The sequence below is a fragment of the Micromonospora sp. CA-248089 genome (assembly GCF_050948515.1).
Classification (GTDB): Bacteria; Actinomycetota; Actinomycetes; order Mycobacteriales; family Micromonosporaceae; genus Micromonospora.
Genome location: NZ_CP192016.1, coordinates 4,027,311 through 4,084,198, shown reverse-complemented (window position 1 = coordinate 4,084,198; position 56,888 = coordinate 4,027,311). Strand labels below are relative to the sequence as shown.

The 56,888-nt window shown below is 71.1% G+C and carries 52 protein-coding genes and 1 pseudogene (1 of these 53 only partly in view); 27 read left to right on the top strand and 26 right to left on the bottom strand.

What is annotated here, in order from left to right; all coding sequences use genetic code 11:
- Positions 1-746 precede the first annotated feature (746 nt).
- Both ACQP26_RS19220 and ACQP26_RS19215 read left to right on the top strand, forming a co-directional pair.
- On the top strand, positions 747-1,661 hold the full coding sequence (locus tag ACQP26_RS19220) for a helix-turn-helix domain-containing protein (RefSeq protein ID WP_281577407.1): 915 nt from the start codon (positions 747-749) through the stop codon (positions 1,659-1,661).
- A 429-nt stretch (positions 1,662-2,090) separates the two neighbouring features.
- Complete coding sequence (locus ACQP26_RS19215) at positions 2,091-3,485, top strand: NDP-hexose 2,3-dehydratase family protein (protein WP_433493577.1); 1,395 nt, start codon at positions 2,091-2,093, stop codon at positions 3,483-3,485.
- Positions 3,486-3,564: 79 nt separating this feature from the next.
- Here the strand turns inward: ACQP26_RS19215 and ACQP26_RS19210 are convergent, their stop codons facing one another.
- From ACQP26_RS19210 to ACQP26_RS19200, 3 genes are all read right to left on the bottom strand, one after another.
- Complete coding sequence (locus ACQP26_RS19210; protein WP_433493576.1) at positions 3,565-4,230, bottom strand: sulfotransferase family protein; 666 nt, start codon at positions 4,228-4,230, stop codon at positions 3,565-3,567.
- A 36-nt stretch (positions 4,231-4,266) separates the two neighbouring features.
- Complete coding sequence (locus ACQP26_RS19205; protein WP_281577410.1) at positions 4,267-4,713, bottom strand: carboxymuconolactone decarboxylase family protein; 447 nt, start codon at positions 4,711-4,713, stop codon at positions 4,267-4,269.
- Between the two features lie 69 nt (positions 4,714-4,782).
- Entirely contained in the window at positions 4,783-5,586 is an 804-nt protein-coding gene (locus ACQP26_RS19200; protein WP_281577411.1) for a gamma-glutamyl-gamma-aminobutyrate hydrolase family protein, read from the bottom strand.
- 441 nt (positions 5,587-6,027) lie between these two features.
- Here ACQP26_RS19200 and ACQP26_RS19195 point away from each other — a divergent pair, with 441 nt between their 5' ends.
- Positions 6,028-7,803, top strand: coding sequence for an FAD-dependent monooxygenase (locus tag ACQP26_RS19195; RefSeq protein WP_433493575.1), 1,776 nt, complete (start codon positions 6,028-6,030; stop codon positions 7,801-7,803).
- 137 nt (positions 7,804-7,940) lie between these two features.
- Here the strand turns inward: ACQP26_RS19195 and hemG are convergent.
- The 5 genes and pseudogenes from hemG to ACQP26_RS19170 all read right to left on the bottom strand — a co-directional run.
- A pseudogene (gene hemG / locus ACQP26_RS19190) lies at positions 7,941-9,431 on the bottom strand (protoporphyrinogen oxidase); the annotation flags it as partial.
- 87 nt (positions 9,432-9,518) lie between these two features.
- Complete coding sequence (locus ACQP26_RS19185) at positions 9,519-10,625, bottom strand: ParB/RepB/Spo0J family partition protein (protein ID WP_332367319.1); 1,107 nt, start codon at positions 10,623-10,625, stop codon at positions 9,519-9,521.
- Positions 10,626-10,707: 82 nt separating this feature from the next.
- Positions 10,708-12,189 (bottom strand): FAD-dependent monooxygenase, encoded by a 1,482-nt coding sequence (locus tag ACQP26_RS19180; RefSeq protein ID WP_433493574.1) that lies wholly within the window; start codon positions 12,187-12,189, stop codon positions 10,708-10,710.
- Positions 12,186-13,667 (bottom strand): FAD-dependent monooxygenase, encoded by a 1,482-nt coding sequence (locus ACQP26_RS19175; protein ID WP_433493573.1) that lies wholly within the window; start codon positions 13,665-13,667, stop codon positions 12,186-12,188. Before ACQP26_RS19175 ends, ACQP26_RS19180 begins: the two co-directional genes overlap by 4 nt.
- The gene (locus ACQP26_RS19170; protein WP_281577417.1) at positions 13,657-13,857 is read right to left on the bottom strand and encodes a hypothetical protein; all 201 of its coding nucleotides are present in this window, start codon (positions 13,855-13,857) and stop codon (positions 13,657-13,659) included. Before ACQP26_RS19170 ends, ACQP26_RS19175 begins: the two co-directional genes overlap by 11 nt.
- A 26-nt stretch (positions 13,858-13,883) precedes the next feature.
- On the opposite strand from ACQP26_RS19170, the gene ACQP26_RS19165 reads away from it, so the two are divergent.
- Both ACQP26_RS19165 and ACQP26_RS19160 read left to right on the top strand, forming a co-directional pair.
- Positions 13,884-14,612, top strand: coding sequence for an SDR family oxidoreductase (locus ACQP26_RS19165; RefSeq protein ID WP_281577418.1), 729 nt, complete (start codon positions 13,884-13,886; stop codon positions 14,610-14,612).
- Positions 14,613-14,662: 50 nt separating this feature from the next.
- Positions 14,663-15,532: an NmrA/HSCARG family protein gene (locus tag ACQP26_RS19160; protein WP_433493572.1), complete on the top strand. Its 870-nt coding sequence runs from the start codon at positions 14,663-14,665 to the stop codon at positions 15,530-15,532.
- Between the two features lie 62 nt (positions 15,533-15,594).
- On the opposite strand, the gene ACQP26_RS19155 is transcribed toward ACQP26_RS19160, so the two are convergent.
- From ACQP26_RS19155 to ACQP26_RS19145, 3 genes are all read right to left on the bottom strand, one after another.
- Positions 15,595-16,212, bottom strand: coding sequence for a mycothiol-dependent nitroreductase Rv2466c family protein (locus ACQP26_RS19155; RefSeq protein WP_269705335.1), 618 nt, complete (start codon positions 16,210-16,212; stop codon positions 15,595-15,597).
- A 62-nt stretch (positions 16,213-16,274) separates the two neighbouring features.
- Positions 16,275-16,604, bottom strand: coding sequence for a TcmI family type II polyketide cyclase (locus tag ACQP26_RS19150; RefSeq protein ID WP_269705336.1), 330 nt, complete (start codon positions 16,602-16,604; stop codon positions 16,275-16,277).
- A gap of 43 nt (positions 16,605-16,647) precedes the next feature.
- Complete coding sequence (locus ACQP26_RS19145; RefSeq protein WP_269705338.1) at positions 16,648-17,433, bottom strand: SDR family NAD(P)-dependent oxidoreductase; 786 nt, start codon at positions 17,431-17,433, stop codon at positions 16,648-16,650.
- A gap of 195 nt (positions 17,434-17,628) precedes the next feature.
- Between ACQP26_RS19145 and ACQP26_RS19140 the strand changes: the two genes are divergently transcribed.
- From ACQP26_RS19140 to ACQP26_RS19115, 6 genes are read left to right on the top strand one after another with little or no spacing between them, the layout of a single operon-like run.
- Entirely contained in the window at positions 17,629-18,666 is a 1,038-nt protein-coding gene (locus ACQP26_RS19140) for a methyltransferase (RefSeq protein ID WP_433493571.1), read from the top strand.
- A gap of 54 nt (positions 18,667-18,720) precedes the next feature.
- Positions 18,721-20,232: an FAD-dependent monooxygenase gene (locus ACQP26_RS19135; RefSeq protein WP_269705340.1), complete on the top strand. Its 1,512-nt coding sequence runs from the start codon at positions 18,721-18,723 to the stop codon at positions 20,230-20,232.
- 26 nt (positions 20,233-20,258) lie between these two features.
- Complete coding sequence (locus tag ACQP26_RS19130) at positions 20,259-21,218, top strand: aromatase/cyclase (protein ID WP_433493570.1); 960 nt, start codon at positions 20,259-20,261, stop codon at positions 21,216-21,218.
- Positions 21,215-22,651, top strand: coding sequence for an FAD-dependent monooxygenase (locus ACQP26_RS19125; protein ID WP_433493569.1), 1,437 nt, complete (start codon positions 21,215-21,217; stop codon positions 22,649-22,651). Before ACQP26_RS19130 ends, ACQP26_RS19125 begins: the two co-directional genes overlap by 4 nt.
- The gene (locus tag ACQP26_RS19120; protein WP_433493568.1) at positions 22,638-24,116 is read left to right on the top strand and encodes an FAD-dependent monooxygenase; all 1,479 of its coding nucleotides are present in this window, start codon (positions 22,638-22,640) and stop codon (positions 24,114-24,116) included. The genes ACQP26_RS19125 and ACQP26_RS19120 overlap by 14 nt, the downstream gene beginning before the upstream one ends.
- 56 nt (positions 24,117-24,172) lie before the next feature.
- A complete protein-coding gene (locus ACQP26_RS19115; protein WP_433493567.1) occupies positions 24,173-24,916 on the top strand; it encodes an antibiotic biosynthesis monooxygenase family protein in 744 nt (247 codons plus the stop codon).
- Positions 24,917-24,984: 68 nt separating this feature from the next.
- Here ACQP26_RS19115 and ACQP26_RS19110 read toward each other — a convergent pair whose 3' ends face one another.
- The 5 genes from ACQP26_RS19110 to ACQP26_RS19090 form a co-directional block, all read right to left on the bottom strand.
- Positions 24,985-26,874 carry a hypothetical protein gene (locus ACQP26_RS19110; protein WP_433493566.1) on the bottom strand — a complete coding sequence of 630 codons (1,890 nt, stop codon included), beginning with the start codon at positions 26,872-26,874 and terminating at the stop codon, positions 24,985-24,987.
- Positions 26,849-27,205, bottom strand: coding sequence for a 4Fe-4S dicluster-binding protein (locus ACQP26_RS19105; RefSeq protein WP_269705346.1), 357 nt, complete (start codon positions 27,203-27,205; stop codon positions 26,849-26,851). The genes ACQP26_RS19110 and ACQP26_RS19105 overlap by 26 nt, the downstream gene beginning before the upstream one ends.
- Before the next feature lie 74 nt (positions 27,206-27,279).
- A complete protein-coding gene (locus ACQP26_RS19100; RefSeq protein ID WP_433493565.1) occupies positions 27,280-28,074 on the bottom strand; it encodes a DUF3050 domain-containing protein in 795 nt (264 codons plus the stop codon).
- A 36-nt stretch (positions 28,075-28,110) separates the two neighbouring features.
- Entirely contained in the window at positions 28,111-29,610 is a 1,500-nt protein-coding gene (locus ACQP26_RS19095; RefSeq protein WP_348650994.1) for a glutamine synthetase family protein, read from the bottom strand.
- The gene (locus ACQP26_RS19090; RefSeq protein ID WP_433493564.1) at positions 29,607-31,043 is read right to left on the bottom strand and encodes an amidase; all 1,437 of its coding nucleotides are present in this window, start codon (positions 31,041-31,043) and stop codon (positions 29,607-29,609) included. Before ACQP26_RS19090 ends, ACQP26_RS19095 begins: the two co-directional genes overlap by 4 nt.
- A 219-nt stretch (positions 31,044-31,262) precedes the next feature.
- Here ACQP26_RS19090 and purB point away from each other — a divergent pair, with 219 nt between their 5' ends.
- Positions 31,263-32,522, top strand: a complete 1,260-nt coding sequence (gene purB, locus ACQP26_RS19085) for an adenylosuccinate lyase (protein WP_433493563.1) — start codon at positions 31,263-31,265, stop codon at positions 32,520-32,522.
- Positions 32,506-32,907 carry a GNAT family N-acetyltransferase gene (locus ACQP26_RS19080; RefSeq protein ID WP_433493562.1) on the top strand — a complete coding sequence of 134 codons (402 nt, stop codon included), beginning with the start codon at positions 32,506-32,508 and terminating at the stop codon, positions 32,905-32,907. Before purB ends, ACQP26_RS19080 begins: the two co-directional genes overlap by 17 nt.
- A 110-nt stretch (positions 32,908-33,017) precedes the next feature.
- Here ACQP26_RS19080 and ACQP26_RS19075 read toward each other — a convergent pair whose 3' ends face one another.
- The 3 genes from ACQP26_RS19075 to ACQP26_RS19065 form a co-directional block, all read right to left on the bottom strand.
- Positions 33,018-34,784, bottom strand: a complete 1,767-nt coding sequence (locus tag ACQP26_RS19075; RefSeq protein WP_433493561.1) for an ABC transporter ATP-binding protein — start codon at positions 34,782-34,784, stop codon at positions 33,018-33,020.
- A gap of 158 nt (positions 34,785-34,942) precedes the next feature.
- Positions 34,943-35,125: a hypothetical protein gene (locus ACQP26_RS19070; protein WP_281577421.1), complete on the bottom strand. Its 183-nt coding sequence runs from the start codon at positions 35,123-35,125 to the stop codon at positions 34,943-34,945.
- Positions 35,126-35,186: 61 nt separating this feature from the next.
- On the bottom strand, positions 35,187-35,516 hold the full coding sequence (locus ACQP26_RS19065; RefSeq protein ID WP_269705354.1) for a non-heme iron oxygenase ferredoxin subunit: 330 nt from the start codon (positions 35,514-35,516) through the stop codon (positions 35,187-35,189).
- Positions 35,517-35,759: 243 nt separating this feature from the next.
- Between ACQP26_RS19065 and ACQP26_RS19060 the strand changes: the two genes are divergently transcribed.
- Together ACQP26_RS19060 and ACQP26_RS19055 are read left to right on the top strand one after the other, a co-directional pair.
- Positions 35,760-36,170 carry a VOC family protein gene (locus ACQP26_RS19060; protein WP_269705355.1) on the top strand — a complete coding sequence of 137 codons (411 nt, stop codon included), beginning with the start codon at positions 35,760-35,762 and terminating at the stop codon, positions 36,168-36,170.
- Between the two features lie 83 nt (positions 36,171-36,253).
- The gene (locus ACQP26_RS19055) at positions 36,254-37,054 is read left to right on the top strand and encodes a VOC family protein (protein WP_281577422.1); all 801 of its coding nucleotides are present in this window, start codon (positions 36,254-36,256) and stop codon (positions 37,052-37,054) included.
- A 59-nt stretch (positions 37,055-37,113) separates the two neighbouring features.
- On the opposite strand, the gene ACQP26_RS19050 is transcribed toward ACQP26_RS19055, so the two are convergent.
- The 3 genes from ACQP26_RS19050 to ACQP26_RS19040 all read right to left on the bottom strand — a co-directional run bounded on the left by ACQP26_RS19050 (position 37,114) and on the right by ACQP26_RS19040 (position 41,310).
- Positions 37,114-38,664: an alpha/beta hydrolase gene (locus ACQP26_RS19050; RefSeq protein WP_433493560.1), complete on the bottom strand. Its 1,551-nt coding sequence runs from the start codon at positions 38,662-38,664 to the stop codon at positions 37,114-37,116.
- 520 nt (positions 38,665-39,184) lie between these two features.
- Positions 39,185-40,306, bottom strand: a complete 1,122-nt coding sequence (locus tag ACQP26_RS19045) for a glycosyltransferase (protein WP_269705358.1) — start codon at positions 40,304-40,306, stop codon at positions 39,185-39,187.
- Positions 40,303-41,310, bottom strand: a complete 1,008-nt coding sequence (locus ACQP26_RS19040; RefSeq protein WP_433496161.1) for a methyltransferase — start codon at positions 41,308-41,310, stop codon at positions 40,303-40,305. The genes ACQP26_RS19045 and ACQP26_RS19040 overlap by 4 nt, the downstream gene beginning before the upstream one ends.
- A gap of 377 nt (positions 41,311-41,687) precedes the next feature.
- Between ACQP26_RS19040 and ACQP26_RS19035 the strand changes: the two genes are divergently transcribed.
- The 6 genes from ACQP26_RS19035 to ACQP26_RS19010 all read left to right on the top strand — a co-directional run bounded on the left by ACQP26_RS19035 (position 41,688) and on the right by ACQP26_RS19010 (position 47,294).
- Positions 41,688-42,620: a putative sugar O-methyltransferase gene (locus ACQP26_RS19035; protein ID WP_433493559.1), complete on the top strand. Its 933-nt coding sequence runs from the start codon at positions 41,688-41,690 to the stop codon at positions 42,618-42,620.
- A gap of 47 nt (positions 42,621-42,667) precedes the next feature.
- Entirely contained in the window at positions 42,668-43,669 is a 1,002-nt protein-coding gene (locus ACQP26_RS19030; protein ID WP_433493558.1) for an NAD-dependent epimerase/dehydratase, read from the top strand.
- Positions 43,656-44,381 (top strand): class I SAM-dependent DNA methyltransferase, encoded by a 726-nt coding sequence (locus ACQP26_RS19025; protein ID WP_433493557.1) that lies wholly within the window; start codon positions 43,656-43,658, stop codon positions 44,379-44,381. Before ACQP26_RS19030 ends, ACQP26_RS19025 begins: the two co-directional genes overlap by 14 nt.
- Positions 44,378-45,487, top strand: a complete 1,110-nt coding sequence (locus ACQP26_RS19020; protein ID WP_433493556.1) for a DegT/DnrJ/EryC1/StrS family aminotransferase — start codon at positions 44,378-44,380, stop codon at positions 45,485-45,487. Before ACQP26_RS19025 ends, ACQP26_RS19020 begins: the two co-directional genes overlap by 4 nt.
- A gap of 23 nt (positions 45,488-45,510) precedes the next feature.
- Positions 45,511-46,122: a dTDP-4-dehydrorhamnose 3,5-epimerase family protein gene (locus ACQP26_RS19015; RefSeq protein WP_269705364.1), complete on the top strand. Its 612-nt coding sequence runs from the start codon at positions 45,511-45,513 to the stop codon at positions 46,120-46,122.
- A 158-nt stretch (positions 46,123-46,280) separates the two neighbouring features.
- Complete coding sequence (locus tag ACQP26_RS19010; RefSeq protein ID WP_269705365.1) at positions 46,281-47,294, top strand: Gfo/Idh/MocA family protein; 1,014 nt, start codon at positions 46,281-46,283, stop codon at positions 47,292-47,294.
- 54 nt (positions 47,295-47,348) lie between these two features.
- Here ACQP26_RS19010 and ACQP26_RS19005 read toward each other — a convergent pair whose 3' ends face one another.
- The 3 genes from ACQP26_RS19005 to ACQP26_RS18995 all read right to left on the bottom strand — a co-directional run bounded on the left by ACQP26_RS19005 (position 47,349) and on the right by ACQP26_RS18995 (position 50,623).
- On the bottom strand, positions 47,349-48,083 hold the full coding sequence (locus ACQP26_RS19005; protein WP_269705366.1) for a hypothetical protein: 735 nt from the start codon (positions 48,081-48,083) through the stop codon (positions 47,349-47,351).
- A gap of 74 nt (positions 48,084-48,157) precedes the next feature.
- A complete protein-coding gene (locus ACQP26_RS19000) occupies positions 48,158-49,201 on the bottom strand; it encodes a glycosyltransferase (protein WP_269707072.1) in 1,044 nt (347 codons plus the stop codon).
- 201 nt (positions 49,202-49,402) lie between these two features.
- Positions 49,403-50,623, bottom strand: a complete 1,221-nt coding sequence (locus ACQP26_RS18995; RefSeq protein ID WP_433493555.1) for a DegT/DnrJ/EryC1/StrS family aminotransferase — start codon at positions 50,621-50,623, stop codon at positions 49,403-49,405.
- 195 nt (positions 50,624-50,818) lie between these two features.
- On the opposite strand from ACQP26_RS18995, the gene rfbB reads away from it, so the two are divergent.
- From rfbB to ACQP26_RS18965, 6 genes are all read left to right on the top strand, one after another.
- Positions 50,819-51,892, top strand: coding sequence for a dTDP-glucose 4,6-dehydratase (gene rfbB, locus ACQP26_RS18990; RefSeq protein WP_433493554.1), 1,074 nt, complete (start codon positions 50,819-50,821; stop codon positions 51,890-51,892).
- Positions 51,889-53,160 (top strand): beta-ketoacyl-[acyl-carrier-protein] synthase family protein, encoded by a 1,272-nt coding sequence (locus tag ACQP26_RS18985; protein WP_433493553.1) that lies wholly within the window; start codon positions 51,889-51,891, stop codon positions 53,158-53,160. The genes rfbB and ACQP26_RS18985 overlap by 4 nt, the downstream gene beginning before the upstream one ends.
- Entirely contained in the window at positions 53,157-54,440 is a 1,284-nt protein-coding gene (locus ACQP26_RS18980) for a ketosynthase chain-length factor (RefSeq protein ID WP_433493552.1), read from the top strand. Before ACQP26_RS18985 ends, ACQP26_RS18980 begins: the two co-directional genes overlap by 4 nt.
- Before the next feature lie 11 nt (positions 54,441-54,451).
- Positions 54,452-54,697: an acyl carrier protein gene (locus ACQP26_RS18975; RefSeq protein ID WP_269707073.1), complete on the top strand. Its 246-nt coding sequence runs from the start codon at positions 54,452-54,454 to the stop codon at positions 54,695-54,697.
- 71 nt (positions 54,698-54,768) lie between these two features.
- The gene (locus ACQP26_RS18970; protein ID WP_348651009.1) at positions 54,769-55,716 is read left to right on the top strand and encodes an acyltransferase domain-containing protein; all 948 of its coding nucleotides are present in this window, start codon (positions 54,769-54,771) and stop codon (positions 55,714-55,716) included.
- A gap of 116 nt (positions 55,717-55,832) precedes the next feature.
- Positions 55,833-56,810 carry an LnmK family bifunctional acyltransferase/decarboxylase gene (locus ACQP26_RS18965; RefSeq protein WP_433493551.1) on the top strand — a complete coding sequence of 326 codons (978 nt, stop codon included), beginning with the start codon at positions 55,833-55,835 and terminating at the stop codon, positions 56,808-56,810.
- A gap of 28 nt (positions 56,811-56,838) precedes the next feature.
- Here the strand turns inward: ACQP26_RS18965 and ACQP26_RS18960 are convergent, their stop codons facing one another.
- Positions 56,839-56,888 carry the 3' end of an acyl carrier protein gene (locus ACQP26_RS18960; protein ID WP_269705373.1) on the bottom strand. Its footprint extends 202 nt past the window's final position, so the window shows 50 of its 252 coding nt (coding positions 203-252); its start codon lies beyond the right edge, outside the window; its stop codon occupies positions 56,839-56,841.

Genomic DNA, 56,888 nt, shown 5'->3' with positions numbered 1-56,888 from the left:
AAGCAACGGAAAGCGTCCGCTGGGGCCAGCTCGCGGCGAGCCTCATCGGTGCCCGGTCCGCGTCGATGCAGGCCGTGATCCACACCGGTGGCGTTCGTCACAAATGCTCGTCAGGTGCCCTGGGCAACCGAATTCGCGCCAGGCGGCGGGTCGGCCGACGAACCCGGCGGCGACCGCGTCGGAGGGCCGGCGGATCACGGTCTGCAACGTCCGCCCCGCTTCCGGCCGTACCACCGAGCCGCCGCAGCGACTTCGCAGCAGCGTCGTTTCCGGGCCGGTTCGACTTCCGGGAAGACCAGCGCCGGTTTCCGGCGAATAGGGGGACGCGCCGCGCCAGGAATCGGGCGGTAACCGGTGACCCTGTTGCGCGAACCGGGCCGGTTCGCCCCTCATCTCCGCGGAGCCACGAATTGTCGCGGGACGTGGTCGGTCGATGAGGCTGCTCCGGCCTGATGCGCCACTCCGGGGATCCGGTGAATGGGCCGGCGAAAGGCGTGCCACCGATCATCGGTGCCGACTGCCGGTTCGAGGTCCGACAGATCCGTGATTCGCCGCCTCGCACCGTCGCGTGAGGGCGGCGCGGGGTGTTGCGAAGATTCGCGGGCTGGCTGTCCGTACCGGCGCTGCCGAGCGGAAATGGCGGGCCTCCTGGCTCGCGGCCCGGCCTCACGTCAGCGGTACCGGAGTGCCGAATTGGTTTCCGGCGCTTCGGCCCGGGATTTGCTGCTCGGAGCCGGGCACCAGCGGTGCTCGAGCTGATCCCGACGGCCCGAGGGGATGCTGACGGCTGCCACGGATGTAGTGAGGTGCCCATGGAAAATGCAGTCGAACGTGCCGTCGAGTATCTCTGGAAGCACTACGACCGACCGCTGTCGCTGACCGAGGTGGCGGAGAGCGTCCGCCTGAGCCGTTTCTACTTCGCCCGCCTGTTCCGGGACACCACCGGAATCACCCCCGGGCGCTTTCTGGCCGCCATTCGCATACACCACGCCAAACGGCTCCTCATTGACACGTCGATGCGGATAACCGATGTCTCCGTGTCGGTGGGTTACAACAGCCTGGGGTCGTTCAGCAATTGCTTCACCTCCAGCGTCGGCCTGTCACCCGGCCGTTTCCGGCGTCTGTCGCAGATCGACGGCATCGAGCTGCCGGGCGCGTTGCCGGCCCCGCACGGTCCCTCGGGCGCGGTCGCGGGGACGATCAGCCTGCCGGAGGGGCACGGGAACGCGCGCGTGTATCTGGGCGCCTTCCGGACGCAGACCGTGAAGCACCCGGCGGCCGCCGCGGTGATCGTCGACGTTCCCGGTGGCCGGCCGGCGTGCTACCGCCTGCCGCACGTTCCCGAGGGCACCTGGATCGTGCACGCGGTGGCGGTGGCCGACGGCGCCGGACTCGACGCGCGGCGGCCGCACGCCCCACTGGTCGGAATGCACCCGTCGGTGACGGTGACCGCGGGTGGAGTGACCAGCGCCGCGGTCCGTCTGCGTCGCCGCCGGCCGATCGACCCGCCGGTGCTGCTCGCCCTGCCCGACCTGGTGCCGCCGCCTGCGCCGGCACCGCTCACCGGGTGCCCGGCCGTCACGGCACGCCAGGCGCCGGCCGCGTGGCAGGAGGATCGACGTGGGCTGGCGCTGGCCGCGCCCCGTCCCGGGTTGTCGTAGCGGGCCCCTCCGGCACGAACACGGTGTGAGGTGCCGCTTTCAACTGCGAATATTGATGCAGTTGAACGTCACCGAGCCGGGACGGCGGTGCTCCCGGCCGGTCGGGACACGGCCCTCCCTCAGCGGAGAGGGCTCGCGCCGATCCGGCACCTCATCGAACCATGCTCGGCGCGGCCCGGTCCGTCAAGCCCGCGGCTTCCTCTGTCGGCGGTCGAGTCCGGCAACCCGGGGGGCAACGTGGAGGATGCCGGCCGATCGCGGGCCACTGCACTATGGCCGAGACACAGACGGATTGCCCCATCGGGACTGTCTCTCCGCGGCCCGTCGCACAGCGGTGGGGAAAGGGCTGGGGCCACCACTGCCCAGCGGCCTTCGCATCGTCGGCACCGCCGCAAGCGGAACACGCGAGCCAGAAAGTGGTGATCGACCGTGACCTCAGCCGTACTGCTCAGACCTCGCTCCGGCACCGCCCTCACGGAACGGCTGGCGCGTTCGGCGGCGGCGACCGAGGGCGCCGGCATCAAGACGGCCGACGTGCCGGGCTGGCTGGCCGCCGAGACGGTGGCCTGCGGTACCAGGGTGCGCCGGATTCCCTTCGCTGAGCTGGACGGGTGGTCGTTCAGTCCGACCGGCGGGAACCTGCGACACCGCAGCGGACGCTTCTTCTCCGTCGAAGGCCTGCATGTCGCCCGGCCGGACATCGGCACCGAGTGGCAGCAGCCGATCATCATGCAACCGGAGGTCGGCATCCTCGGCATTCTGGCCAAGGAGTTCGACGGGACGCTGCACTTCCTCATGCAGGCGAAGGTGGAGCCGGGCAACCCCAACCTGGTCCAGCTGTCGCCCACCGTGCAGGCGACACGTAGCAACTACACGAAGGCCCACGGCGGGGCGGCGGTGAAGTACCTGGAGTACTTTCTCCGTCCCGACCCCCGGATGGTGATCACCGACGTGCTGCAGTCGGAGCACGGTGCGTGGTTCTACCGCAAGCGCAACCGCAACATGATCGTCGAGGTCGAGGACGACGTGCCGGCCGACGAGAACTTCCGGTGGCTCACCCTGGGCCAGCTCGGACGGCTTCTCCAGCACGACAACGTCGTGAACATGGATGCGCGGACCGTACTGGCGAGCGCACCGGTGATGTATCCCGAGCACCAGGCCCTCTCGTCCGACGTCGAGCTGCACTCCTGGATCACCGGTAAGCGGGCACTCCACGAGGTCCGGGCCCGCCGTATCCCCCTGACCGAGGTGGCGGGCTGGGTCCGGGACGAGTACACCATCCACCGGGAGGACCAGAGGTTCTTCCAGGTGCTGGCCGTCGCCGTGGAGGGAGCCAACCGGGAGGTCCCGAGTTGGAGTCAGCCGCTGTTCGAACCGGTGGCCCAGGGCGTCGTGGCCTTCGCGTACCGGGCGTTCGCCGGCGTACCGCACCTGCTCGTTCATGCCCGGGTCGAAGGCGGATTCCTCGACACCATGGAACTCGCGCCGACCGTTCAGTGCGTCCCGGCGAACTACCTCCACCTGCCGGCCTCGCAACGTCCGCCGTTCCTCGACGTGATGCTGGAGGCACCCCAGGACCGGATCCGGTACGCCGCGATCCACTCCGAGGAGGGCGGACGGTTCCTCAACGCCGAGAGCCGCTACCTCGTCGTCGCCACCGACGAGTCGACGACGCCGGCCGAGCCGCCGCCCGGCTACCACTGGATCACTCCGGGCCAGCTCGGATGGCTCGCAGGTCACAGCCGCTACGTCAACGTCCAGGCGAGGACGCTGCTCGCCATCCTCACCAGTCGTGCCGTCGACATCGGTCAGGGCTGTTCGTGAACCCGCCCGCAACGGGTCGTACCGGTCGGTGGGGCAGAGCCGCGACTGGCTCTGCCCCACCGACCGGTACCGCCGTGTCTCAGCGGGCGGCGACAGGACCCTTGCCGTCGCCCACCTGCCGGATGGTCCGGCGCATCGACTCCCTGTCGTTGGCGCGCGGGAAGTCGTCGTCCGGCACCTTCACCCCGAGGAACGCGCACAGGGGCTCCCATCCCTGCTTGACGTCGTAGACGAGAAGGTTGTCCGGCTCGACGGAGTTGACGACCTCCTCGTTGTGCCTGCGGAAGACCTCGATGGCGTGGTCCTTGTCGGCGAACCGCCCACCGAACAGGCCGTCCCACACCATCGTGCTCACGAGGCGGTGCACCCGGGCCGGCATGGAACCGGCCGGCGGGCGGTTCTCACTGTTCCGCACGGCGAACTGGTACAGCGTGTCGTGGGTGCTGCGGTACCACTCCTCGCCGTCACGGATGGTGAGAACGACCTTGGCCTCCGGGAAGGCCCGCACGATCTGCTTGTAGTAGATGGAGCTGGGGCCGTCGACAGCTGAGGTGAAGCCGTCGAAGAGGGCCGGCCAGTCGGGCTGCTGCCCGTCACAGACGACCTTCTCCCACTGGCCCAGGCGGTGCGGATCGCTGACGACCTCGAACATGTGGTAGCAGGGCCCGTAACCGAGACGTTCCAACGCGACCTTCAGCGACGTGGTGCCGGTCCTGCCCAACCCGGTGTTGATGAGCCGCAACAAAGGAGTTCCCTTCTTCAGTGGATCGGGTGCCGTGGCTCAGCGCCAGTCACCCGGCGCCTGCCGGGTGGACACGTTGACGCAGTTCCACATATTGACGAGGCCGATGTGCAGGATCAGCGCACCGAGTTCCGGCTCGGTGAAGTGCCGGGCGGCGTCGTTCCAGACGGTGTCCGGCACCGGGTCCTCCTTGTCGTTGAGGCGCGTCGCGGCCTCGGCGAGCGCCAGGGCGGCGCGTTCGGATTCGGTGAAACAGTCGGCGTCGTGCCAGGCGTCCACCTTGTGCAGACGTTGATCGATCTGGGCCGCAGCGTCCGGATCGGTGGGCAGGATGTTGACCCGGCCGTTGATCTGGCTGACGCGCATGCGGACCAGATCGAGCGTCCGCACCGGCACGCCGATCTGGTTGATCGCCTTGGCGAGGTCGAGCAGCGGCAGCAGGGCGTCCGGCACGACCAGTGAAGGGTTGTTCATCCGCGGTGCCATGGCATTCTCCTGGGGATGGGGGCGGCTCTTTCGGGGGAACGGGGAGAGAGATCCGGATCGCCCGGTGCGTCACGGATGCGAGACGCGAGCGGGGAGCCGGCCTTCACGCTCTCGTGACGAGGCGGATCGGCCCTTGCGGGCGGCGCCGACGAGCGCATGGTGCAGCCGTTCGTCGTCGTCCTGCCCGGCTTCCCACTGCACCCCGAGGACGAACGGATGCGCTGCCGCCTCCACCACCTCGGCGACACCGTCCGGCGCCTCGGCCGTCACCGTGAGGCCCGTGCCGACCCGGTCGATTCCCTGATGGTGGTGGCAGCGGGCCTCGGGAACGTCGTTGCCCAGCACGCCGTCGATCGCGCTGCCGGCATGCAGGTCCAGGCGGGTCCGGCCGAGGGTGAAGGCCTCGGTCTCGGGACTGTGCCCGTCGTGGCCGACGAGTTCCGGTAGGTGCTGGTGCAGCGTGCCTCCGTGCAGCACGTTCAGCAGCTGCATGCCGCGGCAGATGGCCAGGACGGGCAGGCCGGCGTCGAGCGCGGCCTCGATCAGGGCCAGCTCGACCCGGTCCGCCTCCGGGCTGCCGCACCGGGTCCGGGGATGACGTTCCTGTCCGTACAGCGCCGGATCCACGTCGGGGCCGCCCGGCACCAGCAGTCCGTCGAGCTGGGGCACCGTGTGCTCGGCGCCGGGCACCAGCGGCACCAGCAGCGGGATGCCGTCCGCCGAGGCGAGCATGTCCACGTGGGACTGGAGCGCGAGGCTGACGGTTGTCTGGAGGCCCTGCACGGTCACCGGAACCGTTCGTGCGCTGATTCCGATCACGGGACGCGCGGGGCCTTCCCGCCTCTGCGCATAATTGTTGAAGGATGAGTTCATGGACACCCTCATAACTTCCGGAAATCGCCGTTCCAGGCGGTTCCGCCGCACGGGACGATGGTGCGGCGAATGAGGTGGGGAATCATCGGACGATGGCGGGCCGGCGACCATCGCGGCCGACCGTACAACGGTTCCTCGGCGACTCGCAACCATCGCCGGCGGCTTCGCGGGAACGCTACGGAATGGGCCGTCGTCCGGTGGCGACCGAGCCGGACCGCCGCCGTCGCCGATCGTTCAACTGAGGCGGAGCGTGAGCGGAAACCGCTGTTCAGCGGCGTGCTCGGCTCACCGGGGCGCCGTGGCGTCCATCGGTCCTTGACCGGGACTAAAGAGGCTTTCGTCAAACTGCGAGGCGTCCGTGCGGGTCCGGCGTAGCGGTTCGATGTCCGTCGCGACACCAGCGCGTCACGACCGGTACAGTCATCTTCCGGAAGGACGGCAATGGCAACAATCGAGGTCCCGGTTCTCATCGTCGGCGGCGGTGGATGCGGCTTGTCCGCATCTGTCTTCCTCTCCGACCACGGCGTAGGTCATCTGCTGGTGGAACGGCACTCGGAGACATCGAGAATGCCGAAGGCGCATTATCTGAACCAGCGCACCATGAGCATCTTCCGTCAGCACGGGCTCGACGGCGAGGTGGCCGAACTCGGGGCGTCGATCGAGGAGTTCGGAAAGCTCCGGTGGCTGACGTCGCTCGGCGGCGACCGGCCGCTCGACGGCATCGTCGTCCAGGAGATGGACGCCTTCGGCGGTGGTGAGCTGCGCGAGACCTACGAGGTGGCCGGGCCGGTCATGCCGGTCAAGCTGCCCCAGGTCCGGCTGGAGCCGATCCTGCGCCGGCACGCCGAGCAACGCAATCCGGGCCGGATTCTGTTCAGTCACGAGCTGGTCGGCTTCGCCGAGGAGGGCGACCGGGTCGTGGCCGAGGTCCGCAACGTCGACACCGGTGAGGTCACCACCGTCGTGGCGCGCTACCTCGTCGCGGCCGACGGCGGCCGCACGGTGGGCGCCGCGCTCGGCGTACGGATGGAAGGTCTTCCCGGTTTTCTCCAGGTCACGACCGCGTACTTCACCGCGGACCTGTCGCCGTGGTGGCAGGAGGGCACGCTCCTCACCCACTTCCTCAACCCCTACGACCCCGATCTGTCCAGCAACCTCATCGAGATGGGACCGACCTGGGGCAAGCACTGCGAGGAGTGGGTCCTGCACTTCCCGCCGGGCGACCCGGAGCGCTTCCCGCCGGAGACGATCGTGCCCAAGATCCGCGAGGTCCTCGGGCTGCCCGAGCTGGAACTCACGCTGCACCACGTGACGAACTGGGCCGTGGAGTCCCTGGTCGCCGACCGCTACCGGGTGGGCCGGGTGCTGCTCGCCGGCGATGCCGTGCACCGGCAGCCGCCCACCGTCGGGCTGGGGCTGAACACCGGGATCCAGGACGCGCACAACCTCGCGTGGAAGCTCGCCGCGGTGCTCGGCGGCCGGGCGAACGACAGGCTGCTGGACACGTACGAGGCGGAGCGGCACCCGATCGGGCGGCACAACGTCGACTGGGCGGTGTCCGCGGCCCTGCACCACCACGCGATCCTCGAGGCCATCGGCCTCGGCCAGCACACGCCGCAGCCGCGCCGCGACCGGTCGTTCGCCGCGCTCGTCGACCCGTCTCCGCTCGCAGTCGCGGCGCGCGCCCGGTCGGCGGAGATCTTCGCCACCCACCGGGGCGGGTGCCAGGCGCACGACGTGGAGATCGGCTTCGCGTACGAGGAGGGAGCGGTCATCCCCGACGGCAGTCAGCCGCCGCCGCGGGAGCCCCTGCGGGACGTGTACCACCCGACGACGCGGCCCGGCCACGTGCTGCCGCACGCGTGGATCGAAGGTGGCGGCCGCGTCCTGTCCACCCAGGACCTCACCGGCACGTCGACCGGCTTCGTGCTCATCACCGGCCCGCAGGCGGCACCCTGGCAGGAGGCGGCCGCGGAGGTCGCCACCAAGTTCTCCGTCCCGATCGTCACCGCGTCGATCGGGGCCGGCGGGGAGTACGTGGGGGCCGACGGCCGGTGGCAGGACGTCCGGGAGATCACGGACGAGGGCGCGATCCTGGTACGGCCCGACAACCACGTCGCGTGGCGCAGCGCGGGCGCCGCAGCGGATCCCGTCGGGGACCTGGCCGGTGCGATCGGGCGCCTCCTCGACAGCCAGCCGGGGCCGGCGCTCAGCTGACCTCTCTATCTGCCACGCCCGGACCATCGGTCCGGGCGTGGGTCGTTGTGCCGGCCGACGTCAGCGAGCAGTGCGCACACAACCGGGCCGGGGTGGCAACCGCCACCCCGGCCCGGCCGGGGACTTCGGAGGAACGATCAGGAGGAGGCCGCTGTCGCGGCGGTCCTCGGGAGCGCGGCGAGCACCTGGTCGACGGCCTTGCGCGCGTCGGCGATGCACGTGCCGACGCCGACCCCGTCGTACGCGGCGCCACACACGGCGAGCCCGCGATGAGCGGCCAGCGCGGCACGCAGCCGGGCCGTCCGGTCCAGATGACCGACTGTGTACTGCGGCAGTGCGCTGTCCCACCTGGTCACCCGCGTCGCCACCGGGGCACCCACGGCGCCCGTGGCCTCGGCCACCTCGGCGGCGGCCAGCGACGCGAGGTCGGCGTCGTCGCGCTGCAGCAGCGTCTCGTCGCCGACCCGTCCGATCGAGCACCGGAGGATCTCCACCTCGCCCGCCAGATGCGGCCACTTCACCGTCGAGAAGGTCACCTCGTTCACCGCCCGCCCGTCCACCGCCGGCACGCGGTACCCGCAGAACCCGCGTGCGGCGAGACCGCCGGGGAACGCTCCGCGCGGGTAGGCCAGCGTGACGATCCCGACGCTCGCGTACGGGATCTCCGCGAGCTCGGCGGCGGCCGGGGCGACACCGGGTACCCCGGCCAGGAGCCGGCCGGCGGGCCCGGCCGGGGCGGCGACGATCACCGCGTCCGCGGTCAGATGTTCCGTCCCGGCGGCGGAGGAGACGGTGAGCCGCCAGCCGTGTTCGCCGGGGGAGAGGGCGGTGACCTCCGCGCCGGTCCGCAAGGTCGCTGCCGTCGAGTCGGCGCGCACCGCCGCGGCCAGCACCGTGGCCAGGTTCCCGAGGCTGCCGGTCAGGGTGCCGATGCCGGTCGGAGGCTCCTGCCCGTCCGGGGGCGGCGGCGGGATGAGCGAGGCCGCCGCCCTGGTCAGTGACGGGTGCTTCCGGGACGCGTTGGCCAGGGGAGCCAGCATGGCCTCGAAGGACAACTCGTCGGAGCGGCCGGCGCACACGTCGCTGAGGAAGGGATCGACGAGACGGTCCAGCACCTCGCGGCCGAGTCGCTCCGAGACGTACGCCGCGACGGAAACGTCGCCGTTCCGCTCGGTCGGGGGCAGATCGACGTCCCTGCGGGCCCGGGCCACGCCCTCCGCGGAGACGATGCCGGAGCGGGCGAGCGCGTCCATGTCCGACGGCACGCCCATGAACTGGCCGGCGGGCAGCGACCGGAGTGCGCCCCTCGTCCAGATCGCCGTGGCGGTGGCGCCGGCCAGGACCAGCTGGTCGCCGAGACCGGCTGCGGTGAGCAACCGGGTTGTCTTGGGACGCCGCGCGTACAGCCCCTCGGCCCCCTCGTCGACAGTGACACCGGCCACCTCGGACGCGGCCAGCTTCCCGCCGAGCCGCGACGACGCCTCGAGGAGGGTGATCCGTACCGATGCCTCGCGAAGGTAGAAGGCTGCGGTCAAACCCGCGACGCCGCCTCCCACGATGACCACGTGTGGCACCCCGTCTGCCCGTTCCGGTTGGTTGTCCACCATGTCGCCTGCTCTTTCGTCGGTGCGATGTCCGTGGCAGTTTCGCCGAGGCCCGGTGAATCCCGGTCGAGCGCGGGTGGACCCGGCGGTGTGCGGTGTGAACCGCGGCCGTTACTGTCCGGCTTCCTGCTTCCGCTTCAGCTGCTCGGCGAACAGGCTCCACTCCTTGCTGATGCTGTCCGCGATGGGAGCGATCACGCTCAGCCAGTGCGGCGGGATCGAGCCGGCGACGTCGCGCCACCGATCCGGGGCGCCCGCGTGCCATGCCATCCAGCGGATGAACGCCCGGCCGCCCTCGGTGTAGCGGATCGACGGGTCGGTGGCCAGTTTCTCCGCCACCCCGGCCCAGGTGAGTGGGGCGTCCGAGCAGCCCTTGCGTCGTACCACCGCGCGCGGAGCCGCCGGCGAGGCGGCGGTCGCTGTCGCGGCTCTGTCGTCCGGCTCCCCGTCCGGGCGGTCCGCGGGCTGGCGGTGCCCGTTGCGCTCGGGGCTGATGCCACGGCGGAGCCGGGCGCTCACGTCGTGCACGGTGCCGAGGGAGACGTCCGCCTCCCGGGCGACCTGCCGGAGCGGGGCGTTCGGGTGTGCGCTGAGGTACTCGGCGGCGCGGCGCCGGCCCTCCGCGGCGGTGACCGGGCGCCGCCTCCCGTCCCGGCCGATCCGCTTGCTCCCGGGATCGACGGCGCCCGCCGACCGGGCGCGCAGCGAGGCGATGGTCTTCGCGCTCAGCCCGGTGATGCCGGCCAGGGCGCGATCGGACCAGTCGGGATGCTGGGCCAGGACCCGATCGGCGCCGGCCAGGCGGTCGGCCCGGGACAGGGGAAGCCCGTGGGCGATGTTGGCCTTCATCGCCAGGACGAGTGCCTCGGAGGCGGTGCAGTCCAGGAAGCGGGCCTTGATGACCTGGTCGCCGCGGAGCCGGGCGGCTTCCAGCCGGTGCAGGCCGTCGATGACGCACCAGCCGTCCTCCTGGACGAGGATCGGCGGAAGCTCCGCGGTGCCGGCCGCGTCGACGAGCAGTTGCACGTGGGCGGGGTTCGTCCCGCCCTGACGCAGACGAAGGTTGGGTGACAGCGCGTTGACGGGCACGTCCCGCGCCGGGAGCCTCTCGAAGTTCCTCAGATCGAATCCGTCCCCGTCGGTGGACCCGTCGTCGTCCGACACGGCGAGCGCGAGGCTCTCCCTAGCCAGAGCAGCCTGCCCGTTGCGGCGAGACATCCGGTGCGACCCCCCTCTGTTGCGGTTTGCGACGAGGTTGGCAGAGGGATCTTTAGCCGCAGTCGAGACGGGGTGGACAGGGCTAGCCGTCGGCCGGTCGTACCCCGGTGCTGGTGAGGGCGCTGCCGAACCAGTGGGTGAGGGTGTCGGTGAGGGTGTCGGTGCTGCCGGGTGAGGTCCAGGCGACGTAGCCGTCGGGTCGGATGAGGACGGTGTCGAGTGGGGTGTCGGGTTGGTGGGTCCAGGTTCCGGTGACGGTGTCGACGCGGTCGTGCCAGTGGTAGGTGGGTGGTGTGGTGGTGTCGGTGGTGACGAGGACGGCGCGGGCGGGGTGGAGGAGGTCGGCGATGCGGGTGTGGGTGCCGTCGGGCAGGGTGAGTTGGTGATCGGGTGGCATGCGTCGGCCGAGCAGGGGGTGGTCGCCGGGGCCGGTGTCGTAGCGGATGCCCAGCCCGCTGAGCATCCCGGCGAGATGTCCGGCTGAGTCGCGGTAGGTGGCCAGCTCGGCGAGCACACCGCGGACCGGGTCCATCTCCTCGCCGGTGAGCCGCAGCTCGATGGCGGCCCGGGCGTTGCGGGCCAGCTGCCGCCCGATCGGGAGGCGCTCGGTCTGGTAGGTGTCGAGCAGGCCGTCCGGCGCCCAGCCCCGTACCGCCGCCGCCAGCTTCCAACCGAGGTTCACCGCGTCCTGGACGCCCACGCTCAAACCCTGCGCCATTGCCGGTGGCTGCACGTGAGCGGCGTCGCCGGCCAGGAACACCCGGCCACGCCGGTACTCCGCGGCGACGCGCGAGGCGTCGGTGAAGCAGCTGATCCAGCGACACCGTCCGTGGTGGATGGACTCACCGGTGAGCCGCTGCCACGCGTCGGCGAGTTCCCGGTAGCTCAGCGAGTCGCGGTCCTTCGGGCGCATGCCCCGCTCGTGCACGACGACGCGGGTGACACCGTTCTCCAGGTCCATCGCCATCACCATGCTGCCGCCGGGCAGGTTCTCGCCGATGCGCCGGCGGCGGGTGTCGATCCCGGTGACGTCGGCGGTGTAGAACCCGCGGGTGGGTTCCGGGCCGGTGAAGTCGATGCCGGCGAACCGGCGGACGGCGCTGCGTCCGCCGTCGCAGCCCACCAGGTACCGAGCGGCGTCCCGGCCGCTGCCCTCCGGACCGTCGAAGGTGACGACGACGCCGTCCGCGCTCTCCTCGAAGCCCGTGACCTCGTATCCACGGCGCACCGGCACCCCGAGTTCGGCCACCCAGCCTTCCAGCATCCGCTCGGTGCGGAACTGGGAGATTCCCCGGAAGCCGGCGTGATTCTCCGGCAGCAGGCCGAGGTCGAGGGGCACGCCACCGAAGTGGCTGTCCGCCGGCTCCGTCGCGCCCAGCCTGCCCAGCAGCCCACGCTGGTCGAAGCACTCGGCCGTACGCCGGGTGAAGCTGGCGCCGCGCGACTCCGTCGGCCGCTCGGGCAGCTTCTCGTAGACGACGACATCGGCTCCGCCGAGGCGCAGTTCGCCGGCCATCATCAGGCCGACGGGGCCGGCCCCGACCACGATCACGTCCCGGGTCATCGCGCTGCTCCGATCCGGCCGGCGTCGACGCTGCCGAACCAGTGGGTGAGGGTGTCGGTGAGGGTGTCGGTGCTGCCGGGTGAGGTCCAGGCGACGTAGCCGTCGGGTCGGATGAGGACGGTGTCGAGTGGGGTGTCGGGTTGGTGGGTCCAGGTTCCGGTGACGGTGTCGACGCGGTCGTGCCAGTGGTGGGTGGGTGGTGTGGTGGTGTCGGTGGTGACGAGGACGGCGCGGGCGGGGTGGAGGAGGTCGGCGATGCGGGTGTGGGTGCCGTCGGGCAGGGTGAGTTGGTGATCGGGTGGCATGCGTCGGCCGAGCAGGGGGTGGTCGCCGGGGCCGGTGTCGTAGCGGATGCCCAGCCCGCTGCCCAGACCGATGAGGTGCTCCGCCGCCGCCTTCGCGGTGGCCAGGTCGGACAGCACGCGACGCAGGGGTTCCACGCCGTCGTCGCCGAGGTACAGCATCGACGCGGCCTTGGCGTTGCTGATCAGCTGCCGTCCGATCGGGTGGCGTTCGGCCTGGTAGGTGTCGAGCAGGCCGTCCGGCGCCCAGCCCCGTACCGCCGCCGCCAGCTTCCAGCCCAGGTTCACCGCGTCCAGCAGGCCGGCGCTGAGCCCCCAGGCGGCAAGCGGTGGCATCTCGTGCGCGGCGTCGCCGGCGAGGAAGATCCGGCCGCGCCGGTACTCGTCGGCCACCGCTGAGGCGTTGCCGCTGGCCCACAACCACGGTGCCGCGCCGTGGTGGATGGATTCGCCGGTGAGCCGCTGCCACGCGTCGGCGACCTCGGTGAACGTCAGTGCCGCCGGATCGGGGTGCGGGCGCAGCGCCCGGTCGTGGATCACGATGCGGTAGCGGCCCTGGCCGACCGGAGTGCACACCACCATGTTGCCGCCGGGAAGGCGTTCACCGATCGGTCGCGGCCGCAGCGCCACCCCGGTGACCTCCGCGGTGTACATGCCCCGGGTGGCCGGCGTCGCGTCGGCCCCGATACCGGCCAGCGCACGGACGGTGCTTCCCGCGCCGTCGCACCCGACCAGGTAGGCGGCGGTCTCCTCGACGCGTCCCGCGGGCTCGTCGAAGGTCGCCACGACCCCGTGCTCCGTCTGCCGCAGGCCGACCAGCTCGTGGCGCCGGCGGACCGGTACGCCGAGTTCGTTCAGCCACCCCGCCAGCATCTCCTCGGTCCGGGACTGAGGCAGGCCCAGCACACCACTGTGGTCGTCGTCGAGCATGTCGAGAGCGATCCGCACGCCCCCGAAGTGGCCCATCGGGCCCCACCGGAAGGCGCCGAGCCGGGGGAGCAGACCGCGTTGGTCCAGCGACTCGGCGGCGCGCCTGTTGAAGCCGAGCGCGCGGGACTCACCGGTGGGCGCGGCGAGCCGGTCGTAGACGCGGACTCTCGCCCCACCCAGGTGCAGTTCGCCGGCGAGCATCAGGCCGACCGGGCCCGCGCCCACCACGATCACATCAGTTTGCATTGTTTCGGACCTCCACGCGCCGCGGCCAGAGAATCGCGACGCCAAAGTACACATCATTGCCGCGCGGCTCAACGTCGAACCATCGAAACGCGCTCAATTGTTCGACCGTGCATTCCTCCTGGTTGAACCGGTGGCCGCGCAGAGCAATTTCAGAGATGCCGGATGTCGTGCTGCCGATCAGGATGGACACAAAAGCACGAGGGAAGGATTCCAGACGTGCCGGTCGGCAGAATCGCGCTCATCACGGGCGCGAACAAGGGCATCGGGTACGAGATCGCACGCCAGCTGGGGGAGCGGGGATACGTCGTCCTCGTCGGAGCCCGGGACGAGGTCCGCGGCAAGCAGGCGGTCGAGTCGCTCTCGGCCCGGGGCGTCGACGCCGTCCGGCTGCGGATCGACGTGACGGACGAGACCTCCGTCGTCGACGCCGCGGCCGAGATCGAGCGGCGCTACGGCCGCCTGGACGTGCTGGTGAACAACGCCGGGATCGCCGGCGGCTCCACCGGTGCCCCCAGCACGGTGAGCGCGGCCGATCTCCGTCAGGTGTACGAGACGAACGTCCTCGGTGTCGTGTCGGTGACGAACGCGATGCTCCCGCTGCTGCGCCGCGCCGAGGCCGCGCGAATCGTCAACATGTCCAGCCACCTGGGCTCCCTCACCCTGAACTCGGCACCGGACTCGCCGTTCGCCGGCCTCAACATGGTCGCGTACCAGTCGTCGAAGACCGCGCTGAACGCCGTCACTGTCGCGTACGCCAAGGAGCTGCGGGACACGCCGATCAAGGTGAACGCGGCGAGCCCCGGAGTGGTGGCGACGGACCTCAACCACCACCGCGGAAACCGGACTCCGGCTCAGGGGGCGGCGATCGCGGTCCGGCTGGCGACGCTCGACGACACGGGACCGTCGGGCGCCTGCCTGGCGGAGGAAGGCGTCGTTCCCTGGTGACAGGCCCGGGGCGACGGATCGACGACTTGACGACAAGGGGGACAGGGATCGTGGCGGTAGATGGGCCGATTCTGGTGCTGGGCGGTACCGGCCGGCAGGGTGGTGCGACCGCTCGCGAGCTGCTGAGGCGAGGGCGGGTGGTGCACGCCCTGGTCCGCGACCCGCAGGCTCCCGCGGCGCGGGCGCTGGCCGACGCGGGCGCCGTGCTGGTGCGCGGCGACTTCGACGACGAGGCCTCGTTGCGGGCGGCGATGACCGGCGTGCACGGGGTGTTCAGCGTCCAGACGTTCCGGACGCCCGGCGGGGTGGCCACCGAGGAGCGGCAGGGCAAGGCGGTGGCCGACGCGGCCGCCCGGACCGGCGTGGGGCACCTCGTCTACAGCTCCGTCGGCGGCGCGGAACGGTCCAGCGGTGTCGACCACTTCGAGAGCAAGTGGCACGTCGAGCAACACATCCAGAAGCTCGGTGTCCCGGCGACCGTCCTGCGGCCGACGATGTTCCACGAGGTCTTCCTGGACACCGGTCCCCGCCTCGTGGACGGCCGGCTGGTCCTCGGCCTGTGGCTGCGGCCCGACGTCCCGCTGCAGCTCATCGCGACCAGCGACATCGCCGGGTTCGCCGCGGACGCCTTCGAGGATCCGGACACCTGGCTGGGCCGGCAGGTGGAGATCGCCGGTGACGAACTCACCGGGCCGCAGATGGCCGAGGCGTTTGCGCGCGTGGCGGGCATTCCGGCGCGCTACCAGGAGCTGCCCATCGACCAGCTCCGAGCCGTTCGCCCGGACCTGGCGGCCATGTTCGACTTCTTCAACGACAGGGGCTACCGCGCCGACCTGCCGGCACTCCGCCGCATCCGGAAGGACCTGGTCAGCCTGGAGGACTTCCTGCGTACCAGCTGGACCGCCCCTGTGGCGGCCTGACCAGCCGACGCGACAAATGTGCCCGCCCTCCCGATCCGGGGAGGGCGGGCACATCGCGCGGATCAGGTGACGACCGGGCCGCTGGTGCGGCTGCGCTTGAGCTCGAAAAACCCGTCGGTCCGGGCCAGCGCGAGCACGCCGTCCCAGAGCCGGAGCGCGGCGTCGCCACGCGGGACCGGTGACACCACCGGGCCGAAGAACGCGACGTCCCCCACCGCGATGACCGGTGTGCCCACGTCGGTGCCGACCCGGCTGATGCCGTCGTCGTGCGAGGCTCGAACGGCCTCGTCGAACTCGTCGGACCCGGCCGCCGCGGCCACCCCCGGATCCATGCCGGCGGCGACCAGCGCCGCCTCGTAGGTGGCCCGGTCCCGGGACGCCCGGTCGACGTGGAACCGGGTACCCAGTTCGGTGTAGAGCCGTCCCAGCGACTCCGGCCCGTACCGCTGCTCGGCGGCGACGCAGACCCGCACCGCCTCCAGCGAGGACCGCAGACCCGTCCGGTACCGCTCGGGCAGGTCGTCGCGCCCCTCGTTGAGCACCGCCAGACTCATGACGTGCCAGCACGGCCTGACCGGACGGTGTTCGGCGACTTCGAGAATCCACCGAGAGGTGATCCACGCCCATGGACACGTCGGGTCGAACCAGAAGTCCACAGTGGTACCGACACCGTCCGGCATCGCCGGCCTCCTCGCAGTGCTTGTGATCGGAACTCGTACGACTCGCGAGTGCGGCCGGCGGATCAGCCGAGCGGCTCCCAGTGGTAGAAGCGGGTGGCCATGGCGTCCGCGGGGGAGCGCCAGGTCGCCGGGTCGTACGGCTCGATGAACGGCTTCAGGTCCTCGCTGATCCTGATGAACCGGGGGTCGGTGCGGGCCTCGATGATCCGCTCGCCGCCGTACTCGCCGTCGAAGTCCTGCAGGTGGAAGTACAACCCTCGATAGCTGAAGAGCTCCCGACGCCGGGTGCCCATGCGCTGCGGCATGTCGGTCCGGTCGAACGCGCCGAACAGTTCGGCCACCTCGGTCGACGACTGCGGTTGCATCCGACCGACGATCAGGGTGCTGTGCATGTCAAGCTCACCGCCTTCGTTGCGGGATCGGGGGTGGACGCGATCAGTAGTTCCCGAGGCCGCCGCAGACGTTCATCGCCTGCGCGGTCACCGGGGCGGCGGCATCACTGACCAGATACCCGACGAGGCCGGCGACCTCCTCGGGGGTGGAGTACCGGCCGAGGGGGATCTTCGCCTCGAACCGCTCGAGGATCGCCGCCTCGGTCGTCTCGAAGTGCGCGGCGTAGCCCTGCCGTACCCGCTGGGCCATGGGCGTCTCGACGTAGCCGGGACAGACGGCGTTCACCGTGACCCCGGTCTTCGCCAGTTCCAGTCCCAGCGCCTTCGTGAAGCCGACGACACCGTGCTTGGACGCGGAGTACGGGGCGCCCAGCACCACACCCTGCTTGCCGCCGGTCGACGCGATGTTGATGATCCGTCCCCAGCCGCGGTCGAGCGACCCGCCCGACCGGAGCACCTCCCGGGTCACCCGGAAGACGCCGTTCAGGTTGGTCTCGATGACGTCGTACCAGAGTTCGTCACTGATGTCGCTGGTCACCCCGCCGCCGCTGCGGCCGGCGCTGTTGACCAGGACGTCGACACGCCCGTACCTGCGCACGGCGGCAGCCACCAGCTGTTCGACGTCCTCACCGCGCCGGACGTCGGCGGTCACGCCGTCGGCGTCGTGACCGGCCGCGCGTAGCTTGCCGACCGTCTCCTCGACGGATTCGGGGTTCCGCGCACAGACGAAGACCTTGAGGCCGTCACGGGCGAGTCTCTCCGCCACCGCAAGGCCGATTCCGCTGGTTCCACCGGTGATCAGCGCAACTCGCTGTCCGTTGTCCGTCATTCGACCCGCCCCTCACCAATATCGTGTCGCGGCAGTATCTCAGCAATTTCAGAAATCTCACTCGAGCCTCGGTGGAACCATTTGTTTCAACCGCTCCGGCTCTCCAGTTGAACGACCTCGGCGGAGCTTGCGATCGGAAAAGGCACCGATCTATCGTCTGGCAACCCCGCAATTTCCCATTCCTGGAGGAGAATCATGTCCGCATTGCCTACCGTGCCCGCAGTGCGGGACAACTCGGCGGCCTACGCGCTGCTCGATCTGATCCAGGGTTCGGTGATCACCCAGGCGATCTCCGTGGCGGCCAAGCTCGGCGTCGCCGACGTTCTCGCCGACGGGCCCCTGCCGGCCGAGGAGATCGCCAAGCGCGTCGGATCCGACAGCGAGGCGACGTACCGGCTGCTGAGGACTCTCTCCGGTTGCTCGGTGTTCGCGCTTCGGGCCGACGGCCGGTTCGAGGTCACGCCGATGGGTGACGCGCTGCGCGAGGGCGCCCCGGACTCGATGCGCGGCATCGCCATGCTGATGGGGCACCCGCTGCTCTGGGAGGAGTGGGCGCACCTCATCGAGTCGGTCCGCACCGGCGAGGCCAACATGCCCAAGCTGCGCGGCATGGGCGCCTACGAGTTCCTCATGTCGAACCCCGGGTACGCCGCCGAGTTCTTCCAGGGCATGGGCAGCATGTCCGACTCGGAGACCGACCCGGTCCTCGCGGCGTACGACTTCTCGAGCTTCGGCACCATCGTGGACGTCGTCGGCGGGCGCGGCCGGCTCCTGGCCGGCATCCTCGCCGGGGCCACCAAGGCCCGGGGCATCCTGTACGACAACGAGGTCGCGACCGCTGACGCGCCGGCGACGCTCGAGGCCGCAGGCGTCGCCGACCGGGTCACGATCGAGAACGGTTCCCACTTCGACAAGCTGCCGGCCGGGGCCGACGCCTACGTGCTCAAGCACATCCTGCACGACTTCCCGGAGCAGGCATGCCTGCAGCTGCTGCAGAACGTCCGGGAGGCGATCGCTCCCGGCGGCCGGATGCTCGTGATCGAGTACGTGCTCGAGGAGAACAACAAGCGCCACATCGGAAACATCATCGACCTGTGGCTGCTGCTCCTCCTCGGCGCGAAGGAGCGCACCCTGCCGCAGTACACCGAGCTCTTCGCCAAGGCGGGCATGAAGGTCACCAGGGTGATCCCCACCGCCTCGCCGGTCTCGATCATCGAAGCCACTCCCGCCTGAGCCGCGGCGCGTACCCCCCGGCTGCGGGACTCCCACGAGAAGCGAGGTCAGATCATGGATACGGATGTCATCGTCATCGGTGCTGGTCCCACGGGACTGATGCTCGCTGCCGAACTTCGCCTCGGTGGCGCGGAGGTCACCGTCTTCGAACGGCGGAGCGAGCGGAGCTGGGAGTCACGCGGCATCGGCTTCACGGCGCGCGCGGCGGAGGTGTTCCAGCAGCGCGGCCTCCTCGAGAGGCTGGAGAACACCGAGATCACCCGGCAGGGGCACTTCGGCGGCATCCCGCTCGACTTCGGGGTGCTCGAGGACTCGCACTTCGGCGTGCGCGGCGCACCCCAGTTCGTGGTGGAGGAAATGCTGGAGAAGCGGGCGCTGGAGCTCGGTGTGACTCTGCACCGCGGGCACGAGCTCACCGACCTGGCCGATTCGGGAGACGGCGTCACGGTGACCGTGCAGGGTCCCGACGGCCGTGCCGAGTACTCGGCCCGGTACCTCGTCGGGTGTGACGGCGGCCGGAGCACGGTGCGGAAGCTGGCCGCCTTCGACTTCCCGGGCCGGGACGCGACGTGCGAGATGTACCTGGCGGACGTCACCGGCTGCGACATCCGGCCCCGGATGATCGGCGAACTGCTCCCGAACGGCATGGTCATGGCGGGCCCGCTCGGCGAGGGCTACTTCCGCATCATCGTCTGCGAGACCGGTACGCCGCCGGACCGCAACCGCCAGGTCACCTTCGCCGACGTGGCGGACGCCTGGCAGCGGCTGACCGGAGACTCCATCCACGGCGGCGAGGCGCGATGGGTCAGCCGCTTCACCGACGCCACGCGGCAGGTCACCGAGTACCGGCGGGGCCGCGTCCTGCTGGCCGGCGACGCCGCGCATATCCACCTCCCCGCCGGCGGCCAGGGGATGAGCATCGGCCTGCAGGACGCGGTGAACCTCGGCTGGAAGCTCGCGGCGGCGGTCCGGGGGACGGGGGACGACGCCCTTCTCGACACGTATCACAGCGAGCGGCACCCGGTGGGCGCCCGGGTCCTGCGCAACACGCGGGCCCAGGGGACCCTGAACCTCAGCGGCAAGGCGACGGAGCCGCTGCGGGCCGTCGTGGCGGAGCTCATCGCGCTGCCCGTGGTGGCGCGACACCTGTCCGGCATGGTGAGCGGACTCGACATCCGGTACGACGTCGGCGCGGAGGGCCACCCGCTCCTCGGCGCGCGGATCCCGGACCGGGACGTGGACCTCGCGGACGGCGGCACCGACCGGATCGCGCGGCTGCTGCACACCGCGCGCGGCGTGCTGATCACCGCCGACGGCTCCGGGGAGACCAGCCGTCGCGCCGCGCCCTGGTCCGACCGGGTCGACGTGGTACGCGTCCGCAGCGTGCCGGTCGGGTCGCGCGAGGACGGGGCCGCGCCGGAATCGGTGCTGGTCCGCCCGGACGGGCACGTCGCCTGGGTCGCGCCGGACGGAGGCGACCTCGACGAGGCGCTGCGGCGCTGGTTCGGCGCGCCCCGGCCGGCCGGCGACACGGCGGACTCCCCGCAGCTCGCGTCCGCCCGATAGACGTCCCGTCGCCAGAGGAGGCAAACGTGACCACCGATACGGTCCACGAGACGGAGCACCTGATCGTCGTCGACGCTCCCGCCGAGCGGGTCTACGCCCTGATCGAGGATGTCGGCACCTGGCCGGAGGTGTTCCCGCCGACCGTGCACGCCGAGTGTCTCGAACGCGACGGCGACACCGAGCTGATCAGGATCTGGGCGACCGCCAACGGCGTCGCCAAGACGTGGACGTCCCGCCGCCGGCACGACCCCGGGCGCCTGAGCGTGTCGTTCCGGCAGGAGCGGTCGCAGCATCCGGTCGGCGGCATGGGCGGGGCGTGGGTGATCGAGCCGATCACCGACGCCAGGTGCCGGGTACGGCTGCTGCACGACTTCTTCCCGGCCAGCGACGAGCCCGCCGACCTCGAGTGGATCAAGCAGGCGGTGGACCGCAACAGCGCGTCGGAGCTGCAGGCGCTGAAGTCCAGCGCCGAGCCGGCGGAGCCGGGCCAGTGCTTCACCTTCGCCGACACCGTGACGGTCGAGGGCAGCGCCGAGGACGTCTACGACTTCCTCAACAACGCCCAGCTGTGGCCGCAGCGGCTCCCGCACGTCGCCCGGGTCTCGCTCGACGAGGATTCGCCGGGCCTCCAGGTGCTCGAGATGGACACCCGGACCAAGGACGGGTCGGTGCACACGACGCGCTCCGTCCGCGTGTGTGAACCCCACCGCAGCATCGTGTACAAGCAGACCGTCACGCCCGCACTGATGACGCTGCACACCGGCCGCTGGCTCATCGAGCCGCAGGGTGCCGGCCAGGTGGCGGTCACCTCGCGGCACACGGTCCGGATCAACACCGCGCGGATCACCGAGCTCCTGGGCCCGGAGGCCGATCTGGCCACGGCGCAGCAGCTGGTCCGCAACGCCCTCAGTGCCAACAGCCTGACGACCCTGCGGGCCGCGAAGGCGTACGCCGAGGGCGGCGGCGGCAGGCACCCGGTCCCGTGACCGTCTCCCCGGTCGTCGTCGTCGGTGCGGGCCCGGTCGGACTCATGCTGGCCTGCGAACTCGGACGGGCTCGCGTGCCGGTCGTCGTCGTGGAGCGTCTCGCCACGCCGATGACCGAGTCGCGGGCCAGCCAGCTCTCCACGTTGACCGCGGAGTTGCTGCACGAGCGCGGGTTCGACGAGCTGCTCGACGAGGCGGTGCACGAGCCGCGCGCGCACTTCGCGGGTCTCGCGTTCGACCTGTCGCAGCTGGACAGCGACTACCGGGGCGGCTGGAAGGTGCCCCAGTACCGGACCGAGGCCGTCCTCGGGCGGCAGGCCGAACGCCTCGGCGTGACAGTGCTGCGGGCGCAGGAGCTGATCGGGCTCACCGAGCGGCCGCACCACGTGGTGTGCCGGCTCCGGGGACCAGACGGTGATCGGACCGTCAGGGCCCGCTTCGTGGTCGGGTGCGACGGGGCGCACAGCACCGTACGCCGGCTGCACGGGTTCCCGGCGTCGGTCACGCCGGCGACGAAGGAGCTGCTGCGGGCGGACGTGACGGGTGTCCGGATCCGCGACCGCAGGTTCGAGCGGCTGGACGGCGGGTTCGCGGTGGCGGCGACCCGCGACGGCGTGACGCGGGTGATGGTGCACCCGCGCGGCCGGCCGGTGACCCGGCGCAGCGGTCCTCCCGATTTCGGCGAGGTGATCCGGGCCTGGCGGGACGTCACCGGCGAGGACCTGTCCGGCGGGACCGCCGTCTGGCTCGACGCGTTCGACAACTCCAGAGGCCAGGCCGACGCGTACCGGCGTGGCCGGGTCCTACTGGCCGGCGACGCCGCCCACTGGCACATGCCGATCGGCGGTCAGGCTCTCAACGTCGGGCTCCAGGACGCGGTCAACCTGGGCTGGAAGCTGGCCGCGACAGTGGACGGCCGGGCCGCTCCGGGGCTGCTGGACAGCTACCACGACGAGCGGCACCCCGTCGCGGCGCGCGTGCTCGACCACGTGGCGGCGCAGGAGATGTTGCTGCTGGGCGGCGCCGAGATCGATCCGCTGCGCGCGGTCCTCGCCGAACTCGTCGCACTCGGCCAGGTCCGCGCCCACCTGGCGGAGACGGCCGCCAACTTCGGCGACCGTTACGGCCCGCCGACATCGCCGCTGGTGGGGCGGCGGGTGGTGAACCTGCGGCTGCGCACGGACTCGGGACCGCTTCCGGTGGCGAACCCCGGGCCGGTCGTGGTCCGGCTCGCCCCCGGCCCGGACGCCGTCCGCCGCACTGTTCCCACGGTCCACGCACGTCCCGACAAGGGTTCCCTTCCGGGAACCACTGCCCTCCTCCTGCGGCCCGACGGCTACATCGCGTGGGCCGGCGACGACGAGGACGGCCTGAACCGGGCGATCGACAAGCTGCTACTCGCGGAAGGTAGGACGGACAATGCCAGAGTTTGACGCGGACGTCATCATCGTGGGGGCCGGCCCCACCGGGCTCATGCTCGCCGGGGAGCTTCGCCTGGCCGGCGTCGAGGCCCTCGTCCTGGACCGGCTCGCCGAGCCGACGAAGCAGTCCCGTGCGCTCGGCTTCTCGGCGCGCACCATCGAGGAGTTCGACCAGCGCGGGCTCCTGCCCCGCTTCGGCGAGCTGCAGACCATCCCCTTCGGTCACTTCGGCGGGCTCCCGCTGGACTACCGCGTCGTCGAGGGCGGCTCGTACGGCGCCCGGGGCAAGCCGCAGTCCCTCACCGAGGGCGTGCTGACCGGCTGGGCCGCCGAGCAGGGCGCCGCCGTCCTCCGGAGCCACGACGTGACAGGTGTGCGGGAGACCGACGACGGCGTCGAGCTGGACGTGGTCACCCCCGAGGGCCGCAAGCAGCTGCGTGCCCGCTACCTGGCCGGGTGCGACGGCGGCCGCAGCACCGTCCGCAAGCTGGTCGGCGTGGACTTCCCCGGCACCGACGCCACGATCGAGATGTGGTTCGCCGACGTGGCCGGCTGTGAACTGCGGCCCCGTTTCTCCGGCGAGCGGGTGCCGGGCGGGATGGTCATGGTGCTGCCGCTGGGCCCGGGGGTCAACCGCGTCGTCGTCTACGAGCGCGGCATGACCCGGCAGGGTGACGGCGCCCCGAGCTTCGCCGAGGTCGCCGCCGCGTGGAACCGGCTGACCGGCGAGGACATCAGCGGCGGGAAGCCGTTGTGGACGAGCTGGACGACCGACGCGAGCCGGCAGGCGGCGGAGTACCGGCGGGGACGCGTGTTCCTGCTCGGCGACGCCGCCCACATCCACCTGCCGGTGGGCGCGCAGGGGATGAGCGCGGGGGTCGGCGACGCCGTGAACCTCGGATGGAAGCTGGGCGCCGTGATCAACGGTCACGCCCCGGACGACCTGCTGGACACCTACCACGACGAGCGGCACCCGGTGGGCGCCCGGATCCTGACCAACACCCTCGCGCAGCGCATCCTGTACCTGGGTGGCGACGAGATGGACCCGATGCGGGCTGTCATGACGGAGCTGCTCGCGTACGAGGAGGTCCAGAAGCTGCTGGTGGGCATGGTCACCGGCCTGGACATCCGCTACGACGTCGGAGCGGGCAGCCACCCGCTGCTCGGCCGGCGGCTGCCGGACGTCGAGCTCAGCGGCGACTTCGGTCCTTCCGGCACGACGCGCGCGTTCGAACTCCTGCACTCCGGCCGGGCCGTCGTCCTGGACCTGGCCGACGACGCGAAGCTGCGCGCCGCGGCCGAGCCGTGGAAGGACCGGGTCGACGTGGTGACCCCGGCGTCGCGGCCGTCCGGCGCGCTGGCCGACGTCGACGCCGTGCTGGTCCGCCCGGACGGCTATGTCGCGTGGGTCCGTCCCGACGCGGCGGACGGCACCGAGCTGCCCGACGCCCTGGCCCGGTGGTTCGGCCGAGCCTAGCCCTCTCGCGGCGGGCGCCGCCGCGATCACGTCCATCAGAGGATGCGAGGAGAAGCATGCCCTTCATCGACCCCGAGAACGGCTACCTGACGGTCATCAACCTGTTCAAGACCGACACCCCGGAGCGTGTGCACCGGCTCGTCGGCGAGATGCGGGCGATCGTCGACGTCGCCGACTACCCCGGCTGGATCTCGAGCACCGTGCACCAGGGGCAGGAGCGGCCCGGCACCGCCAACTTCATCCAGTGGCGAGGCAACCAGGACCTGGAGTCGCGGTACGCCGGCGACGAGTTCAAGCACCGGACGGTTCCGGTGTTCCACGAGATCGCCACGTACATCCGGCTGATGCAGACGGAGGTCGAGCTGAGTCAGCGCCACCCGTCACTGGGTGACGTCACGGAGATCTCACCGGACCGCGACGACTACACGGTCATCGAGATCCTCGGGGTGGCGCCCGCCGACCAGAGTGAGCTGATCCGCGTCCAGGGCGCCATGCACGAGTGGCTGGTGGACGTGCCGGGATACCGCTCCCAGACCGTCCTGCGCGGCATCCGGTCGCGCGGCGTCGGCGGCACCGACGGGGGTCTGACGGCCGTGGGTCAGGAGAAGGACTTCGTGGTGGTCTACTCGCAGTGGGACGGCAAGGAGTCCTACGACGCGTTCCGCGCCCTGCCCTCGGCGGATCAGCCCGCCGCGCGCCGCGCGTCGCTGGACAAGCGGGACTCGCTGGCGACCTCCGCCGAGTGGAACACCTACCGCGTCGTGCACTCCCGGTCCGCGGCGCAGACCACGCCCGCCTGACCCGGTCCACACACCGCCGGCGGCCCCTGGCGTTCTCGCCAGGGGCCGCCGGCGGTGCGGCTGTCGTCCTATCGTGCGGTGATCGTCTCCCAGTGCCACCGGCTGTCGAACGCGGTGACGTCGAGGCCGGCGCCGTCGGCGACCAGCCGGGCGGCGCTGGTCGTCGCCCGGGCGATGAAGCCCGACGTGCGATGCGTGGCCAGCAGGTCCTGCTCGTCGAACGGCTTCCCTTCGCTGCGCAGCAGGCGCAGGTCGACGAAGCCGGTGAAGGTACGTCCCAGCACGACGACGGGCTGTGGACTGCGGATGCTGAAGCGCACCTTGGCGGCGACGTGGCCGTGATGGTGCTGATCGGAGTGGTAGGCGATGTCCGGCATCGTGGGCGGCACGAAGTAGTCCCGGTCCACCACCGCCGGCACCTTCGGCAGGTTGCCGACCAGGAAGTGCCACGAGTTGTACTGCATGCGCGCGGCGATGGACCACGCGGTGTCGGCCAGGTGGGCGGGGGAGTCCCCGAAGTACCGGCGGGCCTGCGGCGTGGGAACCACGCAGCAGAAGAAGTGCGGGATGTCCCACGCCGTGATCGTGGACCAGCTCTCCTCCCGTAGTGACGCGACGAGGCGGGTCAGCGAGCGCATGCCGCGGCTCATCGCGAAGTCGGCGTCGAACACCGTGGTCGCCGCGCACACCGTCTCGTACACCAGGGACTCCAGCCCCGTGCCGAAGTCGCCGTGCGGCTCGACCAGCCAGCCGGGTGACGCGTCGATGCCGGCACCGAGTTCCCCGAGTGTCGCTCCGGAGACGGGGAGCCGGTCACGCAGGCGGGCGCAGAGGTCCGCCTCGGCTCGTTCCACCCTGGCGGTGGCGGGTCCGGCGATCCGCTCGACCTTGTGCATCAACGGTCCGTGGATCTCCCGGTAGAGCTGAACCCGCCCGGCGATCTCGCGTCGGCGCCGCGCGACCGCCACCGCGAGCGCGTCGAGGGCCGCCACCCCGGCCGACGCGGCGGCCGGCACCGGGTCCCCGCCGGGGACCGCGTTGTACGCGACCCGCGTGCGTTCCAGGAGGTGGGCCACGTGGTCGAGCGTCAGCTGGGTGCCGTTGGCCTCCTCGATCCGGCCGTACCCGGCCGACCGGACCAGCAGCGTGAGGCAGACCACCATCAGGACATCGCTGTCCGACCACAGCTCGAGCGGTACGGCGACCAGGCTGCTCAACGCGCAGTCGGGGTGCCCGGGCCACAGCGTCTTGCCGGTCAGGGTGTTGTGGTCGCGGAAGTTGGTGTACTGCCGGTCGCCGCAGTAGAACACCACCGGCGCGGTCCGGCGGACCGCCTCGGTGAGCTCCTCCAGCACCTTCTCCCGGCCGTCCGGGCCGGCGTCGGCCAGCCAGCGGCGGCAGTCGGCGACCGAGTCGCGCAGGCGCTCGTCGGCTTCGGCGAGCCGCGTCCGGTAGTCCGCCAGGTCCTGCGCGGACCAGGGTACGCGCAGCACACCGCCGACGAGGTCGTCGGTACTGGTGAGCGGACCCCTCGACGGCACCCGGACGACCACCCGGCCGCCCGTGGTCAGCCCGACCTCGCCGAGGAAGGCAGCCTCGCTGCCACCGGCCGGCTGCGGCGCCACGCCGCCGCCGTCGTCGCGCCACGAGCGGCCGAACAGGATCCGCAGTGCGCACTCCTCCGCGGCGGGCAGGGCCCGGAGCTGGATGTCCGCCGGGACGTGCCCGTCGAGGGTGAGCAGCGTGTCCAGGGCCGCCGCCAGGTCCGGTTCGGTGGCCGCGCGCTGCCAGACCCGCTTCAGCAGACCGGGAAACCCGGCGTCCCCGGCGACCAGGTAGTCGGGCCGGGCCGCGGCTCCGGCCTGCCGCCCGAGCCGGCTGGGCCGGCGGCTCTGCCGTGCCTTGGCCAGAGCGGCTCTGCGGGAGAGCCCGCTATCGGGCTCGACCGGCAAGGTCATGCTGCCCCTCCGCGGTGAGGTCGATGTGGTTCCAGAGGCTGTCGTCGGTGGCCGTCCACTGCTCGTCCACATAGATGCAGTCGACCGGGCAGACCATCACGCACACCGGGCACCCGGAGCACAGCTCCGGGATGATCACGACGTCCAGCCCCCGGTCGAAGATCGCCCCGAACTCGGGCGGGCAGCTGCGCAGGCACGTGTCGCACGTGATGCACTCGGAAGCCTCGATGCGGCGTGGCGGCTTCTTCCAGTCCTCGTTCCTGGTCCGCTGGGCGATCCGGGCGGCGCGCGCGGCGTCCGCTCCGGCAGCGGTCTCCTTTGCCCACGGCATGTCCTGTCCTCACCTCGTCTTCCTGGTGTCACCCGGGCACGCCGGCGGCCGCCCGGTACGAAGCGCACGGCCGATCAGCGGGAGCGCTCGGAGATCTCCGCGAGGATGCCGTCCCAGAGCCGGACCCGGGCCGCCAGCGCGGTGTTGATGGTGTCCTCGCACTGCTCCCACTTGTCGTTGTCGTCCCCGCACAGGTCGGCGAGCATCTGCATCGCCATCGGCGTGTGCTCCTCGCTGTCCACCTGGATGTGCCGCCGCAGGTAGTCGACGAAGGTGGAGAGCACGCCGACGCCGGCGTCGAGCGCGGCCACCTGGTCGAACATGTCGGGAATCAGGTCCTCGCGGCCGAACGCGAACGCGGCGGCCTGACAGTGCACGGGCGCGCCCTCGATGATCGTCCAGGTCGTACCGATGAACTCGGCCGAAGGCCCGGGCACGCCGGCCTTCTGGGCGGCGGCCCGCACCGGCTCGCCGGCGCGCAGCAGACCGATGAACTCGTCGATCCGGGTGGTGTCGGCGCCCGCCTGACGCATGCCGTTGACGTACAGCTCGAAGTGGCTGATGAAGCCGTCGCCGAGTTCGTCGCTCTCCTCGACGAGGGTGATGTCGTTGATGAGCCGGCTGCTGCCGGGATGCCCGGACGGCACCCAGGGCACCTCGACGCAGGTGAGCTGCCGCTGCAGCGACTTGAGCAGGGACATGAAGTCCCAGACCGCGAAGACGTGGTGCTCCATGAAGGTGACCACCGCGTCGACGGTGTTCAGCTGACCGTAGAGTGGGTGCCCGATCACCTTCTGCCGGGCGGGCTCGACGGCGTCCTTGAGCTTGTCGATGGCGGGGGTGGACCCTCCCCAGTCGTACCGTGACATGACCGTTCTCCTTTCGAGCGGGTGGGGCCGGCGTGGTCAGAAGACACCGAAGTACTCGCGGTGCTCCCATTCGGTGACGTGGTCGGCGGGCGGGTGTTCCGTCGCGCACCAGGCGCGGAAGCGGGACGCCTCGCTCTCCTTGAGCTTCGTCAGACAGGTCTTCAGCGGCGTGCCGAGCAGCTCCTCGGCTCGGCTGCTCGCCCGGAACGCGTCGATCGCCTCGTCCAGCGACGTCGGCAGCCCGTCGGCCTCACCGCCGCCCGGGGCGGCGCCGGCGTCCAGCCCGGCCAGGCCCGCGTACAGCTGCGAGGCGATGACCAGGTACGGATTCGCGCACGGTTCCCCGACCCGGTTCTCGACGTGCGTCGAACTGCCGCCGCTCAGCACCCGGACCATGGCGCTGCGGTCCTCCTCGCGCCAGTCGGCGGCGGTGGGGGAGAGCGTGAACCGCGGCGCCAGCCGGTGGTAGCCGTTCACGGTCGGGACGGACAGCAGGCACAGCTCCCGCGCGTGGGCCAGCAGGCCCTGCACGTAGGCCTCGCCCGCGGGGGAGAGCGGACCCGCCGTGCCGGCGTCCGGCGCGAACAGGTTGCGGCTCGTCGCCGTGCTCGTCACCGACTGGTGCAGGTGCCAGCCGCTCGGGTCGAACCCGTCCAGCCGGGGCAGCGTCATGAACGACGCGTGGTAGCCGCGGCGCCTGCACTCCTGCTTGATCTGGGTGCGGAACAGCAGCATCGCGTCCGCCGCGTCCAGCGCCAGCATCGGGTCGAACGTCGTCTCGAGCTGCCCCGGACCGGACTCGTGCTCGATCGTGCGCAGCGGCAGGCCGAGTGCCATGAGCATCGCGGCCAACGGGTCGGCGACGTCGGCCACCGCGTCGTAGTAGCTGTCGAGGTTGAACTGGTACCCGGGGTTGACGGCCTCCACCGAAGGGGCCGGGCCCTGCCGGCCGAATCCGTTGCCCTCGTTGCCCACCGGCCCGGCGGTCCGGCGCGTCAGGTACCACTCGACCTCGAGCCCGATCACCGGCACGAGGTGCCGGTCGGCGTACGTGGCACACACCCGGCGCAGGACCTCGCGGGACGCCAGCGGGTGCGGCGTGCCGTCGCGCAGGTATTCGTTGCCGAGGACCCAGGCGGTCCGTTGCTCGCGCACCGGCAGCACCTGGAACGTGCGCGGATCCGGGACCAGCACGAAGTCGCCCGCGCCGAGCAGCTCGCCGACGCCGACGCCGGAGTCGGCGAGGAAGTCCACGGCGACGGCATGGCCGGTGTCGAAGAGGAACGGTCCCGGACTGAAGTCCATGCCGTTGCGCAGCACCGTGCGGAAGACGTTTACCGGTACGGTCTTGGACCGGGCCAGGCCGTGCGGGTCGCAGAAGACGACCCGGACGAGATCCACGTCGTCGAGCTGCGCCTCGACCTTCTCGGCCGCGGCAGCCTGCTCGTCGTCCCACAGGCCGAACTCGGTCACGAACGAGGGGCGCCCGACGCCGCTGCCGTCGCCGAGCAGGGACCATCGCCTGGACATCGTCATCGTCCTCCTTGACTCTCGCAGCCGGACGGCAGCATCGTGTGGGCCAGTTCCGACTCGACCCGGGCGGCCAGCCGAAGCACCAGGTCGTCGTCGCCGGGCCGTCCCACGAGTTGCAGCCCGACCGGCAACCCGCGGGACGTCAGGCCGGCCGGCAGGGACAGCGCCGGCTGACCGGTGATGTTGAACGGGTACGTCGCCGGCGACCACGCGAGCCACAGCAGATCGGCCGGGTCGGCGGCCCAGGGCGGGGCGACGGCGTCGGCGTCGAACGGCTCGATCGGGACGGTCGCCATGGCCAGCAGGTCGTAGCGTTCCATCACGGCGGCGAGCGTCGCCCGCAGCGTCATCCGCACCTCCTCGGCCCGTATGACGGCCGCGCCGGTCAGCGACCGCCCGTACCGCACGACCGCCAGCCGGCCCTCGTCGCAGAGGTGCTCGTCCTCCGGCGCCGTACCGTCGGCCTCGGCGGCGGCGACGACATCCACCAGGGCCGCGTACGGGTCGGCGAACGGGACCTCGATGCGCTCGACGCGGTGGCCCAGGCCGGTCAGCACCGACGGGACGGCCTCGGTCACGCCGCGGACCTCGTCGGACGTTCCCGGGAACTCCAGCCAGCCGATCCGCAGCGACGCGGGCGCCGCCCGGGACGCCAAGGGGCCCGTGGACGAGTCCGGGTCCCGCTGGTCCGGCCCGGTCAGCACCGCCATCAGATCGGCGACGTCGGCGACGCTGCGGGCGAGCGGTCCCACGTGCGCCAGGCGGTCGGCGCACGGCGGTACGTAGGGGATCCGGGCGAAGGACGGCTTGAACCCCACCACACCGCAGAACGCCGCGGGGATACGTACCGAGCCGGCCCCGTCCGTGCCGATCGACGCGGCGCACAGGCCCGCCGCCACCGCGGCGGCGGATCCGCCGCTCGAACCGCCGGCGGTCCGGTCCGGTGCCCAGGGGTTCCGCGTCGGCCCGGCGAGCCGGTTCACCGTGCTGGCGCTCCACCCGTACTCCGACGTCGTCGTCTTGCCCACGACGATCGCACCCGCCGCGCGCAGGCGCGCCACGGCGGGCGCGTCCGCCGCCGCGCGGCGGTTGGGCAGGAGCGAGCCCCGGCGGGTGGGAAGGTCTCGTGTCTGGATCAGGTCCTTGACGGAGACCGGGACGCCGAGCAGCGGCCGTTCCCGGAAGGCCGCCTCGCCGACGGTGCGGATCATCCGGTCGGCCGCGTCCGCCTCGCGCAGCGCGCCGTCGCCCGCCACCGCGACGAACGCCCCGATTTCCGGGTCGGTGTCGCGAATGGCGTCCAGGACGTTCCGTACGTGCGCCGCGACCGTCGAACGGCCCGTGAGAAACAGTTGTCTCGTCTCGTGGATGCTGCCGCAGACCGGCTGCCTGATACTGGAACCCGTGAATACCGGCACCGCACCACTACAGGTCATCGACACGTATTCGTGCAAGTGTTCGCGTGCCGGTGGGAGCCGGTCGGAGCAATCGCGGAGAAGAAATGCCTCATCCTTCGGGATGGGCTCTGTTCAACTGCTGAAAAATGGTCTACCAGGCGAAAGCACGCACGGATAAAACAGAAAACACGGCTGTACAGCACATCGACGAAATGACTATTCTGCACAGTCATGATTCCCCGTTATTCTCTGGCCGAGATGGCGGACATCTGGTCGGACCAGGCGCGCTACGCGACATGGACCGAGGTGGAGGTCCTGGCCACGCAGGCGCAGGCGATTCTGGGACGCGTACCGGAGAGCGCCCTCAACGACATCCGGAGCGCCCGTGTGCCTTCGGTGGCCCAGGTGGTCGCGCACGAGCGCGAGCGCGACCACGAGATCCTCGCCTTCCTCGCGGCCCTCTGCGAGGGCATCCCGGAGGACTCCGCCCGGTGGGTGCACCTCGGGATGACCAGCTACGACCTCGTCGACACCGCCCAGGGCTCCACCATGGCCCGGGCCTGCGACCTGCTGCTCGGTGCGGCGGTGCGGCTCCGCGCGGTGCTGGCGGACCAGGCGGTCGCGCACTGGCACACGGTGTGCATCGGACGGACCCACGGGATGCACGCCGAGCCCACCACGCTGGGCCACAAGTTCGCCGGTTTCGCCTTCGCGATCGACAGGTCCGTGCGGCGGCTGCGGGCGGCACGCTCGGAGGTCGCGGTCGGGACGATCTCCGGGTCCGTCGGGACCTACGCGCTCATCGACCCGTTCGTCGAGGAGTACGTCTGCGCCGAGCTGGGCCTCGGCGTGGAACCCGCGCCGACCCAGGTCGTGGCGCGCGACCGGCACGCGCAACTCCTGCACGTGATCGCCCTCCTCGGCGGATGCGTCGAGCAGATCGCCACCGAGGTCCGCCTGCTCTCACGCACCGAGATCCGTGAGGTGGAGGAGCCCCGGCCGGCCGCCTACCAGGGGTCGAGCGCCATGCCGCACAAGCGCAACCCCACGAGCAGCGAGCGACTGGTGGGACTGGCGCGCCTGCTGCGCGGATACTCGGGGACGATGCTGGAGAACGTGGCGCTGTGGCACGAGCGGGACCTGTCGCACTCCTCGGTGGAGCGGGTCGTCCTGCCGGACGCGATGATCGTCGCGCACTACCAGGTGAGCGCGGCGACGGCGCTGGTGGCGGGGCTCCAGGTCTTTCCCGACCGCATGCGGGCGGCCGTCGACCTCACCAACGGCCTGGTCTACAGTTCCGCGGTCCTGGCCGACCTGCTGGAGCGCGGCACCGAGCGGGAACGTGCCTACCGGGCGGTCCAGGCCGCCGCCGACGGAGCCGGCTCCGGCGACGCCGACTTCGGGACCCTGCTCCGGGCCCAGGGGGTCGACGTCGGCCCGCTTCGGCCGGACCGTTTCCTCGTCCACCACGATGTCGTCCTCAAGCGATTGGAAAGCCTCCGTGAACTGGAAGATTGAACGCGAGACGGGCGCCGACCTGGATATGGAAGCGGTCCTGGGCGTCTACCGGTCCTCCGGGCTGGGCGAGCGCCGGCCCGTTGCTGACGTCGCGCGAATGGCCACCATGGTGAGATCGGCGAACCTGATCGTGACCTGCCGAATCGAGGGTGAGCTGGTGGGCATCGCGAGGAGTGTTTCCGACTTCTCGTACGTGACCTACCTCTCGGACATCGCCGTCGCGCGTTCCCATCAGCGCTCCGGTATCGGCAAGGCCCTCATCGAGGCGACCCGGAACGAGGCGCCGATGGCCAAGATCGTGCTCCTGTCGGCGCCCGCCGCGAGCGACTACTACCCGCACATCGGTTTCACCCGGCACGATTCCGCCTGGGTGCTCAATCCGTAGCAAGGCAGGCCCGCGGTGCCGGACCCGCACGGCGAAACGGCCGGTGCGGGTACCGGCGTGCCGCGGGCCGGGCGCGTGATCCGCGCCCGGCCCGACCGGTGGTGGTCCCGTCAGCGGGTCTCGGCGGGAAGCTGGGCGTCGCGGCTGATCAGCACCGCGTAGTGGCCCCCGAGCGCCAGCAGTTCGTCGTGGGTACCGCGCTCGACGATCGTGCCGGCGTCCAACACGATGATCTCGTCGGCGTCCCGGATCGTCGACAGCCGGTGGGCGATCGTGACTGTGGTGCGGCCGGCGCTCGCCGCCTCGATGGCCTGGTGCACGGCCTGCTCGGTCTGGTTGTCCAAGGCGCTCGTGGCTTCGTCCAGCACGAGGATCGGCGGGTCGCGCAGGACCGCGCGGGCGATCGCCAGGCGCTGCCGCTCCCCGCCGGAGAACCGGAATCCGCGTTCGCCCACCACCGTGTCGTAGCCGTCGGGAAGAGACATCAGGTGGTCGTGGATGTGTGCGATCTTCGCGGCCGCGACGAGTTCGTCGTCGGTCGCACCGGGCCGGGCGAACCGCAGGTTCTCGGCGACCGAGGTGTGGAACAGGTAGGTCTCCTGGAAGACCATCCCGACCGCCCCGGCGAGCGAGTCGGCGGACATGTCCCGCACGTCGACGCCGTCGATGGTCACCCGCCCGGACGTCACGTCGTACAGCCGCGGAATCAGGTAACTGAGGGTGGTCTTGCCGGATCCGGTCTCGCCGACGATGGCGAGCTTGCGCCCGGCGGGAACGGTGATGTCTATGGCGTTGAGCGTGGGCCGGGCGGCGCCCGGGTACGCGAAGCAGACCCCCTGCATCCGCAGTTCGCCGCGCGGCTTCACCGTGTTGGCGTGCCGGGGCTCGCTGATCTCCACCGGCAGGTCGAGGTACTCGAAGATCCGGTTGAACAGTTCGAGCGAGGTCTGCAGCTCCACGGCGACATCCAGCAGGGACACCGCCGGTCGCAGCAGGTTCTGTTGCAGCGTGGTGAAGGCGACCAACGTACCGATGGAGATCGCCATGCTGTCGCCCCGGCCGCTCTGCCCCGCCACCCAGTAGATCACCGCCGGCATCGACGCCATGACGACCCACGTCGTCGCCTGGCTCCACCGGCCCGCCGTCTGCGAGCGGATCTCCAGATCCGACAAGGTCCGGGACTCGGCGGTGAAGGCGTCGGTCAGCGAGCGGGAGCGTCCCATCGTCCGGGCCAGCAGCACGCCACTGACGGACAACGACTCCTGCACGATCGCGGCGATCGTCGCGTACTGGCGTTGCCGCTCCCGGGTGATGCGGCGCCGCTGGTTGCCCACCCGGCGGCCCACCCACACGAAGAACGGCACCATCACCAGCGACACGATGGTGAGACGCCAGTCGAGGATGGCCATCGCGACGACGGTGGCCACCACGACTGTCACGTCGGACACCAGGGTCGTCGCGGACGTGGTCACGGTGGCCTGCATGTCGCCGATGTCGTTGGTGATCCGCGACTGCACCTCGCCGGCGCGGGTCCGCGTGTAGAAGGCCAGCGGCATGCGCTGCAGGTGCGCGTAGACAGCCGATCGCAGGTCGTGCATGACCTGCTCGCCGACCTTCGTCGACACGTACGTCTGCCAGACGACGAAGGAGCTGTTCGCGACCGAGGCGAGGATCATGCCGAGGGCGAGGACGGTCAGCAGGCCCGTCCGTCCCTGGGGCAGGGCCACGTCCAGGATCTCGCGGATCAGGAACGGGTTGACGAGGAAGACCGCTGAGGTGGCGCAGACGAGAGCGGCGACGAGCAGCAGGCTCCATCCGTACGGGCGGAAGAGCCGGAGGATGCGCCGCAACGGCACATGGGGGTCAGCGGTGGTCACCAGGCCTCCTCAGCCGACGTGCGTCAGGCGCGGCGCGCCACCGGAGGCGTCGTCGCGCCCTCGGGCGCGACGGGGCGGCATGCTCCGGACGAGAACCATATGTCGTGCAAGCCCGCGGAACGCGGCGTCGGACGGCAGTGCGCACAGCCGGGGATCCGCTACCGCAGGCGCTGCTCCAGCGCCGCCCACTCGGCGCGTTCGGCCGCTGTCAGCGGCTCGTCCATGTGCATCGTCACGAATCCCGTCGGCACGCCGGCCCACATGGCTCCCGACCAGATCAGGCCCATCTTGAGGTGATGCAGCACGGAACGCAGCCCGTCCGGCAGCCGTGGGGTCTTCATGATGGGCTCTCCTCATGCGAGTCGATGGACGAGGGCGGCGCCGCCGCGCGACCGCTCCCCATCAGGGCTGCCGCTCGGCGGTCCGGGTGAGGGCGACGTAGACGTATCCGTCCTCCACCCGCACGGGGTAGGTGCCGATCGGCCGGGTCGCGGGTGGGTTGGTGGGTTCACCGGTCCGCAGGTCGAAGCAGGATCCGTGCAGCCAGCACTCGATCGTGCCGTCGTACACCTCGCCCTCGGAGAGTGAGACCTCGGCGTGCGAGCACAGGTCGTGGATCGCGTACACCTGCCCGCCGCTGCGGGCCAGGGCCACCGTGGTGCCCTCGATCTCCAGCGCGATCGCGCCCTCATCCGGGACGTCTGCCACCGGACACGCCTTGACGAAATCCATCGAGTCAGCCCTCTCCCGATCGCACCCGGACGGAAACGACCATCGCCACCTTGCGCCCGGGCCCTCAGGCAGGAACGGAGGGCGGGTCGAACCGCGCTGGAGGCGCCGCCGCCGGGGGCGGCGCGGGCTCGTTCGGGTGGTCCCTCGGACGGCGGAGGAGCCCTCGTGGAACCGACGGAAAGGGACCAGAAGCGTCAGGAATCAAGAAGCACTGGTCGCGCGGCGGCCGCTAGCGTTTGCGGTATGAACATCACAATTCACTCAAGCTTCCTGCCGCACGAGGACGCGGACGCGTCGGTCACCTTCTATCGCGACGTGCTGGGGTTCGAGATCCGCAACGACGTGGGCTACGACGGCATGCGCTGGGTCACCGTGGGGCCGGCCGACCAGCCGCAGACGTCGATCGTGCTGCAGCCGCCGGCCGCCGACCCCGGCATCACCGACGAGGAGCGGCGCACCATCCAGGAGATGATGGCCAAGGGCACGTACGCCGGTGTGCTCCTGTCCGCTCCCGACCTCGACGGGGTCTTCGAGCGCGTCCAGGCCAGCGGGGCCGACGTGGTGCAGGAGCCGATCGAACAGGACTACGGCGTGCGGGACTGCGCGTTCCGCGACCCGGCCGGCAATTTGATCAGGATTCAGCAGGCACGCTGAGCCCCACCCTCGTTCTCTTCGTCAACCAGGGCCGGGAACCGGTCCCGGCCCGCATCGTCATCTCAGCCAGAGGAGGTCGTCACATGCTGTTGCCCGACGTGATCACGATCGGGGCGACGGACCCGCAAGCCGCCCACGCCTTCTACAAGTCCGTGTTCCTGCCCACCGGGGTCGAGCACCGGGACGAGCGGGTCGAACTCGACCTGCACGGTGTCGCACAGCTGGCCGTGTGCCCGTCCGAGGCGCTGGCCGCGGAGGCGAACGTGGAGCCCAAGGCGCCCGGTTATCGCGGCTACGTCCTCACCTACATCGTCGACCAGCCCAGCGAGGTGAGGAGCATTCTCGACGCCGCCGCCCAGCACGGCGCGAGCGTCCTCAAGCCCGCGAAGAAGGCCATGTTCGCCGGCTTCTCCGGTGTGTTCCAGGCGCCGGACGGCGCGGTGTGGAAGCTCGCGTCGTCCGAGAAGAAGGACACCGGCCCGGCGCAGGAGACGCCCGTCCCGAGCGAGGTCGGCGTGCTGCTCGGGGTGGCCGACACGAAGGCGTCCACGGCCTTCTACCAGGCCCTGGGCATGACCGTCGACCGCGACTACGGCAGCAAGTACATCGACTTCAAGCCGACCTCGGGCGGCTGCCGGCTGGGCCTGATGGACGGCGGCATGCTGGCGAAGGACGCCGGGGTCAAGGAGAGCGGCGGCGCCGGCTTCCGCGCGGCGGCCTTCGAGCGCGCCGCGGCGTCGCGCGACGAGGTCGACAGCCTTCTGGCCGCGGTGACTCCGGCCGGCGGCCACGTCGCCGCAGCCGGCGCGGAGACCTCGCCGGGGGTCTACTCGGGATACTTCGTCGACCCGGACGGCTTCCTGTGGAGGGCGACCAGCGCATAGCAGAGCGGGCCTCTGGCCGGGATGTCTCCCGGCCAGAGGCCCGGTGCCGTGCTCAGCCGTCAGCCGTCAGCCGGATCCGGCAACGGATTGGCGTTGCAGTGGGCGTCGACGCCGGCGACCGAGTTCGGCCGGGTGCCGTCCCTCAGGTAGGCGATGACGTGGTTGTTCAGGCACGCGTTGGCGTTGGCGGTCAGGGACGCGCCGTGGAAGACGCCGCCACGCTCCAGGACCAGCCGGGAGTTCGGGAACAACCGGTGTACCTCGACGGCGCCCTGCACCGGCGTGAGGGCGTCGTGTTCCGCCTGGATCAGCAGCATGTTCACGTTCCGGTCGCCGACCTTCGTCGGCTTGCCCGCCGGCACCGGCCAGAAGGCGCACGGCGCGTTGTACCACCCGTTGTTCCAGGTCATGAACTTGTTGCCCCTGCGGTGCTGCTGGGACAGATCGGTCCGCCACTGGTTCCAGTTCCGGGGCCAGGGGCCGTCGACGCACTGCACGGCGCGGTACATCGCGTGAGTGTTCTGGGCGGGGAAGTCGGGCTCGAGGAAGTTGTCCCGAAGCCCGGACGGGTCCCCGCGCAGCACCCAGTCGGCCAGCACCCCGGCGTGGTAGGTCCAGATGTAGCTGCGATACACGTTCACCGAGAAGATGTCGCTGTACTCGGCCGGCCCGATCTTGCCGTCGATCGGCGCCTTGCGGAGCATCGCCATGCCCTTGTAGTAGTTCGCCTCGACCTGTGCCGGCGTCCGTCCGAGGTGGTAGTACGAGTCGTGCTCGGCGATCCAGGCGAAGTAGATCTGGGCCCGCTTCTCGAAGGCCTCGTTCGTCTCCAGCAGGGATTTGTACCCGACGCTGCTCGGCCGCACCACGCTGTCCAGGACCATGCGCCGTACCCGGTTCGGGAACAGGGAGGCGTAGACGGAGCCGACGTAGGTGCCGTGGGAGTAGCCCAGGTAATTGATTTTCTCCTGGCCGAGGGCGATCCGCATGAGGTCCATGTCGCGGGCGGTGTCCGCCGTCCGGAAGTACTTGAGCGTGTCACCGTACTTCTGCCCGCAGCTCTCGGCGAATGTGCGCGCCCGGTTCACCCACACCGCTTCTTCGGCGTTGCCGGCCGGAACGTAGTCGGGCCGGGCCCCGCCCGGGTAGAGGTACGTGGGATCGCAGCTGATCGACGGCTCGCTCGCGCCGACGCCGCGCGGGTCGAAGCCGATCCAGTCGTACGTGGAGCCCACGGAGGTCAGCAGGCCGGTGGAGCCGTCCGCGAAGCGGGTCGGCAGATCCCGTCCGATGGTGCCCGGCCACTGGCCCCGGTTCAACAGGACGACGCCCTGGTACTGCGATTCGGGCGAGGTGTGCTTGGCCCGGGTCAGGGCCAGAGTGATCTTCTGGCCGTTCGGCCGGGAGTGGTCGAGTGGAACCTCGAGGGAACCGCACTCGAGCCCCACGAGATAGTCGTCCATCAGAGGGTCGTCGTCCGGACAAGGTGACCAGGCGATTCCGGCAATCGGCCGGTCGGCCGGCCGGGCCGCCGCCGCGGAGGGGACCACGGTGACCTGTGCCGTCAGACCCAGCGCAACCGCCGCCGCGCCGGCTAACAGTTTTCTCATCCATTCCCCCATTGCTCGAAAGCGAATGCATTCACAGATGCGTGGCCGCTGATTCGACAGGGCTCGACGCGCTTTGTCAAACCAGCTTCACAGGTCGAATCAATGAGTTCGTGCGGCGGCGATTCGGCGGGGGAATGCGGCACGTAACGCTGCAACAGCGCCTATTCGGGTCTTACCTCGCCAGTCCGGCCATTCGAATCGTCCCAGGCTGACGCCGGTGCGGAGGGAAGCGCTGTCGGAGGTCGTGGTGCGGCCATCGATCGGTCGGCCGACGGCGGGGTGCCCGGCCGGCCGACATGGCTGGCGGAAAATGCACAGTGATGGCGACGAGGAGCGGTTCGGCCTGCCGACCCGGTCGGTCGATCATGCGGATCGGGTCGATTCTTCAGTCCTTACGGCACGGGCGTCCGGAGGCGGTGACGGCCGAGGGGAATTCAAATAACTCGATGCCGGCGGATTCGGTCCACACGAAGGGACCCGGCCGAGGGCGACTGCCCCGGCCGGGTCCCTGTCGGACCGGTCACCCGGTGACCAGCGACTCCATCCGTCGGACCACATCGGCCGGCGTCGGGAGCGCGGCGATCTCGGCGGCCAGGGCTCGCGCCCGCCGGGAGTACCGCGGGTCGGCGAGGATCTCCCGGCTGTCCGCGGCCATGGCGTCAGCCAGGTCATGGCTCCCCTCCGGCAGCTCCGACCGGATCGTCCGCGCCGCGCCTGCGGCCGACAGGACGCCGGCGATCGCCCTGGTGTGCGTGTTCGGGGGAGTGATCAGCTGGGGGACCCCCGCCGTCATGATGGTCATCGCGGTGGTCGCCCCGCCGTGGTGCACCGTCAGGTCGCAGGTGGGGACGACGACGTCCAGCGGGATCCAGCCGACGCGGACGTCGTCCGTGTCCGCCCCGAACTCCGCGGCGACCTCCGCGTGCGCCGCGATCACCACCTCGGCTCCCGCGGAGGTGAGCTGCCGCACCAGGTGGTGCAGCGCGCTGCCGGCGAGCATGCGGTGGTGCGTCCCGGAGGTGATCAGCACCCGGGGCCGGTCCGTCGGCCGGGTGTACATCCATCGTTCGAGGCGGCGCTGAGGATTCGTCGCGACGAAACCCATGGGCTGCGCCCGCGCCGACGGCGACGGCCCGAGGGACGGCGGAGTGACGTCGATCAGCATCGCGGGATCCGGGAGCCCGCCCAGGCCCAGGTCCTTCAGCTGCGGCGCCAGCTCCTCCTCGGCCGCCGGATCGATCTCCGTCATCGGGATCTGGAGGTACTCGGCGTGCCGGACGAAGGGGACGCCCAGCCGGGTGGCGAGCAGGCCCGCCGCGTAGCTCATCGAACTCCCGAGGACCACGTCGGGAGCCCAGTCCTCCGCGAGGTCCCGCAGGGTGGGCGTCGCGGCGGCGGCCATCCTGGCCAGGCCGCGGCCGGCGACCACCATCTCGTCCGTCGAGCCGACGCCGGTCAGGAAGTGCCGGATCGGCTCCGGCATGATCGACACTCCGGGTACGCCGATGCCCTCCACCGCATCGATCAGCGGTTCGTTCGTGGCCACCAGGAGCTCGTGCCCCGCGTTGCGCACCGCCTTCGCCAGAGCGGCGGTCGCGTAGACGGTGACGTGGCTGCCGGTGGTGAGGAACAGGAATCTCATGCTCGGTCGCCGGCCTTCCGCGCGGGGCTGCCGGCCTCCGGGCGGCACTCGACCACGAACTGGCCGGACGGCGTGCGCCCGTACGCGGTGACCGCCAGGCCGGCCCGCGCCGCCAGGGCACGGAACTCGTCCAGCGTGCGGGGCTTGCCGCCGGTCTGCACCATCATCATCAGCCCGGCCCGGGCGGCCTCCCGCCCGGGGGAGACACCACCGACCACGACGACGCGACCCCGTGGGGCTGCGGCCTCGGCGCACCGGGTGAGCAGGGCGGCGGCCTCCTCGTCGGGCCAGTCCAGCAGCAGGCGCTTGAGCAGGTACACGTCCGCTCCGGGCGGGAGCGGGTCGAAGAAGCTCTGCCCGCTGACCGCGGCCCGGTCGGCGACCCCGGCGGCGGCGAAGACCTCCGCGGCTCGGGCGACCGCACGGGGCAGGTCGACCAGGGTGCCGTGCACGTGCGGCCGGACCCGCAGGATCTCGGCCAGCGTCTCGCCGGTACCGCCGCCCACGTCGACGACGTGGTGGACGTCCGCCCAGTCGTCGTCGACGAGAACGGCGGGATCCGAGGCGTCGCCGGCCCGATGGCCCATCATGGCGTCGTAGCTCTCCGCGATCTCGGGATGAGCCTCGAGGTCCTCCCAGAACGAGCGTCCGAAGACGGTCTCGTAGCCCGGGCGGCCGGTGCGGACGGTCGCGAGCAGCCCGCTCCAGGCGGCGGCGCTGCGACCGCCGTGGCCGTCGAGGGTGAGCCCGCGCAGCGGACCGGGCTCCAGCAGGGTGCGGGCCGCCTCGTTCAACGCGAACTCGCCCTCGGCCGGCTCCTCGAAGACGCCCTTGCCCACCAGATGGCGCAGGACCCGCGCGAGCGCGTCGCGATCGCAGTCCGTCTTCCGGGCGAGCTCCCCGATCGTCGTGACGCCGGCTGCCACGTGCTCGGCGATGCCCAGTGTCACCACCACCCGCAGGCTCCACGGGGTCGCCAGATCACTGAGCGAATCGACATCCACCTTCTCCGACATTTGCCACCTCCAGTGGTCGACGCGGCTCGACAGCCCACGGCTGGGCCGCCTGGAATTCGCTGCCGGAATTTCCCCACCGGCCCTGGCCGAAGTCGGCCCACTGCCACGCCTGCGGGCGGGCGGCACCGGAGCGCCTCACGATAGCGGCATTCATCGATCCGCACAGCTCGTTCAGAACTGCGCGCGATGGTTCCGGATGCCGTTCGACCGGCGAGAACGTTCAGTTGAACACGGCCGACCGCAATCGCGAGGTTGTGGCGGGATCGGCCAGATGCCAAGCTCCGTCGAGGTCGAGTACGTCGGCGCTCACCGAGCGATTAAATCGGCATTTCCGGCTCCTCTCCTCTGGCGAAAGACGAATCGACATGGCAGACACGTACCAAGCCAGCCGGCAATGGGAACGCATCAGCAGGCACTGGGTGACCGAGGAAGCGGCCGTCGACCTCGCGAATTTCAAGTCGGGGCGGCCGAACCACAAGATCTCGCTGTGGAATCCCGAGGTGAACGGCGTCCGGTACCTGAAGACGCTCGTCCACAACCTGGCGACAGCGCTCGGTCCGGCCGACTGGGAGCGGCTGCGCAGGACCACCCACCGGGACGTGGGCAACCCCATCGCCGTCCGCGTGGGCGGCGAGAGCATCTGCCTCGACTATCTGCAGGCCACCCTCGAACTCGGTTTCATCGAGCAGAGCGTCGACCTGGCGGGTGCGAGCGTCCTCGAGATCGGTGCGGGCTACGGACGAACGTGTCACACCCTGCTGTCGAACCACGACATCGCCGCCTACTGCATCGTGGACCTGCGCAGCACCATGCACCTCAACCGGCGGTATCTCCGGGAGGTCCTCGACGACGCCCGGTTCGCCAAGATCCGTTTCGTCCCGGTGGAGGACGAGGACGTGGACGCGGCGCTGCGCGAGAGCGAGTTCGATCTGTGCATCAACATCGACTCGTTCGCCGAGATGGCCCCGGAGACCGCACGGAGCTACCTCGACCTCATCGGCGAGCGGGGCACGGCCCTGTACGTGAAGAACCCGGTCGGCAAGTACTGGGACGAGAGCCTGGACGGGCACGTCGAGGGCGACGACGCCCTGCGCCGGGCGATGGAGACCGGCCTGCTGCGCGAGGTGCTCGACATCCACGACGACCGGGCGGTGCGCGCTGCCGTCCCGGAGTTCATCGCGGCCTACCGGCCCGGTGACGACTGGCGCTGCGTCGCCGACGCCTGGGCCGTGCCGTGGAGCTTCTACTGGCAGGCGATCTACCGCCGGGGGAGGCCGAGCACCGGCCCGCAGCGGTGACCGTGCCGGGTGACGGAAACAGGCGAGTACCGAAGGTCGGAGGAGCGGTGGGTCCACTGGTGAGCGTGCTGGGGTCGTCCGGATATCTGGGATCGGTCGTCACCGCCCGCCTCTCGCAGCTCCCGATCCGGCTGCGTGCCGTGTCGCGCCGGGTCAGCCCGGTCCCGGACGAGGTGGTGGCCGACGTGGAGGTCCGTACCGCCGACCTCACCGACCCGCGATGTCTCGCCGACGCCGTCGCGGACGCCGACGTGATCCTTCACCTCGGTAAGCACAGCGGCGGATGGCGTGACGCGGACACGCCGGAGGGCGACCGGGTGAACGTCGGCGTCGCGCGCGACCTCGTCGACATCCTCGGCCGGCGACGGCCGGCAGCGGCGCCTCCGGTGGTGGTGTTCGCCGCGACGACCTCGCAGGTCGGCCGTCCGCCCGAGCACCCCATGAACGGCAGCGAACCGGACCGCCCGGAGACGGCGTACGACCGTCAGAAGCTTCGGGCCGAGGGCATCCTCAAGGCCGCGACCGAGGCGTCGGTGATCCGGGGCGTGAGCCTGCGGCTGCCGACGGTCTTCGGCCAGAGCGGGTTGTCCCGCGTGCCCGACGTCGGCGTGGTCTCCGCGATGGCGCGTCAGGCGATCGCCGGCCGGCCGTTGACCATGTGGCACGACGGAACGGTCAAGCGCGACCTGGTGTACGTCGAGGACGCGGCGGACGCCTTCCTGGCAGCCATGCGGCGACCTGACGAACTGGCCGGCCGGCACTGGCTGGTGGGCACCGGCCGGCACGACACGGTCGGCTCGGTGTTCCGTGTGATCGCGGCGTCGGTCGCCGCGCACACGGGTCGGCCGCCGGTGCCGGTGACGTCCGTGCCGCCGCCCGCGCACGCGCCTGTGATCGATTTTCTGAGCGTCACGATTGATCCCGCACCCTTCCAGCTCGCTTCCGGCTGGCGGGCGCGGACGGCGCTCGACGATGCCGTGGACCGCACTGTCGCCGCTCTGCTGGATCGCGGTGAAGCTACCGGAGAGGAGCCCCATGTACGGACGTGACGTGGCCGAGATCCATGACGACCTCAACGAGAGCCGGGGAAAGGACTACCGGACCGAAGCGGAGTACATCACCGAGGTGGTCCGTAGCCGGTTCCCCGGAGCGCGTTCCCTGCTCGACATCGGGTGCGGCGCGGGCGGCCACCTCGTGCACTTCGCCGAGTTCTTCGACACCGTCGGAGGGATCGAGCTGTCGGAGGACATGCTGGCCGTGGCCCGGGGCAAGCTGCCCGGTGCCGGGCTGCACCAGGGCGACATGCGGGGGTTCGACCTCGGCCGCGAGTACGACGCCGTGGTGTGCCTGTTCGGGTCCGTCGGCCACACCCATGACGAGGACGAACTGCGGCAGACGCTGCGCTGCTTCGGGCGGCATCTCTCCGCCGGTGGCGTCGTCGTGGTCGAGCCGTGGTGGTTCCTGGAGAAGTCGGTGGACGGATTCATCTCCGGTGACGTCGTCCGGAGCGGCCGGTCGACCATCGCGCGGATGTCGCACACCGCGCGTTCCGGGCACCGGTCGACAATGGACGTGCACTTCCTGGTGGCCGACCCGGAGACCGGGGTGCGGCACTTCGCCGAGACGTACACCCACACGTTGTTCAGCCGGGCCCAGTACGAGGCGGCCTTCGCCGCGGCCGGCTTCGACGCCGACTACATCGAGGACGTCCAGGGCGGCCGGGGACTCTTCGTCGCCGTCGCCGTCGAGGAGCGGCCGTGACGATCCGGGTGTGGGACTACCTCGCCGAGTACGAGAGTGAGCGTCCGGACGTCCTCGACGCGGTGGAGACGGTGTTCCGGTCCGGCCAGCTGGTGCTCGGCGCGAGCGTCCAGGGCTTCGAGGAGGCGTTCGCCGCCTACCACGGCGTCCCGCACTGCGTCAGCGTGGACAACGGGACGAACGCCATCAAGCTGGGTCTGCAGGCGCTCGGCGTGGGACCCGGAGACGAGGTCGTCACCGTGTCCAACACCGCCGCACCGACCGTCGTGGCGATCGACGCGGTGGGCGCCACGCCGGTGTTCGTCGACATCCGGGCGGACGACTACCTGATGGACACCACGCAGGTGGAGGCGGTCCTCACCGAACGGACCCGCTGCCTGCTTCCGGTTCACCTGTACGGACAGTGCGTCGACATGCGGCCGCTGCGCGAGGTCGCCGACCGCCACGGCCTGCTGATCCTGGAGGACTGCGCCCAGGCACACGGGGCACGCCACGGCGGTGTGCTCGCCGGCACGATGGGCGACGCCGCGGCGTTCTCGTTCTATCCGACGAAGGTGCTCGGCGCGTACGGTGACGGTGGCGCGACGATCACCGCGGACGACGCGGTGGCGGCCAACCTGCGGCGCCTGCGGTACTACGGCATGGAGAGCCGCTACTACGTCGTGCAGACGCCGGGGCACAACAGCCGGCTGGACGAGGTGCAGGCCGAGATCCTGCGTCGCAAGCTCACACGTCTCGACCGGTACATCGCGGACCGGCGCGCGGTGGCGCAGCGGTACGCGGAGGGCCTCGGGGACACCGACCTGGTCCTGCCCCGGGTGGCCGACGGGAACGACCACGTGTACTACCTCTACGTGGTGCGGCACCCCCGCCGGGACGAGATCCTGACGCGGCTGCGCGGCTACGGGATCGAGCTCAACGTCAGCTACCCCTGGCCGGTGCACACCATGACCGGGTTCGCCCACCTCGGCTACCGGGAGGGCTCGCTTCCGGTCACCGAGGCGCTGGCCGGACAGATCTTCTCGCTGCCGATGTATCCGTCTCTCCCGGTCGACGTCCAGGAGAAGACGATCAGTGCCCTCCGAGACATCCTCAAGACGCTGTGAACGGCCGGTTCTAGGGAGATCAGGTGAAGGTCGAAGAGCTCGCGGTCACCGGTGCGTTCGTGTTCACGCCCGACGTCTACCCCGACCATCGTGGATCGTTCGTGTCGCCGTTCCAGCAACGGGCCTTCGCCTCGGCGAAGGGTGCGCCGTTCCTCCCCGTCACGCAGACGAATCACAGCGTCTCCCGCCGGGGCGTCGTGCGGGGCATCCACTACACCGTCACCCCGCCGGGCACGACGAAGTACGTCTACTGTGCGGCGGGTGAGGCCATCGACATCGTGGTCGACATCCGGGTCGGCTCGCCGACGTACGGCAAGTGGGACGCCGTGCGGGTGAACCCGCGGGACTTCCGCGCGGTGTATTTCCCGGTCGGGGTCGGGCACGCCTTCGTGGCGCTGGCCGACGACACGGTCATGTCGTACATGCTGACCAGCGCCTACGTGCCCGAGTACGAAAAGGCGATCTCCGTGTTCGACCCGGACCTGGGGCTGCCGATTCCCGGGGACATCGAGCCGATCGTCTCCGAGCGGGACAGCGTGGGCCCGCGGCTGGCGGAGGCGGCCGAGGCGGGCCTGCTACCGGACTACCAGGAGTGCCGGGCCATCGAGGAGCGGCTGCTCCGCTCCGCCTCGTGAGCTGCGCCGGGACGTGGCGGAACCGCACCCGCGGGCCGGGTCCGCCGCACGACGAGCCGGCCCGGTGACCGGAGGTCCGGTCGCCGGGGTCCCGGCGCCGCCGCGCACCCGTTCGCCCCGCTCGCTGCCCACCCGGTTCCGGTGAAAGGACGCACCGCATGCCATCTGTGGTTCGCATGGGAGTCCTGGGGTGCGCGAGCATCGCGCTCCGCCGGGTTCTGCCGGCGATGATCGAGGCGGACGGCATGGAGCTGCGGGCCGTCGCGAGCCGCGATCCCGCCAAGGCGCACGCGATCGCCGAGCGTTTCGGCTGCGTGGCCGCCGAGGGGTACGACGACCTGCTGGACCGGCCCGACATCGACGCGGTCTACATCCCGCTGCCCACCGGCCTGCACGCGTACTGGGCGAGCCGCGCCCTCGCCGCCGGCAAGCACGTGCTCTCGGAGAAGCCGCTCACCAGTGACCACGCCACCGCCCGTGACCTCGTGAACCAGGCGAAGGGCGCGGGTCTGTGGCTGATCGAGAACTACATGTTCCTCCACCACCGCCAGCACGACATGGTCCGTGACCTCGTCGCGCAGGGCAGGATCGGCGAGCCCCGCGTCTTCACCGCGAGCTTCGGCATCCCCCCGCTCGACGCGGCGAACTGGCGGTACCACGTCGAGCTCGGTGGTGGGGCGCTGCTCGACGTGGGCGTCTACCCACTGCGCGCCGCCACCTACTTCCTCGGCGCCGACCTGGAGGTCGTCGGGTCGGTGCTGCGCATCCATCCGGTCCGGGGCGTCGACGTGGCCGGGCACGCCCTGCTCAGTACCCCGTCGGGTGTGACGGCCGAGCTGTCCTTCGGTTTCGAGCACGCGTACCGGTCCTGCTACTCGCTGTGGGGCGACCGGGCCCGTCTCACCCTGGACCGGGCCTTCACACCGCCGGTGACCCGGCAACCAGTGGTCCGGATCGAAGCGGAGGACCACGCCGAGGAGGTCGTTCTCCCCGCCGACCACCAGTTCAAGAACATCGCGGAGTTCTTCGCCCGGTCCCTGCTCGACGGCGGGGACTACACGCCGCACGCCGAAGCGATCTGCCAGCAGGCCGAGCTCGTCGACAAGGTGCGGTCCAGCGCGATCCGCATCACCGAGCCCCGCCGGGTGCAGTGGAGCGGGATCGCCGGATGACAGGGCCGGCGGTCCTCGACGGAGAGGAACCGCCGGCCCGCGCCGGACGTCCGGTCACCGGGACGGTCGCGCCCCGCCGGTTCTCGACGCCATGAACTCCGCGACCGTCGCCACGAACGTCGCCTTGTCGGCGTCCGGCAGGCGGAAGTACGGCGCGAGGACCTCGGACAACCCCGGCCGGACGAACGTCATCGGCTGGTCGCGCCGGTGCAGCGGTTCGATCACGCACACGTCCCCGGGCCCGGTGCCGCGGTACGCCATGTCCGTGGCGACCGTGAACCACTGCTGTTCCCCGGCGATCGTTCCGCGCGCGCGGGCCACCGACTGTTCCTTCAGGCAGCGCGGAGCATGACTGGCGGCGGCGATCTGCAGCACCGTGTCGACGCCGTGCGCGGCGAAGATGCCGGCGGCCGCCTCGATCTCGGCGACCGTGTTGTGCACCGGCTGCGTGATGACGATGTCGTGCAGGGCCTGGCGGAACGCCGCGCGCTCCGCGTCCGACAACCGGTCGAGCAGGGGCTTCAGGCGGCTGAACTCGTCCAGCCTGGAGAGGTTGTCCAGAAAGAACCTCTTGGTGTACTCGCCCTCACCGACGCCGTCCCGCCGGGAGAAGCCGCCGCCGATGACGATGCAGGCGAGTTCGTGATCGCCGCCCAGTGTCAGGACGGCTCGCGCCAGCGTGCCCAGGTCACCCAGACGGTCGTCCTCGGGCACGCCGACGACCAGTTCCGCCCACCCGTCGGTGGCCAGATGGCGGCTGTGCAGGAGCACTCCCACTCTCGTCGTCAACACGGAACTCCTCCCGGTGGGGGCACGACGGAGGCTCGCCCGATCCGGGCGGCGAGAAGGGTGAGGGCCGGCGGCTAGCCGGCGGCGGCCAGCTGCTCGATCGTGCCGACCATCTCGGCCGTCGTGGGCAGCTTACCGATCTCGGTGGCCAGGACCCGCGCGCGCTCGGCGAACCGGCGGTCCGAGAGGATCTGCCGGCAGGCCGCGGCCACGGCGTCGACCGCTTCCCGGTACGCCTCCTGGCCGGCCTGGCGGGGGGCCGGCGGCACGGCGAGGGCGGCACCGAAGTCGCCCAGGGCCTTCGCGATGGTCCTCGAGTAGTCGTTGTCCGGGGTGATCAGCTGCGGCACGCCGGCGTTCATGAGCGTCATCGCGGTGGCCGCGCCGCCGTGGTGCACCGCGAGGTCGCAGGTGGGAGCGACGACGTCGAGCGGCACCCAGCCGATGCGCACGTCGGAGAACTGTGCGCCGAACTCCTCGGCGGCGCGGTCCGGTGCCGCGATCACGACCTCCGCCCCGGCTGCCGTCAGCTGGTCGACCAGCTGACGCATGACGCCGGTGTGCGAGTGCAGCATGAGATTGCGCGTTCCCGCGGTGACCAGCACTCGTGGGCGCCCTGCGGGCCGGGTGTACATCCACGGGTCGAGTCGGCCCTGGCGGTTCCTCGGGATCCAGCGCATCGGTCGTGCGCCCGGGGTGGGCGACGGCCGCAGGCACGGCGGGCAGACGTCGATGAACAGGTCGGCCTCCGGCGGCCCGGTGAGGCCGAGACGCTCCAGGTCGGGCTCGATTCCCGGCTCCGGCCGCAGCGGGACGATGTCCCAGTAGTGGCGTACGTACAGCGCCTTCAGATGGGTGGCGAGGATGCCGGGGACGTGCGACAGGCCACCGACGACCACATCGGCCGGCCACTGCCGGGTCAGCTCCAGCAGCGCCTGCAGCCTGGCCGCGGGCATCCCCGGATGAGGTGAGGGGACCACCGGCAGTCCGATCGCCGTCGCCGTCTCCAGCAGCGGCTCGTCGGCGGTCACGAGGATCTCGTGCCCGGCGCTCCGGGCCGCCGTCGCGAGCGGGGCGATGGAGAACACGGTGGACTGGCTACCGCCTACGGTGAACAGGAATTTCATCGTGATCCGTCTTCTTCTCGACGACTGCGGACAGGTGCACCACGACGGACCGGCGTCCTCGCGGCGCGTTCGGGCACGTGCGGGGGTCCACGCGAGACGCGCGGGCGGCGGCGGACCGGCCCGGGAGCCGCGGCCGCCGGACGACGCGCAGGCGGGGCCGGGGCGACAGCGCGGCGGCCGGGGCCGGACGCCTCACGTCCCGCTCCCGGATGTGGAGGGCGGAGCCGCGCGGCGACGCAGCCGGTCGGTGAGTTCCGGCCCGTGGGAGATCGCGAGCCGCACGATGTGACAGATCCGGTCGATGTCCGTGGGGGAGACGGCCGGGCCGGTCGGCAGGGCGACCACCTGCTCGGCCAGGCGCTCGGTGTGCGGCAGCGAGGTCGGACGCTCCGAGCGGTAGGGCTCGAGCTGGTGGCAGGCGGGCGAGAAGTAGCGCCGCGCCCCGGCGTTCTCCGCCGTCAGCACCTCGATCATCAGGTCGCGGTGGATGCCGGTGACCGCTTCGTCGATCTTGAGGATCACGTACTGCCAGTTGGGATCCTCCTGCTCGTCGAAGTCGACTACGGAGAGCCCGCCCACCCCGCGCAACGCGGAGCGGTAGTGCGCGTGGTTGGCGCGATTGTGCCGTACGGTCTCGCCGAAGGCGTCCAGCGAGGTCAGTCCCATGGCCGCGGAGGCCTCGGTCATCTTGGCGTTGGTGCCGATGCCCACGCTGCGGCCGTCGGCGGTGATGCCGAAGGTCCGCAGGACGCGGAGCTCCTGGGCCAGCCCGTCGTCGTCGGTGACGACGGCGCCGCCCTCGAAGCAGTTGACCACCTTCGTGGCGTGGAAGCTGAACACCTCGGCGGAGCCGAAGCCGCCCACGCGCCGGCCCTGGAAGCTGGACCCCAGCGCGTGTGCCGCGTCGAAGGTGAGCGTGAGGCCGTGCCGCGCGGCCACCTTCTCCAGCTCGTCGGCCCGGCCGGGGCGGCCCCACAGGTGGACGCCGACGATGCCGGAGGTCCGCGGCGTGACGGCCGCCTCCACCTGCTCCGGGTCGAGGCATCCGGTGACCGGATCGACGTCGCAGAAGACCGGTGTCAGGCCCAGCACCCGGGCGGCGTGCGGCGTGGCCACATAGGTCATCGCGGGCATGACGACCTCACCCGACAGCCCGGTGGCCATGTAGAGCAGTTGCAGCGCCAGGGTGCCGTTGCACGTCGCCACGCAGTGCCGGACGCCCGCCAGGTCCGCGATGCGCTCCTCGAACTCGCGGACCAGCGCGCCGTTGGTGAGCCATTCGTTGTCCATCGCCGTGTTCAGCCTGTCGAACAGACGCGACCGATCGCCGACGCTGGGCGTTCCCACCTGCAGGAACCGTGAGAACTCCGGGGTCCCGCCGAGCGCAGCGAGATCAGCGAGTGTGTCTTTCACGCGCGGGCCTCCATCATGCCGTGCGACGTGCCATGGGCCGGCGGTGTGCCGGAACGACAGCGTCCCGGACGGTGCTCGCACCTCGGTTGAGCGCAACTGGGGTGACGCCCGCCGGGGCTATCAGGCGGAACCGCTCCACCGCCCTTCCAGTGGACCTCCACCATGGGTCGGCCGTGCCCGGCGACGCTCGGAAACATGAAACTTCTCGTGACCGGGGGAGCCGGCTTCGTCGGCTCCGAGTACGTACGCAGCATGCTCGGCGGCGCCTACGAGGGTTACGAGAACGCGGAGATCACCGTCCTCGACAAGCTCACGTACGCGGGCAGTCTGACGAACATCCCGGTGGACGATCCGCGGCTCACCTTTGTCCGAGGCGACATCGTCGACCGCGAGCTGCTTCTCGACCTGCTGCCGGGACACGACGCGGTCGTCCACTTCGCGGCCGAGAGCCACGTGGACCGGTCGCTGCTCGACGCCTCGCCGTTCACGACGACGAATGTGCTGGGGACCCAGACGCTGCTGGACTGCTGCCTCCGGACAGGCATCAGCCGGGTGGTGCAGGTCTCGACCGACGAGGTGTACGGCACCATCGCCCACGGGTCGTGGACGGAGGATCACCCGCTCCTGCCGAATTCCCCGTACGCCGCCTCGAAAGCGGCGGCCGACCTGCTCGCGCGCTCGTACCACCGCTCGCACGGGCTGCCGGTGGTGATCACCCGCTGCTCGAACAACTACGGGCCGTACCAGCACGTCGAGAAGATGATCCCGCGCTTCGTCACCAACCTGCTCAGCGGCCGGCCGGTGCCCCTCTACGGCGACGGCCGCAACGTCCGGGAGTGGCTGCACGTCGCGGACCACTGCCGGGGCGTGCAGTTGGCGCTGGGGAAGGGTCGTGACGGCGAGGTCTACCACCTGGGCAGCGGCACCGAGCTGACCAACCGGGACCTGACCGCCGAACTCCTGCGCCTGTGCGGGGCGGACTGGGACGCGGTGCGGCCGGTCGCCGACCGCAAGGGGCACGACCTCCGGTACTCCCTCGACGACAGCAAGGCCCGCCGCGAGCTCGGCTACGCCCCGCAGGTGCCCTTCGAGTCGGGCCTCGCCGAGGTCGTCGCCTGGTACCGGACCAACAGCGACCGGTGGGCCGACGAGTCGGAGCGGCACCACACGCAAGCCGCACCAGAGCCGGCAATGCCCGGTCCGGACACAGAGGAACAGGGGTCGATGAACATGAAGGCTGTCGGGACGACCGCGGCGGTGTCGCGGTGAGTGTTCGCAAAGTGGTGATCACCGGTCTCGGCGTCGTGGCGCCCGGCGGCGTGGGTACCAAGGCGTTCTGGCAACTGATCACCGCCGGTCGCACCGCGACCAGGCCGATCACCGCCTTCGACGCGTCCGCCTTCCGGTCCCGGATCGCCGCCGAGGTGGACTTCGAACCGGCCCAGGCCGAGCTGTCCCACCGGGAGATCAGCCGGCTGGACCGGGCGGCGCAGTTCGCCCTGGTCGCCACCAGGGAGGCGATGGCCGACAGCGGTCTGGAGACGGACCGGTCCGATCCCACCCGCGTCGGCGTGAGCCTCGGCACCGCCGTGGGTGCCACGTGCAACCTCGAGTCGGAGTACCTCGCTCTCAGCGACACCGGGCGGGAGTGGGTGCTCGACCACCACTACGCCGGCCCGCACCTGTACGACTACTTCATGCCCGGCTCCATTGCGGCGGAGGTCGCCTGGGACGTCAACGCCCAGGGCCCGGTCGCCGTGATCTCCGCGGGGTGCACCTCCGGACTGGACGCGGTCGGACACGCGGTGGATCTGATCCGGGAGGGCGCGGTCGACGCGATGGTGACCGGTGGCACCGACGCGCCGATCTCACCGATCACCGTCGCCTGCTTCGACGCCATCCGGGCGACCTCGTCGAGCAACGACGACGCGGCCCACGCGCTCCGCCCCTTCGACCGCACCCGCAACGGCTTCGTGCTGGGGGAGGGGGCCGCCGTGCTCGTCCTCGAGAGCGAGGAGCACGCCCGCGCCCGCGGCGCCCGGATCTACGCCGAGGTCACCGGATTCGCCTCCCGCAGCAACGCGTACCACATGACCGGCCTGCGGCCCGACGGCGCCGAGATGGCCGCGGCGATCACCGCCGCGCTGGCGGAGAGCAAGCTGTCACCGGAGGACGTCGACTACGTCAACGCGCACGGCACGGCGACGCAGCAGAACGACAGGCACGAGACGGCCGCTCTCAAGCGGGCACTCGGCCACCACGCCTACTCGACACCGGTCAGTTCCATCAAGTCGATGGTGGGCCACTCCCTCGGTGCGATCGGCTCGATCGAGATCGCCGCCTGCGCGCTCGCCCTGGACCAGGGCGTGATCCCGCCGACCGCGAACCTCCACGAGCCGGACCCCGAGCTGGACCTGGACTACGTCCCGCTGCACGCGCGGGAGCAGAGGCTCGACACCGTCGTCAGCGTCGGCAGCGGCTTCGGAGGCTTCCAGAGCGCCATCGTGCTCGCCCGTCCCGGGCGGGGTGCGGCATGACCGCGGCGGTGATCACCGGGATCGGCGTCGCGGCGCCGAACGGCTTCGGGACCGAGAACTTCTGGGCCGCGACGTTGCGTGGCGAGTCCGCCATCCGCCCGGTCCGGCGATTCGACGTGAGCGGGTACCCGGCCCGGCTGGGCGGCGAACTCGACGGATTCGATCCCGCCGACCACATTCCCAGCCGGCTTCTCCCGCAGACCGACCGGATGACCCAGTTCGCGCTGGCCGCGTCGGCCTGGGCGCTCGCCGACGCCCGGGTGGAACCCGGCGCCTACGAGGCGACCGAGACCGGCGTGGCGATGGCCGGGGCGTTCGGCGGCTTCGAGTACGGCCAGCGCGAGCTGGAGAACCTGTGGCGGTCCGGTCCCGAGCACGTCAGCGTGTACATGTCGTTCGCCTGGTTCTACGCCGTCAACACGGGGCAGACGTCGATCCGGCACGGCATGAGAGGCCCCGCCGGCGTCATCGTCAGCGACCAGGCGGGCGGGCTCGACGCGGTCGCGCAGGCCCGGCGGAACATCCGCAAGGGGTCCCGGCTCATGCTCTCCGGGGGCTTCGAGAGCTCCTTCTGCCCGTACGGCTGGGTGGCCCGGATGAGCGGCGGCACGCTGAGCACCGGCGACGATCCGCGAACCGCGTACGTGCCCTTCGACGTCGGCGCCCGTGGGTACGTCCCCGGTGAGGGTGGTGCCGTCCTGGTGGTCGAGGACGCCGCCGGCGCCCGCCGCCGGGGCGCGCACATCCACGGGGAGATCGCCGGGTACGCGGCGACGTTCGACGCCGCCGCGCGCCACGGTGGTGCGCGGGGACTGCGCCGCGCCGTGGAAGGCGCCCTGGCGGACGCGCAGATGACGGCCGCGGACATCGGCGTGGTCTTCGCCGACGGCTCCGGAACGCCGGACGAGGACCACGCCGAGGCCGAGGCGATCGCCGCCGTGTTCGGTCCGGGCGCGGTTCCCGTCACCGTCCCGAAGACCATGACCGGACGGATGAGCTCCGGCGGCGCGTCCGCCGACCTCGCGTGCGCCCTGCTCGCCATGCGCGACGGGCTCATTCCGCCGACGGTCAACGTGCGCACGGTAGCGGCCGGCGCGCAGATCGACCTCGTCACCGGCGGGCCCCGCCGGTGGGAACCCGGGGCCGCGCTGGTGATCGCCCGGGGCAGGGGCGGATTCAACTCCGCGATGGTGCTCCGGCGCGGCACCGCGTCCCCGGACGTCTCCGCGGAAGCGACGAGCAACGACAGTGACATTCGAACCGGATCAGGAGGGGAGTAGTCGTGCAGCGGATAACTCTGCCGGACCTTGAGGAGATCATGCGCAGGTGCGCCGGGGACGACGAGTCGACGTCCTCGTTCCAGCAGGCTCCGGACCAGGCGTTCACCGACCTCGGATACGACTCGCTCGCGTTGCTCGAGACGCAGAGTGTCATCAAGCGGGACTACGGCGTCGAGATCTCCGAGCAGGCCCTGAGCGAGGCCACCACGCCACGGCAGCTGGTGGACCTCGTGAACCGATGGCTGACCGCGGCCTGACCGGCGCCGGGGCGCCGGCCGGCCGGGACACGCCGGCCGAGGGCCCGCCGCAACCGCCACCTGCCCTGCTGATGCCGGGCCAGGGTTCCCAGTACCAGGGCATGGGCACGGGGCTGTACCGGGATGTCTCCGCCTTCGCGGCGATCATCGACGAGGTGTTCGAGCTCATGGGGAGGGCCGGGGAGCAGCTACGTTCCGACTGGCTCGCCGCCTCCCCGCAGCTTCCGGTCGACCATGCCAGCCGTTCGCAGCCGCTGCTGTTCGCCATCGACTACGCGCTCGGCAGGCTGCTGCTGGACCGCGGGCTGCGGCCGGCGGTCCTGCTGGGACACAGTGTCGGCGAGATGGCCGCCGCCACCCTCGCCGGCATCTTCGACCTGCCCGGCGCGACCCGCATCGTCGGGCAACGGGTCGGCCAGTTCACCCTGGTGCCGCCGGGCGGAATGGCCGCCGTGGCGGCGTCCCGGGCCGAGGTCGAGCCGTACCTGCGGCCGGGTGTCGACGTCGGGGCGGTCAACACGCCCCGGCAGACGGTGATCGCCGGTGCGGACGAGCCGCTGCGGACCACAGTGGACGCCCTGCGCCAGGCCGGCTACACCTGTGCTGCGGTGCCGTCGACGGTTCCCTTCCACAGCGAGTGGCTCCGGCCGGCGGTCGACCCGGCCTGCTCCCTGCTGGCGAGCCTGCCGGCGAACCCGCCCCGGATCCCCGTGGTGTCCGGGTACACCGCCGGCTACCTGACCGAGGCCGAGGTGAAGGATCCACGGTACTGGGCCGAGCACCCGGTGAACCCGGTGCTGTTCTGGCCCGCCCTGGCGAGACTGGCGGAGGCCGGGCCCCACCTGCTGGTCGAGTGCGGCCCCGGCACCAGCCTGACCACCTTCGCCCGCCGGCACCCGGACGTCCGTTCCGGGCGGTGCGAGGTGCTGTCGCTGATCGGGCCGGCGGCGTCGGGCCCGGCCCGGGAGGCCGAGCACCTCGCTGCCGCGGCGGCCCGGCTGGGAGTCTCGCTGCCCTGATCCGCGGTGCCGCCCCGGGTCAACCGCTGCTCGACCGGACCTGGTGAGGCCGGTGCCAGGCTGCGCAAGCACGATCCACCCAGGCGGTGGCCGTCCCCTAGGACCGCGGAGATGACATGGAGACCAACCAGCAGGCCCTGTTTCCCCAGGTCGGTCGTCCGGCGCTGGTTCGACGCCCGGGTGACTGGCTCGAACGCGTCGAACTGATCACCCCCGCGATGTGCGGCCCCAACTCGCTGTTCATCGGCCAGCTGGGCGACTGGACCTGGGACGCGGTCGGCGCCGCCTGCCACATCGATCCGTACTCCGCGGTGGATCCCGAGGGCAACCCCGTCTACCTGTCCTTCGCCTATTTCCGGGTCAAGGCATGCAGCGACCTGTCCGTCGAGCAACTGACCTTCGGCGACCGGCTCCGCGTACGGTCGAAGGTGCTGTCCTGCGGCGGTGACTCGTTGCTCACCGTGCACCAGGTCAGCCGCTATCACGGGGACGCCGGTACGGAGGCCGCGTACGGCGACGGCCTCGCCATGGACGGCTTCTTCCGCTACGACTCGCCCGGATGTGTGCACGTCGAGACGTTCAACCGCTGGATCCAGCGTTCCGGCGACGGCACGAACCACGGATTGCGGCGGGCGACGCCCATCGGCTTCCAGTCGCACCACCTGGACCCGATCGCCGACGAGCACACCCCCCGTCGCGTCGTGTCGATGGCGCGCCGGGCAGCGGGCTTCCGGGCCGAGGGGGAGCCGCCGCCGGAGGCCGGGCTCACGCTGACCTACCAGGTGAGCGCCAGTCGCGACCTCAACGGCGTCGGCCTGCTGTACTTCGCGTCGTACTTCTCGATCGTCGACTGGGCGGTCCTGACGTTGTGGCGCAGTCTCGGCCGGTCGTCCGACAGCTTCCTGCGCCGGCGGGTGCCGGACCGGCAGGTCTGCCTGTTCGCCAACGCGAACGCCGACGACGTCCTCGACGTCGCGGTCACGACATTCCCCGACGCCGGGGGTGAGGACGTGGTCGACGTGACGGTGCGCCGGCAGGACGGCAGCCTGCTCGCCGTGGCGCGTCAGCGCATCACCCAGAACCGGGCGGGATGAGCACGGCGCCCCGCCACCGGGTGGGGCGTCACGCCGGCTCCAGGCGGCTGTTGATGAACTCGACGAGTTCCCGGGGGG

Coding starts and splice junctions, on each gene's coding strand:
- ACQP26_RS19200 (WP_281577411.1), bottom strand. CDS start 5,586: ATGAACTCATCCTTCAACAATTATGCGCAGAGGCGGGAAGGCCCCGCG.
- ACQP26_RS19050 (WP_433493560.1), bottom strand. CDS start 38,664: ATGAGAAAACTGTTAGCCGGCGCGGCGGCGGTTGCGCTGGGTCTGACG.
- ACQP26_RS18965 (WP_433493551.1), top strand. CDS start 55,833: ATGGAGACCAACCAGCAGGCCCTGTTTCCCCAGGTCGGTCGTCCGGCG.
- purB (WP_433493563.1), top strand. CDS start 31,263: ATGGCGGACATCTGGTCGGACCAGGCGCGCTACGCGACATGGACCGAG.
- ACQP26_RS19035 (WP_433493559.1), top strand. CDS start 41,688: ATGGCAGACACGTACCAAGCCAGCCGGCAATGGGAACGCATCAGCAGG.
- ACQP26_RS19065 (WP_269705354.1), bottom strand. CDS start 35,516: ATGGATTTCGTCAAGGCGTGTCCGGTGGCAGACGTCCCGGATGAGGGC.
- ACQP26_RS19155 (WP_269705335.1), bottom strand. CDS start 16,212: ATGCCGGACGGTGTCGGTACCACTGTGGACTTCTGGTTCGACCCGACG.
- ACQP26_RS19100 (WP_433493565.1), bottom strand. CDS start 28,074: ATGTCACGGTACGACTGGGGAGGGTCCACCCCCGCCATCGACAAGCTC.
- ACQP26_RS19105 (WP_269705346.1), bottom strand. CDS start 27,205: ATGCCGTGGGCAAAGGAGACCGCTGCCGGAGCGGACGCCGCGCGCGCC.
- ACQP26_RS19180 (WP_433493574.1), bottom strand. CDS start 12,189: ATGACCCGGGACGTGATCGTGGTCGGGGCCGGCCCCGTCGGCCTGATG.
- ACQP26_RS18980 (WP_433493552.1), top strand. CDS start 53,157: ATGACCGCGGCGGTGATCACCGGGATCGGCGTCGCGGCGCCGAACGGC.
- ACQP26_RS19120 (WP_433493568.1), top strand. CDS start 22,638: ATGCCAGAGTTTGACGCGGACGTCATCATCGTGGGGGCCGGCCCCACC.
- ACQP26_RS19185 (WP_332367319.1), bottom strand. CDS start 10,625: ATGTCTCGCCGCAACGGGCAGGCTGCTCTGGCTAGGGAGAGCCTCGCG.
- ACQP26_RS19025 (WP_433493557.1), top strand. CDS start 43,656: ATGTACGGACGTGACGTGGCCGAGATCCATGACGACCTCAACGAGAGC.
- ACQP26_RS19195 (WP_433493575.1), top strand. CDS start 6,028: ATGGCAACAATCGAGGTCCCGGTTCTCATCGTCGGCGGCGGTGGATGC.
- ACQP26_RS19060 (WP_269705355.1), top strand. CDS start 35,760: ATGAACATCACAATTCACTCAAGCTTCCTGCCGCACGAGGACGCGGAC.
- ACQP26_RS19045 (WP_269705358.1), bottom strand. CDS start 40,306: ATGAGATTCCTGTTCCTCACCACCGGCAGCCACGTCACCGTCTACGCG.
- rfbB (WP_433493554.1), top strand. CDS start 50,819: ATGAAACTTCTCGTGACCGGGGGAGCCGGCTTCGTCGGCTCCGAGTAC.
- ACQP26_RS19145 (WP_269705338.1), bottom strand. CDS start 17,433: ATGACGGACAACGGACAGCGAGTTGCGCTGATCACCGGTGGAACCAGC.
- ACQP26_RS19175 (WP_433493573.1), bottom strand. CDS start 13,667: ATGCAAACTGATGTGATCGTGGTGGGCGCGGGCCCGGTCGGCCTGATG.
- ACQP26_RS19150 (WP_269705336.1), bottom strand. CDS start 16,604: ATGCACAGCACCCTGATCGTCGGTCGGATGCAACCGCAGTCGTCGACC.
- ACQP26_RS19140 (WP_433493571.1), top strand. CDS start 17,629: ATGTCCGCATTGCCTACCGTGCCCGCAGTGCGGGACAACTCGGCGGCC.
- ACQP26_RS19070 (WP_281577421.1), bottom strand. CDS start 35,125: ATGAAGACCCCACGGCTGCCGGACGGGCTGCGTTCCGTGCTGCATCAC.
- ACQP26_RS19135 (WP_269705340.1), top strand. CDS start 18,721: ATGGATACGGATGTCATCGTCATCGGTGCTGGTCCCACGGGACTGATG.
- ACQP26_RS19090 (WP_433493564.1), bottom strand. CDS start 31,043: ATGACCTGTAGTGGTGCGGTGCCGGTATTCACGGGTTCCAGTATCAGG.
- ACQP26_RS19095 (WP_348650994.1), bottom strand. CDS start 29,610: ATGACGATGTCCAGGCGATGGTCCCTGCTCGGCGACGGCAGCGGCGTC.
- ACQP26_RS19205 (WP_281577410.1), bottom strand. CDS start 4,713: ATGGCACCGCGGATGAACAACCCTTCACTGGTCGTGCCGGACGCCCTG.
- ACQP26_RS18970 (WP_348651009.1), top strand. CDS start 54,769: ATGCCGGGCCAGGGTTCCCAGTACCAGGGCATGGGCACGGGGCTGTAC.
- ACQP26_RS19055 (WP_281577422.1), top strand. CDS start 36,254: ATGCTGTTGCCCGACGTGATCACGATCGGGGCGACGGACCCGCAAGCC.
- ACQP26_RS19010 (WP_269705365.1), top strand. CDS start 46,281: ATGCCATCTGTGGTTCGCATGGGAGTCCTGGGGTGCGCGAGCATCGCG.
- ACQP26_RS19110 (WP_433493566.1), bottom strand. CDS start 26,874: ATGACCTTGCCGGTCGAGCCCGATAGCGGGCTCTCCCGCAGAGCCGCT.
- ACQP26_RS19115 (WP_433493567.1), top strand. CDS start 24,173: ATGCCCTTCATCGACCCCGAGAACGGCTACCTGACGGTCATCAACCTG.